Genomic DNA, 49780 nt, shown 5'->3' with positions numbered 1-49780 from the left:
GTGCGCCAAGACGCGCATCACGATGTCTATTACCCGCTGCGGCCGCTCGGACAGCCGGCGACTGCGCCAGTCGCGCTGGTTGAACGCGACCAGACAAGCCCGCAGTACGATGCCATGGCCGTGTGGAACATGGTCAATGCGCCCGGCGCGCGAGAGGGCGTGCCTGCCGTCCTCGGCACGTGGGAAGCCGATCAACTGCGCCGCGCCGGGTTTGTGCTGGCGCCTCGGGTGATCGTCCTGACGCGTCAGCAACTACACGGTCGCACACCCGACCCCGACCCGTTCGACAATTTCCCGTTCGTCTTGGCGGGCATCGTCGCACTCGTCTTCGGCGGCCTATTTGGTTTGAGGTTCACCCGCTTGCGACGGTTTCGCGAAGGCACCAGTTGAAGTTCTTTTGAACAGCCACTGCGAAGCGACCCCACTCTCGCGTGGCAAGCCACACGATGCCGGATTAAGCCTGCGCGTCACGCCTTCTACCGCGACGGAATAAATGTGCCGCCGCAATGAGAAAGAGCAACCCGACCGAACAGTGAGTCACGCTAATCGGAGGATGGGTCAGGGCGCGAAGCAGCTCGCCCACTCCCACCGCAACGCAGATTATCGCGAGCCCGGTCTGCCATGATGTCCCGCGCCGCGCTTCACGCCGCGCGGCCTCGACCACGCCGGGTGGAAACGGAAACATGATCAGCGTCTCGTCGGCTTCGTCGATGAAACCCTCCCGGGGATGCTCCTCGCCCATTGTCTGCGCATAGGACAATAATGTGGCTTGCTCACCGGCAGTCCGCACATCGTCGGACATCGGCTGCAGCATCGCATACGTTCTCGGCTCGGCCTCATGGGCGGTGTTATCGACCATGTTTCCCTGCGCCACGGAGAGCGCACGCAAGGCCTCGACAGCTTCGCTCATAGACATTCCCTCCGACGCTGGTGGCGGCGATTTCCCGACACAGCCCGGGTCATACGAATATTATCGCGCGAGCCGGTGAAGAAAAAGCCCACTGCGATGGGAGGACCGCCTGCTGCTTGGCGACGATCGAACGTCAGAAGGGCGTTATCCGGACGGTCGAGAGCCAGTCGGCGGCTAACCGGCGAGCGCCTCGACCTTGGCGCTGAGTTCGAGCCAGCGCTCTTCGGCGGCCGCCTGTTTCTTGCGCGTGGCATCGGCCTCGGTATTAATGCGGTCGAACTTCTTCGGATCGCGAGCATAAAGCGCCGGGTCGGCGAGCGCGACTTCGGCCGCAGCGATCGCCTTGGTCATCGTCTCGATCTCAGCCGGGAGCCCGTCGAGTTCGCGCTGTTCGATGTACGTCAATTTGACCGATTTGCGCGGGCCGCTCGCCGCCGCGGCCTTCGCCTGCGCGGCGGGTGATCGCGCGAGGAGGGCGACGCCGTCGCGCTTCGCCTCCCAGTCGGAATAGCCGCCGGCAACGACATCGGCCTTGCCCGACCCGTCGAGCACGACGACCGCGGTCACGGTCCGGTCGAGGAAGTCACGATCGTGGCTGACGATCAGGACGGTCCCGGCATAGTCGGCGATGACCTCCTGCAACAGGTCGAGAGTTTCGAGGTCGAGGTCGTTGGTCGGCTCGTCGAGGATCAGCAGGTTCGATACGCGGGCGAACTCGCGCGCGAGCAGCAGCCGCGATTGCTCGCCGCCGGAGAAGGTCTCGATCTTCGCGTCGAGGACGCCGGGGTCGAACAGGAAGTCCTTGAGATAGCCCGCGACATGCTTGCGAACGCCGCCGACATCCACCCAGTCGCCGCCGTCGGCGATGATCTGGCGGACGGTCTGGCCCGGAACCAGTCGCGCGCGCTTCTGGTCGATCAGGATCGCCTCGATCGACTTGGCGCGGCGGATGCGCCCGCTGTCGGGGGCGATCTCGCCGGTCAGCAGGCGGAGGAGGGTGGTCTTGCCGGTTCCATTCGGTCCGATCACGCCGATCCGGTCGCCGCGTTGGACCCGAAGCGACAGGTCGTTGATGATCGTCCGCTCGCCGAAAGTCTTGGTGACGTGCTCGGCATCGATCACAACCTTGGTCTTGGCGTCGTCGGTGACCATCGCCAGCTTGGCGACGCTGACCGGGCCGGTCATCGACTTGCGCAATTCGCGCATCTCGCCGAGCTTCGACAGCCGCCCCTGGTTGCGCTTGCGGCGTGCGGTGACGCCGCGCTGGAGCCAGTGGAGTTCGGCACGGAGCTGGTTGTCGAGCTTGTCGGCGGTCTTGGCTTCCTCGGCGGCGACGGTCTCCGTCCACGCTTCGAAGCCGCCGAAGCCGATCTCCGCCCGACGGATCGTTCCGCGGTCGAGCCACAGCGACGATTTCGTCAGCCGCGATAGGAACATACGGTCATGGCTGATCGCGACGAAGGCGCCGCGGAAGCGCTGGAGGTAGGTCTCGAGCCATTCGATCGCGGCGATATCGAGGTGATTGGTCGGCTCGTCGAGCAGCAGTACTTCGGGGTCCTGTGCCAGTGCGCGGGCGATTGCGGCACGGCGCTTCTCGCCGCCGCTGGCGGTCGCGCCGGGGCGGTCGAGGTCGATGCCGAGCTGGTCGGCGATGCCCTCGGCGACATAGGTTTCGGGAGCGTCGTTGCCGTGAAAGACGAAGTCGCGCAGCGTCGCATGGGCGGCGACCGGCGGGTCCTGCTCGAGCAAGATGACGCGTGCGCCGGGGCGGATCGTCCGACGGCCCTCGTCGAGCTCGGTCCGCCCGGCGAGAATCTTGAGCAGGGTCGTCTTGCCCGCGCCGTTGCGCCCGACGAGCGCAAGCCGGTCGCGCTCCCCGACCGCAAGGTCGAGACCTCGCAGCAGCCAGCCGGGCCCCTGGACGAGACCGATGTTTTCAAGCGCGACGACTGGAGCTGCCATGTCCGCGCATGTAGCCCGGATGTTGCGGTGCGTCATCCCCGGACACGTAACATTCACTCTCTATTCAGTGCTTTCGCCCTACGCCGCATCGTAATATTAACGAGGCGTATCATGTTCCGACCGCTCTTTCTCGCGCTCGCGTTGAGCTTTGCCGCCGCCGGACCAGCGGTGGCGCAGCGCGAGCAGGACAGCGCCTATAAGATGGCGAAGGAGGGACAGATCCTCGAGCTCGGCACGATTCTCGCGCAGGTCAGCCCGCGCGTCGGCGGTAAATTCATCGGCAGCGAGTTCGATGCGGAACATGTCATGTATCGCTTGCGCTACATGACCGGCGGGGTGGTCAAGAACGTCGATGTCGATGCGCGGACCGGGCGAATTCTGGGAAGGACGTTCTGATGCGGGTTCTGATCGTCGAAGACGAGCCGACGCTGGCGAAGCAGTTGCGCAACGCACTCGAAGGTGCCGGATACGCGGTCGATAGCGCGTCCGATGGCGAGGACGGGCATTATCTCGGCGCGACCGAGAATTACGACGCGGTGATCCTCGATCTCGGCCTGCCCGAGGTCGACGGCCTGACCGTCCTCGACCGCTGGCGCAAAGAGGGGAAGGTCACGCCGGTGCTCGTCCTGACCGCGCGCGACAGCTGGTCGGACAAGGTCGCCGGACTCGACGCCGGCGCCGACGACTATCTCGCCAAGCCATTCCAGACCGAGGAACTGATTGCCCGGCTGCGCGCGCTGATCCGGCGCGCCAGCGGCAACGCCTCGTCCGAACTGACCGCCGGTGGTGTCCGCCTCGACACCCGATCGGGCCGCGTCACGCTCGACGGCGAGCCGGTCAAGCTGACCGCCCAGGAATTCAAGCTGCTCAGCTACCTCATGCACAACAAGGGCAAGATGGTCAGCCGCACCGAGTTGATCGAACATATCTACGATCAGGATTTCGACCGCGATTCGAACACGATCGAGGTGTTCATCACTCGCATCCGAAAAAAGCTCGGTGCCGACCTGATTTCGACGACGCGTGGCCTCGGATACAGTCTCGAAGATAGTGCCGGCTGATCGGCAGAGCCGCCGCGAAAGATCGCGCGAGCCGCGCCCGCGTAGCGGGGTCTTCGCCCGCGGTTCGCTGACCTATCGGATGATCGGGCTCGCGGCGGCGTGGATCATCCCGCTGCTTGTGATCGGCGGGTTCGCGCTCGACGAGGTCCTGTCGGGGGCGATCCGTCGCAACTTCGACGAGCAGCTAAACTACGCCGCGACGGCGTTGATCGCGACCGCCGAGATCGGCCCGGGCGGTGAGGCGCGGTCGAGCCGCGCTCTGTCCGACCAGCGTTTTCTCGAACCTTATTCGGGCCTGTACTGGCAGGTTTCGGTTGCGGGCGAGGAGCCGTTTCGTTCGCGGTCGCTGTGGGACCGGGCACTGCCGTGGAAGGCGCACGACGATTGCAGCGCCGGATGCTTCTACAACAGCGAAGGTTTCAAGGACGAGCCGCTCCGTGTGGTCGAGCGCGATGCGCTGCTGCCGGGCGCAAAGACGGTCTTCCACTTCCAGGTCGCGCAGGTCAGCCGTGATCTCGATCTTCAGGTTGCTGCGTTGCGCGATACCTTATGGTGGTCGCTGTCGCTTCTCGGGCTCGGGCTGCTGATCCTCGCCGCGCTTCAGTCGACCTACGGTTTGTGGCCGCTGCGGAAAGTCAGCCGGGCGATCGCGGCGATCAGGTCGGGAAGCGCGACGCGGGTTCCCGATGCCTTCCCGCCTGAGATCCGGCCATTGGTCACCGAAATCAACGACCTGCTCGACGACAATGCCAAGCAGGCCGACGCGGCCAAGCTTCACGCCGGCAATCTCGCGCACGCGCTTAAAACTCCGATGAGCGTCCTCCTTGGCGCAGCGCGCGAGAACGCGCACGACCTGGCGCAGCTTGTCGCGAGCCAGACCGCGATCATGCAGCGGCATGTCGATCATCAGCTCGCCCGTGCGCGCGCGGCTGGCCGCCGGACCGCAAGCGCGTCGCGCGCTGAACTATGGCCGTCGCTCGAGGCGCTTGTCCGGACGCTGACGCGGATCCATGCCGCGCGGGGGGTCGTGATCGACCTCGCCGGACGCCGCGATCTCGTTTTCTGCGGCGAGCGTCAGGATTTGGAAGAAATGCTCGGCAACCTGCTCGACAATGCAGCGATCTATGGCGGCGGCCGGGTTTTCGTGACCGCATCTGCCGAGCCGGGCAAGATCGTCGTGACGATCGAGGACGATGGTCCCGGCATCGCTGAGGCCGACCGCGAGGCGCTATTCGAACGCGGCGCGCGACTCGACACCGGCAAGCCCGGGACCGGCCTTGGCCTCGCCATCGTCCGCGATGTCGCCGAGATTTATGGCGGGACGGTGGTGCTCGGCGCGAGCGAAGATCTCGGCGGCGTGGCGGTGACGCTCACTTTGCCAGCGGCGGGCTGACCTAGCGCGTCGCCGCGACGTGGTGGCGGATGACCTCATCGATGATGAAGCGGAGGAATTTCTCGCTGAACTCGGGATCGAGCCGCGCGTCCGCGGCAAGCGAGCGGAGGCGTGCGATCTGTGCCGCCTCGCGTGCCGGGTCGGCGGCGGCGAGCCCCGCCGTCGCCTTGTACGCCCCCACCTTCTGCGTAACCTTGAAGCGTTCGGCGAGCATGAACACCAGCGCCGCATCGATATTGTCGATGCTCTCGCGGTAGCCCTGCAGCGTGTCGTCGGTCATTGGTCTCTCCCGGTCCCCACCATCGCGGCGGATCGCCGCCCGGGCAAGGGCGGGCTTGTCACGATGCTGCAGCGCCGTATAGCTGCCTGAATGTCGGCGACTATCCTGCCCTTACGCCCGCGCCATGACGCTGGTCCGTCGTTGACGCCGATGCTCGAACTTTGTGGCGGCGATCTCGGTGAGGTCAACCGCGTGATTCTCGACCGGATGCAGTCGCCGGTCGCGCTGATCCCCGAACTGGCCGGACATCTCATTGCAGGCGGCGGCAAGCGGCTGCGGCCGATGCTGACGCTCGCCTGCGCGCGCTTGCTCGACTACGGTGGACAGCGCCACCACCGGCTCGCGGCGTCGGTCGAATTCATTCACACCGCGACCCTGCTCCACGATGACGTCGTCGACGGATCGGATTTACGGCGCGGCAAGTCGACCGCAAACACGATCTGGGGCAACCCGGCGAGCGTTCTCGTCGGCGACTTCCTGTTCAGCCGCTCGTTCGAACTCATGGTCGAGGACGGCTCGCTCCGTGTGCTGCGGATCCTCAGCGGCGCGTCGGCGGTGATCGCTGAGGGCGAGGTCGCGCAGCTCACCGCGCAGCGCAACGTCGACACGAGCGAGGATCGCTACCTCGAGATCATCACCGCCAAGACCGCAGTGCTGTTCGCCGCTGCGTGCCAGATCGCCGCCGTCGTCGCCGAGCGCCCGCCTGCCGTCGAAGCCGCGCTTGAGGCATATGGGCGCAACCTCGGCATCGCTTTCCAGCTGGTCGATGACGCGATCGATTATGTGTCCGACGCGGCGACGATGGGCAAGGACGCCGGTGACGACTTCCGCGACGGCAAGGTAACGCTGCCGGTCATCCTCGCGTTCTCCCGCGGGAACGACGCTGAGCGCAAGTTCTGGCGTGACGCGATGCTTGGCCGTGCCGCGGGGGACGAGGAACTTGTCCACGCGCGGCAGCTGCTCGCGTCGAGCGGGGCGATTGCTGATACGCTGGCGCGCGCACGGCACTATGGCACGCGGGCGGCCGATGCGCTTGCCGGCTTCCCGGCGAATCCGGCAAAGGCGGCGCTGCTCGAGGCGGTCGAGTTCGCAATCTCGCGCGCGTATTAATCCGCGACTTCGCGCGTGTATTGACGCGGCGAGCGCGATACCGCATCGCCGCATGATGAAAGCTCGCATCCACCAGCGGCCAAAAAGCTCGATGCAGTCGGGCAAGGCGAAGGTCGGCCAGTGGCTGCTCGACTATGAGCCCGCCGAGGCGAAGCGTCTCGACCCGCTGACTGGGTGGGCTGGCTCGGGCGACACCTCGGCGCAGGTCCGGCTGGCGTTCGACAACCTCGACAGCGCGGTGGCGTATGCGACTGCGAAGGGGATCGACTATGATGTCGTCCGCCTTGGCGCGAACCCGCTCAAGCTGCAGGCTTACGCCGACAACTTTAAGTAGACGCACCGCCTTACTGGAGCTCGAGCTCGGGTTGCACCGCGGCGCTGACGCGGTTCCGGCCGTTCATTTTGGCCGTGTAGAGGGCTTGGTCGGCGCGATCACGGGTCAACTGTAGACATGTCGCGTCGGCGTCGACTTCGGCTGCTCCGACACTTATCGTAAACGCGATTTCGCTGCCGTTGAACGGCACGCGCAGGTCTTCGACACCGCTTCTGATGCGTTCGGCTAAGATGAGAGCCGCTGAGATGTCGGTTACGGGAAGCAAAATTCCGAACTCCTCGCCGCCGAACCGGCTCACGAGATCGTTTCGGCGAGCCGCATTTTTCAGGTAGGCAGCCAGCGCAACGAGCACTTGATCGCCGCCACTGTGCCCGTACGTGTCGTTGACCCGTTTAAAATTGTCGGCGTCGATCATGAGCATGGAAACGGGCTCCTTGTACCGATAAGCCCGCGCCAGTTCAGCGCCCGCACGCTCGTCGAAGCTTCGCCGGTTCAGTGCTCCGGTCAGCGGGTCGGTGCTCGCCAGCTGAAAGAGCTCGTTCGAATAGCGGGTCATCCGTGTGACCATCGGTCTGAAAATGCCAAGCGCCTCAAAAAATAGCGTCAAGAGAACGACGATCAGCAACAAGTTTTGCAATAATTCGAGGTTCGCTAATTGCCGTTCGCTCTCATGGACGTGCTCCGTCACCACCGCATTCAGTCCGTCGATCAACCGGATGCGAGCCGCTGCCGCCAACGCAGAAATTTCTGCCGGGAGAGCCGGATCCTCCTGTGTCATCGTGAAAACTCGCCGCGCGTGAGCAAGATAGGCTTTGACCATCGGATCGAGCGGATACTGCCCGCCAAAATAAATCTTCTGTAGGGCAGGCGTGTCCGCCGCCGGAACGTGGCGGGCGGCGTCACCGACTATCAGCGCGTGGTGATTGACCTCGAACTCGTCGACAGCTGCGACGAGGTCGGTCTTTGCGTCGGGTACTCCCAACCGATATTGCGCGGCGAGTCCGGCAATCCGTTGCGACAGCATGCGTTGCCGGCCGCTCATGTTGACGACGGCTGCAGAGCCCGCATGCGCGGCGAGCATTCGTTCGAGGAGCAAATGCGAGGCAATCGACAGGAGCGCAATGATCGAAAGGGCCGTGACGTAGGAAATCGTCAATTGCCGGTTGGAAAGGCCTCGCATGCCACCCTCTCTGCAAAGCGCCGCGTACTATTTTTGTCTCACTTCGGCAGGCCTAACCACTAGCGTTTGCGCGGGCGAGTAAAAACGGGGTTAGCAAAACGATACCGAGGCTTGCCGATTATCTCGCTTGTTTATCGCTGCTCCCGCGTGTGAAACGTTATAATTGCCGAATAATCTCGGTGGCTTTCTTCGAGCGCGTTCATTAGCCGCTGCCGTCTCTCAGCTTGTCTTCGAAGATGGCGCCGCTACTATCTAGACGTCGCTCACTGGCACTGCAGATTGAGTTGTCTAACTAGATGGTACATACTGCCATCTGGCTATAAGAGATCAGGAATGCCCGCTGCTATCCGCACCGCATTAATTGGGCGAGGCATCCGTGAATCAAGTTCGCCAGCGTTGCACGAAACCGAAGGTGCAGCGCTCGGGCTGGATTATCGCTATCGCCTGATCGACCTCGATGACAATGGCGGCACCGAGGCGCTGCCGATGTGGTTGGATCGACTGCAGCGCGACGGGTACTCGGGCGCGAATATCACATATCCGATCAAGCAGGCGGTTATCCCGTTGCTCGACCGGCTCAGTCCCGAAGCTGAGGCGATCGGCGCGGTCAACACCGTCAAGTTCGCGTCCGATGGCGCGCGTGAAGGCCATAATACCGACTGGTGGGGCTTTGCCGAAAATCTGCGCCGGACATTGGGCAATAACCCGCTCGGCCATGTCGCGCTGATCGGTGCCGGCGGTGCTGGAGCCGCCGCCGCTTACGCGCTCGCCAAGCTCGGCGCGAGCCAACTGACAATCTTCGATAACGATGCCCAGAAGGCCAGCGCGCTGGTTGTGTTGATGGCGCCTTCGGGCATCCGTGTCGAAACGCTGCCGCTGACTTTGCTGGCTGAGACGTTGGCGGTTGCCGACGGGCTCGTTCAGGCGACGCCAATCGGCATGCTCAAATATCCTGGCATGCCGTTCGATCCAGCCTATCTCCATGCCGGATTATGGGTTGCCGAAATCATCTATGTGCCCGTCGATACGGAATTGGTGCGCCGGGCGCGCGCGCTCGGCTGCAGCACTGTCACCGGGGTCGGAATGGTCGTGCTCCAAGCGGCCGAGGCGTTCCGCATCTTCACCGGTGCCGAGCCGGACATCGAACGAATGATGCGCAGTTTTCAGTCGTTGGTCGGCGACAGAACGACGCCGACTGGGCAAGCGCCGGGGTTGCCGATACGTCAGGTGTCACCGATCTGATTTGAAGGACGACTTTGTGCCCGCATCCGAAGTCAAGCGCGCAGGCCGCGGCCCGATCCGCGCCAATGACGCCGAACGCACCAAGACCGACATCCTCGACGTCGCCACCGCACACTTCGCCAGCCACGGGTTGAGCGGGAGCCGGGTCGACGAAATCGCCGAGCAGACCAATACCAGCAAGCGAATGCTGTATTATTATTTCGGCAGCAAGGAAGGGCTTTACCGGGCCGTCCTCTCGCGGTCGTACAATGAAATTCGCCGGCTCGAGACCGAGGTCGACCTCGATGCCCTCGACCCCGAAGCAGCGCTCGCCCAGCTCGTCGCGATGACCTTCGACTGGCACCGCCTTAATCCAGATTTCGTCCGGATCGTCATGGTCGAGAACACGCTTCGCGGCGCCCATATCGGCGACGTTCCAGGGATTACGACCCGCGCGGAAAGCGTCATCCGCGTGCTCGGCCGTTTGCTCGAGCGCGGGGTCGAGCGCGGCATTTTCCGGGGTGGGATCGATCCGATCGACCTGCACCTGACCATCAGCGCGCTGTCATTCTACAACGTTTCCAACAGCTACACTGTCTCGAGAATTTTCAGCCGCGACTTCAAGCTGCCCGAGGTTCAGCGCGCGCGCCGCGCCACTGTCGTCGAAATTATCCTGAAATGGGTGCTCGTCAGGCCGTAGTACGATCGTCACATTCCGCCCGCCGCAAGTTGACACTAACAGTTTAGTACATTACCCCGGGGACAAATATAAAAGTCTGCCTGGGGAATTCGTCATGGGGTTAAAAGGTCTGCTCGTATCGAGCACGGCGGTCGCTGCACTTGTCGGGTGGAGCGGATCGGCAGTCGCTCAAGTCTCATCGAGCACTGCGCAAACTCCGGCTCAGGCTACCGCGAGTACCCCTGAAACCCCGGTTGCGACACCTGCGATCGGTGCCGGGAACACCATCCCGGCCCCGGCCGAAGAAATCGTCGTCACTGGCACAAGTATCCGCGGCGCGCCGCCGGTCGGGTCGAATCTGATCAGCATTGGCCAGGCGCAGATTCAGGCAACCCCGGCGCAGTCGGTCCAGCAAATCCTTAAATCGGTGCCGGCGATCGTCGGCTCGGGTTCGGCGGGGCAGGGCGCTTTCGGTTCGGCGGATGGCTCCGGGACCAACGCGCCGACTATCCACGGCCTCGGTGGAAGCGCATCGAATTCGACGTTGATCCTGATCGACGGCCACCGTTTCGCGCTCAGCGGCATCAACCACGCGCTCGGCGACCCGAACATCGTCCCGACTGTCGCACTCGAACGGGTCGAAGTCCTCCCCGACGGCGCGTCGGCGGTCTATGGGTCCGACGCAGTCGCCGGGGTCATCAACTTCATCACCCGGCGCAATTTCGACGGGATCGAGGCATCGGGTCAGGTCGGGTTCGCCGACCAGTACAAGACGTACAACGGCAGTTTTCTCGCGGGAAAGACATGGGCGGGCGGGTCGGTCCTGTTCGCCTACAGCTATTCGAAACGCGACGCGCTCAGCGCCGCCAACCGCAGCTTCACCGCAGCCAACCATATCGCGCAGGGCGGCACCAACACCGCGTCGTTCGCTTGCCAGCCCGCGAGCATCCAGCCGACCGGAAACTCGACGATCTACGGCTACCCCTACAGCGGTGCAGGCGTATCGAATGCGCAGGCGAACGCGTTCTGCGACTTCACCGGCCTGACCGACCTTCTGCCGCAGGAAATTCGCCATAACGGCATGGTCAAGGTCACGCAGGATATCACCGACAAGCTGACTGTCACCGGCGACGTCGTCTATTCGAACCGCCGCGACCGCCAGAACGTGACCCGCGGTGCCGTCACTGCGACGATCTTCAGGACCGCCGCGAACGCGGGGCAGGTCAACCCGTTCTACGTCGGCGTTCCGGGAAGCGCCGCGACGTCGGAAACCGTCCGTTTCAATGCCGACGACCTGCTGGGGCCCGGCGCGCACATCGATAGCTCGGCGGAAGATTTCTATGTCCACGGGACCGCCGAATATAAGCTCGACGGCAACTTCCGCATCACCCTCGGCGGGGTATTCGGCGTCGACAACTCGGCGACGCAGAACCTCGGCCAGCTGTGCACCAGCTGCGCCTATCTCGCGCTGAACGGGACGACCAACGGCGCGGGCAGCCTGACGGCGGTGTCGGTCCCGGCGACCGGGCTCATCGTCACCCAGCTTCCGCTGACCGCGGCGAACGCGCTCGACGTGTTCAACCCGCTGTCGACCAACCGGACATCGGGGGCGGTCCGCGCGAGCCTCGTCGATTCGACCCAGACGTACCTCGCGCGTCAGACGATCGAGGACGGCACGCTCAAGATCGACGGCAGCCTATTCCACCTCCCCGCCGGTGACGTGAAGGTCGCCGTCGGCGGCGAGCTGATCCACTACACGCTGCGACAGGACATCACTCGCCCGCTCAACATCGGGCCATCGTCGAGCGGGTCGGCTACCGCGAACTTGACCTACGCCCGATCGGTGCAGTCGGGCTATATCGAAGCGCTGATCCCGATCATCGGCCCCGAGATGGGCATCCCCGGCATCCAGTCGTTCGACGTCAACCTGTCGGGCAGGTACGATCATTACAGCGACTTCGGGTCGACGACGAACCCGAAGATCGCGGCGAACTGGGGTGTCTTCGACGGCTTCAAGGTGCGCGCCAACTACGCCCGTTCGTTCGTCGCCCCGGCGCTGACCAGCCGCGGCAGCAATGCCGCCGGGATCACCGGCGAATCGGGCTACGGCGTGTTCGCGCTCGGCCAGGTCAACGTTCCGGTCGCGAGTTTCGCCGGAGCGGCGGCGCTGCCCGGATGCACCGCTGCGTCGACCACATGCGCGATCGGGACAAGCACTGTGCCGGGGATCATCCTCCAGGGCGGCAACGCCTCGCTCAAGCCGCAGAAGGGCAAGACCTATTCGATCGGCGCCGACTTCACGCCGCATTTCGTCGATGGCCTCAAGATCGGCGTGACCTATTGGCACAACGAGATTCGCGGTGGCATCACCGCACCGCTGCCGGCGCTGGCGATCGGTGCGAGCGACCTGTCGTCGTTGCTCACGCTCTATCCGGGCGGCGCAACCCCGGCGCAAATCGCGGCTGCGACCGCCGGACAGCCACAGGTCAGCGCGCTGCCACAGACCGCGTATTTCATCTACAATTATCAGCAGCGTAACGTCCTCAACCTCACGGTCTCGGGCATCGATGTCGACGTGAATTACTCGCGGCAGACTGGAATTGGACGCTTCACCGCCGGGGTGGCCTTCACCGACGAACTCCAGTTCGACCAGCAGATCGGCAATGGCCCGACCTTCAGCGTGCTCAACACTACCGGGTTCAACACGACCTTCCCATCGGTGATCTTCCAGGGCCGCGCCAATCTCGGCTGGGAATACTCGGGCATCTCGGCCGACGTCTTCGTCAATCAGACCGGCGGCTATCGCAACTATAGCGGCACGACGCTCAACCCGATCATTCGGACCAACGGCGTGCCGACCGGCGGCGGCGACCATGTCGCGGCGTACACCACGGTCGACCTCCATGTCGCCTACACGATACCCCAGAAGTATCTGCACAAGGCGCAGGTCTTCGTCGACGCGACCAACCTGTTCGACCGCAACCCGCCATTCTACAATATCGCGGCGGGTTATGACGTGTTCGAGGCCAACCCGATCGGGCGCGTCGTGACCATCGGCGTGCGAACCGCGTTCTGATCGGGCCGGGAGAGACCGTTGCTCAAATCGATTGCCACGGTCGCCCTGAGCGGCGCTCTCGTCGACAAGATCGCGGCGATCGCGCGGGCTGGTTACGCCGGGGTCGAGATCTTCGAGAACGATCTGACCGTCGCCGACATCGGTCCGCGCGAGATCGCCGCCCGGATCGCCGACGCCGGGCTGGTCTGCACCTGCTTCCAACCGTTCCGTGATTTCGAAGGGCTGCGTGGCCTCGCCCGCGCGCGGGCTTTCGACCGGGCCGAGCGCAAGTTCGACCTGATGCACGACCTCGGTGCCGAGCTGATGCTGGTGTGCAGCAGCGTCGCTCCCGACACCGACGGCGACCCCGAACGCCTCGCGGCGGACTTTGCCGAACTCGGCGAGCGCGCGGCGATCAGCGGGGTCCGCGTCGGCTATGAAGCCTTGGCGTGGGGGCGGCATGTCTTCGATCACCGCCAGGCGTGGGACATCGTCCGCCGCGCCGATCACCCGTCGATCGGCCTGATCCTCGACAGTTTTCACTCGCTCGCCCGCGGCGTTCCGATCGCGAGCATCGCCGACATCCCCGGCGACCGCATCTTCCTCCTCCAGATCGCCGATGCGCCGGGCGTGCCGATGGACCCGCTCTACTTGAGCCGACATTTCCGCTGCTTTCCCGGGCAGGGCGACTTCGCGGTTACCGATTATGTCGCGGCGGTCGTCGCCCAGGGCTATCGAGGGCCGCTGTCGCTCGAGATCTTTAACGACCGGTTTCGCGGCTGGGCGGCGGATCAGATCGCCGACGACGGCTACCGCTCGCTCGTCGTTCTCGAGGACGATGTTCGCGCACTGACGGCCGAAGCTGCGCTCGATCCGCCGCTCCCGGATCGCGGCAAACCGAGCGGCATTACCTTCGTCGAGTTCGCGGCAGCGGGTGACGAGGCGCGCGATCTCGAAACATGGTTCGGTCAACTCGGCTTTGCCTCTGCCGGCCGCCATCGGACAAAAGCCGTCACGCGTTGGCGGCAGGGCGAGGTCAACTTCGTGATCAACGAGGAGCCGGCTGGCTTCGCCCATTCGCACCACTTGCTTCACGGCGCGTCGGTCTGCGCCTTCGGCATCGGCGTCGGTGACCCGGCGGGGACAATGGCGCGCGCCAAGCGACTCGGCATGGAGGCGTTCGCCCAGAACAGCGGACCCGGCGAACTTGCAGTGCCGTCGCTCCGCGCGGTCGGCGGCAGCCTGCTCTATTTCACCCCGGACCAGCTCGACGAGGCGTTCTGGGCGACTGATTTTGTCGCGACCGGCGTTCGCGAGCCGGCGGGCTATGGCCTGCGCCATGTCGATCACCTCGCGCAGTCGATGCCGCCCGAAGAATTCCTTTCGTGGCAGCTGTATTATACGAGCCTGCTCGCAGTCGAACGGACGGCGGCGGTCGACGTCGCCGATCCGCGCGGCATCGTCCAAAGTCAGCCGATCGAGTCTGCCGACGGCTCGCTGAGGATCACGCTCAACGGCGCGGCGGGGCAGACGCTCGCCTCGCGCTTCGTCGACCGCTATTTCGGCGCTGGGGTCCAGCACATCGCCTTCACCACCGACGACATCTTCGCCACCGTCGTCGCGATGCGCGCGGGCGGGGTCGAGATGCTCACGATCCCGCCGAATTATTACGACGACCTTCGTGCGCGCTTCGGGCTCGACGACGCACTGCTCGAACAGCTCTCGACGCATGGGGTGATGTACGACCGTGTCGGCGACGGGCTATACCTCCAAGCGTACACGCGCGCATTCAAGCAGCGGCTGTTCTTCGAGGTCGTCGAGCGACGCGACTATTCCGGCTACGGCGCGGCGAACGCGCCGGTTCGGCTCGCCGCGCAGGCCCGGTTGCGCACCCCGCCCCAGTTTTGAACTGCGACGGGGTTCGCTGAGCTTCAGTCGCGCACGCGTCGCGCGGCAGGATTCGCGATTGCTTTCGCCGGATGCGCTGCCAGCCAGTCGAGACGCGTCGTATCGAGTGGCTCGACCGTGACGGTGTCGCCGAGAACGAGCTTCGTCTCGGCCCCAGCCTTCCACGCCGGCCATTGCATTGCGGGGGTCGACGGCGAGCCGGTCGCGGCGAAGGCGATCATCGCCCCCATCATCCGTGTCGACAGCGAGCGGTCCCATGCGGTCCAGTCGCGTGTCGCGCGCAGGCTGTTGTACGCGTCGAGCGTCCCGAACCAGTAAGGGATATCGGCGGTGTGGTAGGCGCCAATCGTCGCGGTGTCCTGATCGGCGATCTTGACCCCCGGGACATAGGGATGCTTGCGGGTGAACTCGTCAATGTACGCCGCGACGCCGAGCTGTGCGACGCCACGCGCGCATCGCCGCGACGAGCTTTCGAGGCCTTTCATTGTCGCCGCGCGCTTGGCGACCGCGACGACGTCGCTGTCGGTTGCTGGCCAGCGCTCGAGGAAGGCATCGGCGTCGGCACCCCACATCTCGCGCACGGTCTTCTGATAATCGGCGAGCGTCTTGACCCGGCCGAGCGGGCTCATCCCGACGTCGATGTCGTCGCCGTTGTAGCTGGCGATAACCGGCACGCGCGCGATGTTGCCCGAGGCGAGAAGTTCGGAGCGCGGGGCGGTCAGGACATAGCCGTCAATGATCGGGCCGCCGATGCGGACCGCATCGACGTGGACCCCCAGCTGCGATTCCGACTGCAACCCGAGGATCCGGTCGGCGGGGACCTGCCGCATCGCCGCGAGGTCCGCAGCGCCGAGGCGTTCCTGGAGCTGGACCCCGGTCTTTTCGGCATCGGCGAGCCTGAGTTCGCCGGCACCGACCGGACCGGTGCTGGCGAAATTGCACCCGCTCGACATGGCCGCGGCGCGGAACAGGCCTTTCGACAACGGGCTGAAGAGATGCGAGGCGACCGACGAAGCACCTGCCGACTGCCCGACGATCAAGACCTTCGACGGGTCACCGCCGAACTTCGCGATGTTGGCCTGAACCCACTTCAACGCGGCGATCTGGTCCATCAGGCCGTAATTGCCCGAATGGCCGCCCTGTTCTGCGGTCAGTGCCGGATGGGCGAGAAAGCCAAACGCCCCGACGCGATAGTTGAAGTTGACGAACACCGCCCCGGCGCGCGCAATCGGCTCGCCGCCATAGTTCGGCATCCCCGATGATCCGACAGTGAAGCCGCCGCCGTAGATAAACACCACGACCGGCAGTTTCGACGCCGGGGTTGCCCGCGCCGGGGTCCAGAGGTTGAGGGTGAGGCAGTTCTCTGAGGTAGGTTCCTCGCCGAAATAATGGTTGATGTCGTGCGGGCGGAGGACTTGGATGCACTCGGCCCCGGTGCGGTCGGCGTTGAAGATGCCGTCCCAGTGCATCGGCTGCGGCGCGGCCCAGCGCAGTTGGCCGACCGGCGGCGCGGCGTAGGGGATGCCGAGATACGCGCGGACGCCCGAGCGCAGGCGCGTTCCCGAGATTTTCCCGCTCGCGGTCATCACCGGGTCGGACGCGATCGGCAGCATCGCCGCGCCGAGCGTGGTCGCGCCGAGAAGCAGCGCCACCGCGCCCGCCAGCCGATTAAGTCGAGCTTTCATCGCTTGTTCTCCCCTAAATCATCCCGCATCTTCACGCCGTCATTGGAAACCGGAGCGAAATGCATGGCGATCGAGCGCATCGGCCACATCAACATCCGGACCCCGGAGTTCGCGGCGACGATGTCGTTCTTCGAGACCTTGTTCGATCTCGTCCGTGGCCCGGCGGCGACAATGGGCGACCAGACGGGCAACGCGTGGCTGCACAGCGCTGACGGCCGCCCGATCATCCACGTCAACGCGATGCTGCCCGGCGAGGTCGACCGCCCGGCCGGAGCGCCCGGACGCCTCGACCACATCGCCTTCGACTGTTCGGATCAACCCGGAATGGCGGAGCGCCTCGACCGCGCCGGGGTCACCTATGATGTTCGCCAGACGCGCGTGCCGGGTCTCGTCCAGTTTAACCTGCGCGACCCCAATGGCATCCGCATCGAACTCACCTTCGGGCACGAAAACGCGCGACGGCCGAGCTAACCGCAGGGCGTCAAAGCTCGACACGGTGCACGTCCCCGACGATGAAGATGTACGACCCCGCCCCGAGCAGTGCGACCGCCCCGATGTAGGCGAGCGCGCCGTAGAATGATCCGGTCGCGGCGACGACGAAGCCGATGACGATCGGCGTGACGATCCCGGCGAGGTTGGCGCACAGGTTGAACACCCCGCCGGTCAGCCCGATCATCTCCTTCGGCGCGACGTCGGAAATCAGCGTCCAGCCGAGGTTGCAGATGCCCTGACCGAAGAACGCGATCGACATGACGAGGATCACCAGCCGGTTGTCGTCGACGTAGTTCGCCAACAGGATCGTCGAGGTCAGAAGCAGCCCGGCGACGACCGGCAGCTTGCGCCCGATGTTCGCCGAGCCGGTGCGGCGGATCAGCCAGTCCGACACCGCGCCGCCGATCAGCACCCCGACCGAGGCGGCGATATACGGCAGCACCGCGAACACGCCCGACTTGATCCAGTCCATATGGCGCTCGGTGGCGAGATACGTCGGGAACCAAGTGATGAAGAACACGAGGGTCGAGTTGCTCGCGAACTGGCCGATCGACGCTCCAAGGATCTGGCGCTTCGACAGCAGCCGGCCGACGTTCGCCCACGAAAAAGCGGTTGCCGCGGGACGAGCATCGACCCCGCCGCCGGCCGCGATCAGCGCACGCTCACCGTCGTTGATCGCCAGGCTTTGCGCCGGGTCGCGGTAGAGCAGATACCAGCCCCAACCGAACGCGATGCCGACCCCGCCGACGACGAGGAAAAGCGCCCGCCAGCCCCAGTGCGCAACGATCCAGAACAACAGCGGCGTCATGAAGGCGAGGCCGAAATACTGGCCGACCGAATAGACCGAGGTCGCGCGGGCGCGCTCGGATTGCGGGAACCACGTCGCGAGGATGCGGCTGTTGCATGGGTAGCACGGTGCCTCGGCGACCCCGAGGCCGAAGCGGAACGCGAGCAACATGCCAAGGTTCGCAGCGAAGGCATGGAGCAGGGTGACGAGCGACCAGATGCCGAGCGAGAGCGCATAGGTAAGCCGCGTTCCGAGCCGATCGAGAACCAGCCCGCCGGGGATCTGCGCCGCAGCGTAAGTCCATGAGAACGACGAGAAGACGAGGCCTAGGACGACCGCCGACAGCCCGAGTTCCTTGCTCATCGATGGCGCGGCGACCCCGATGACCGCGCGGTCGAGATAGTTGAGCATCGTCGCAAGCGTCATCAGCGCAAGGATGAACAGCCGCGCCCGGCTCGGGCGGACGGCAGCGGCGATGCTCGCCGCGGTCATTTCCCGGCGGCGCGGAGATTGACGATGTGGCGGACCGCGAGCGGATACCCATCGACGCCGAGGCCGCTGATGATCCCGGTGACCGCCTGCGTCATGATCGACTTCGACCGCCATTCGGCTTCGCGGCGGTGGATATTACTGATGTGGACCTCGACGATCGGGCAGTCGCACATCTTGAGCGCGTCGAGCAGCGGATAGCCGGCATAGCTGAAAGCAGCGGGGTTAATTACGATGCCCGCCGCACCGACGCGCGCTTCGTGGACCCACGCGATCATCTCGTGCTCGGCGTTGGTCTGGTGGAAACGAAGCGTCAGTCCGGCGGCGTCGGTTTCGCTTCGGCACGAAGCCTCGACGTCAGCGAGGGTGGCATGCCCATAAATCGCGGGTTCGCGGATCCCGAGGTGGTCGAGATTTGGTCCGTTGAGCACGAACACAATCGAGCCGGTCATCAGCGCCTCCCGCTTCGCCGGTCTTACGCGCGGCTCTTGCACTCACGTAACCGATCCCGCTTGCCATGCAAATTATTTTGTACGAACTTGTTAAACCATAAAGTTTCCGGGGAGTCGTCGTGCGAATTATCTGTGCCGCAGCGGTGCTGATGGCCGCAACGCCGCTCGCCGCTGCGCCGTCCAATGGCGAGTGGCCGACATACGGCCATGACAAGGGTGGGATGCGCTACTCGACGCTCGCCGCCGTCACTCCCGCCAATATCGACCAGCTGGCCCCGGCATGGACGTATCACATGCGACCTGCCGTGACCGCACCCGCCGCACCGCCGGTTGATACGGCGCAACGGGCCGCCGAGGGTGTCGGGCGGCCGCGTCCCCGTACGCGCTTCACCGGGTCGCAGACGACGCCTCTGGTGATCGCGGGAACGATGTACGCGTCGACCCCATACGGGCGCGTCGTCGCGCTCGATGCGACGACCGGAGCCGAGCGTTGGGTCCGCGAAATCCCGGGTCCGGGCCAGCCATCGTTGCGCGGGGTCGAGTATTGGCCGGGCGATGCGTCGACACCGGCGCGGCTGGTCTTCGGCACGCGCGACGGGCGGCTGATCGCGCTCGACGCCGCAACGGGAGCATTTGCCAAGGATTTCGGCAACGACGGTATCGTCGAGTTGAAGACCCCGGCGATCCTCAATGGCCTGTCGCCAAGCTATTACGGGATGACGTCGCCGCCGCTCGTCTGGCGCGACCTTGTCGTCACCGGCTCCGCGACGCAGGAGTTTCCGGCGCTCGGCGCGGCGGGCGACATCCGCGCGTGGAATGTCCGCACCGGCGCGCTGGCGTGGACCTTCCACACCGTCCCGCGTCGCGGTGAGCCGGGCTATGCGACGTGGGCCCCGGGGAGCGCCGAGCAGCGGTCGGGCAACAACAACTGGGGCTTCATGACCGCCGACGTCGCGCGTGGGATCGTTTACATCCCGCTCGGCGCGCCGACGTTCGACCGCTACGGCGGCGACCGCCACGGTGACAATCTGTACGGCACCAGCCTCGTCGCGCTCGACGCCGCGACGGGCAAGCTGCTGTGGTACAAGCAGATCGTCCATCACGACATCTGGGACGCCGACCTCGAGGCGCCGCCGATCCTGTTCGACGTCCACCGCGGCGGCAAGACGATCGCCGCGGTCGCGATCACCTCGAAAAGCGGGATGCTGTTCATCTTCGACCGCGTCACCGGCAAACCGGTCTACCCGGTCACCGAGCGCAAGGTCCCGCCGAGCGACGTTCCGGGCGAAGCCGCGTCGCCGACCCAGCCGTTCTCGTCGCTCCCAGCTTTCGCGCGGCAGACCTTTGACCCGGCGACCGACACTGCCCAGCTGACTCCCGAGCTTACGGCATGGTGCGGCAAGTGGATCGCCGACAACAAGATGGTCGCCGGGTCGATCTACCAGCCGGTCAGGTTCAACCGGAGGACGATCAGTTTCCCCGGCCTGCAGGGCGGCGGCAACTGGAGCGGCAGTTCGTTCGACCCGGTCAACCGGCTGTTGTTCGTCAACTCGAGCGACCTCGGTCAGGTGACGTCGCTGGTAAAGGCCGCCGACGACGCACCGCTGCCGTACGAGCGCGGCACCCCCAGTGCGCGTTTCCAGCAGCCCGACACCAAGCTGATGTGCCAGGCCCCGCCTTGGGGGCGGCTGACCGCATACGACGTCGATCGTGGCACGATCGCGTGGCAGAGCGTCCTCGGGATCAGCGACAATCTTCCGCCCGCAGTCGCGCGGACCGGACGCCCAAATATCGGCGGGTCGATCGTTACTGCCGGCGGTGTCGTGTTCATCGGGGCGACCGACGACAGCCGCTTCCGCGCCTTCGATGCGAAGTCCGGCAAGCAGCTGTTCGAGGTCAAGCTCGAGGCTTCGGCGCATGCGACCCCGATCACCTACAGCGGCAGCGACGGACGACAGTTCGTCGCGATCACGGCAACCGGGGGAAGCTACCTCGACAGCCCTGTCACCGGCGACAGCATCGTCGCCTTCGCCCTGCCGAAGGATGCGAAATGATTGACCGCCGCAAACTACTCGCCGCGGCGGCCGCGACCGCGCTCCTGCCCGGCGGAGTCCTCGCCCAGAGCGGGCCGCGCAAGCCGCCTCCCGGCTACGGCGACCCGTACGCAGGCAAGAAGAAGCTCCTCGTCGTCGGCGATACGCGGACCGGTAACATGACCGCGCACCTCGGGCTCAGCCACGCGATGGCGACGATCGAGCGGCTCGGCCGCGAAAGCGGGGCGTTCCAGGCGATCCTGCGGACCGACACCGACGCGATCACCAAGCGCGAGGTCTGGGGCAAGGGGCGCTACGCCAAGGGCGGCCCGGGCGCCGCGCGCGGGCTCAACCTCGATTATTTCGACGCGGTGCTGTTCTACACCAACGGCGCGACCGACATGACGCCCGATCAGAAGGAGGACCTGCTCGATTTCGTCGCGAAGGACGGCAAGGGCTTCGTCGGCGTCCACACCGCGACGGTGACCGCGACCGACTGGCCCGAATATGGCGAGATGGTCGGCGGGGTGTTCGACAATCACCCGTGGATGATCACCGACGCGAGGATCATCGTCGAGGAGCCGGCGAGCCCGTTCATGCGCGGCTTCAAGACCGGCGATGTCGTTCGCGACGAGTTCTACCAGATGCTGCCGGTGCCGTACTCGCGCAAAGACGTCGACGTGCTCGCGCGCATCGACCTGACCTCAGTCGACCCCAAGGCGCCGATGGTTCACCGTACCGATGGCGACTTTCCGATCGCGTGGACCAAACCCTACGGCGCAGGCCGCGTATTTTATTCGTGCCTCGGCCATCCCGACGCGATCTGGGACGATGTGCGTGCGCAGACGATGTTCGTCGAGGCGATCAAATGGGCGGTCGGCCTCACGCCCTATACGCCGAAGCCGCATCCGCTCGCCTGACGTGCCTGCGCGCGGTCACACGTCGTCGAAGTAGGGGCTGATTTCGCAGGGCTTGCCGAACATTGCGGCGAGTTCCTGCCCCAGCGGCACGATCCCGTCGGGTTTGTCGTGTTCCGCGACGTGGAGCCTTTTGTAGGCGATGCCGGGACAAGTCGTCCGACAATGCACCCATAGCGTCGATCCGCCGCCGCCCTTGGCCGGGAGCAAACGCAGCACCTCGAACCCAACGACGTCGCCCGCGGGCACCACGAACAGCTGGTGCGTACAAAGGATCAGCGCCGCGCGATCCGGCGGAGCGCCGACCTGGTTTTGCACCGTGGCCAGATAGTCACCGGGCCCGCGGGCGTACTCGACCTCGGTCTCGCGTGGAGCAGTTTCCCGCAGCCCCCCAGACATCGGTGTCTCGAACCGTCGGATCTCGGCGATCGACCGGAAGTCGGCGACCCAGCGCTCTTCCTCGGCGCTCAGGGGCAATCTGAACCCGGTGAGAAGCGTCACGCCGCAGGCGGTCGCCAGTCGCGGATCACGCACATACGCTGCGTTCGTCAGCGCGGGGGACTGCCATGCCGGCGGCCACGACTGGAGTTGCAGCGAAGCTGTTCCCGCCTGCCAGCGGCACACGAGCGTATTATACTGCTGTTCGACGACGGCTGGCCCGAGCCGGGCGGCGAAGGAGTCGGCCGCCCGGTGAATGTTGATCGCGGCGTTGTCGGCGAACCAGACCAGTCCGTTGAAGCAAACCACCGGCATGTCGGGGGCGTAGCGCTCGAACACCCTGGCCCACCAAGGCTGCATGAACCCCTCGGGCCGGGCGGCATCGGTGAAGAGCACAGCATCGCGTTGGTAGGCCGGGTCTTTCGAGATGCCGCGGGCCTCGACGAGTCGGCGCGGCTCGCGCCACGGGAGTCCGCTGTCGTCCAGCAGGCGATGAATCGCATTCGTGCCGTCGATCGGCGGCAGCATCGTTGGGGCGGGTCCTGGCCGGTTGTGCATCGCCGGCCGCGGGGCGGCGAACGACTGCAACCACCGCTTGAGGCTCAAGCCGGTTTTCCATCGACCGCGCCGGTCGAGCGGCGCTGCAGCGCCTCGCGTACGAAATGGTCGACGCTCATGTGATGGTCGCGGTCGATCTCCGCGACCAGCCCCGCCACCGCTTCCGCACATGCGTGCAGCGTGCGATCGACCAGGCGGCCGAAGTCGAGCTGGCTTACCTCCGGATTGCCACGGATCATCGACCGCTGGAGCACCGTGTGTGCCACCACTTCGAGCACGGCCCGGCGGTACGGGTCAGTGAGCAAAACGTCGAGATCGGCCTGTTTGATCGGGTAGGCGAAGGAAAGACTGACAAAGCCTGAGTCGACCGGCAGGGAATAAATCAAGCGCCCGGCCTCGTCATCGACATGCGCCTCATAGCCTTCGCCCATCAGTCGTTTCGCCGGCGGAAACGCGTGTTGGTAGCTCCGCAGCATCGCCATGCGGTCGCCCGGCGGTTCGCCGAACGCCTCGACCAATGCGAGGAATACCGTGATGTTGCGCTGCTGATCGACAACATAAGCGGTCCAATCGGCCTTATCGCGGCCGCCGGGATAGCCGCCACGCCCCTCGGCGATGCCGGCACTGATCAACCAGGAACTCACGGCTTCGAACAGTTCGGGGACGGATGCGGGCGGGGCGTTGTTTCCGGTGCGGCGGCGGAACTCGTCTTGGGCGAAGGCCGGCAAGGCGGCCAGCAATGCCTCGGCATCGGCATGTCGGCTCGCGTCAGCGAGCTGTCCAGGTGTGGCTTCGGTTGACGCACTTTGCGACGCGTTTTGCCCGAGCATTGCCAGCCGCTTCGTCCAAGATCGCCAGCTGCGCCACGTCATGGCAGCGGGGTCGAATCGAGGATCGTTACGACCCCATCGTTCGACACCCGGTAGCGCACCCGCTGATGCTGCGTTTCAGGATCGTAGGTGGCGCGCTCGACAGCGAGCTGACCTGCCTTGTCGTCCCAGCCGATCTCGCCCTCGTCGATCGTGCGCCAGCAACTCGCGGTCCGGAGCGCGAACGTCTGATGCAGGGCCGGCCGCAGGGCCACGACCCGCAGCATTGTTTCCGTGCCCGCGCCGCACTGGTGACTTCCGCCGTTTGGCCGCGACGCGTAATCGGTGGTGAAGATAACAAACTCGCCTCGACGAGCGGCGACGATCCGGGTCTGTCCGAGGCTGTTCGGGTAGATGCCGTCGTCCGGCGGCAGGACCACCGGCCTCGCGGTCGGCTGGATGAGCGATACCACCGTCCGGTCGCGCCGCTGCGTCAGGCGCAGGATCGGCGGAGCGGCACGGGAGGTGGCAACCGGCGCCGCCGCTGCCGGTAACGGGCGCGGGATCGTCGTCAGCACGGCGAGGACGAGCACGATCGAACCGCGGCATGGTCGCAGGGTCAGGATCCCACCAACGGCGCCGAGTGCGCGCAGGCAAGTCATGATCGGCCGAGTTTGTGTCATGGAGTTTGACGCCGCAGCCCCACCAGCACGTTGCCTTCGGTCGACAAATAATTGTGCTCATAATCAAAACGCGGCGTGTCCGAAAATAGCAGGTAATAGTATTTCATCTGCTCGGACCACCAGTAACCGGGGCAATGATCGGCCTGACGCTTGGGCTCGGTCGTCACGTCGGCAAGGTCGGTATAGCCGTATCGAGCCTTGTTCCAGCGCTTCATCGCCTCGAAGTGTGCCCGGCCGATGTCGCGCCAGCGCGGATCGCGATCGAGCAGCCATAATGTGAACGCCGAGTCGGCTAGTTCGGGGCGGAGCGCGTTGCCGTGCTGGGTCGGCGCGGCTGTCGCATAGTCATAGCCTTCGGGCAGGACGCCGTAGCGAGCCTGCACCTTGGCCCAGCTTTCGGTGTAGGCCGCGCCCTGCTTAAGCGCGCCGCCCTGCCCGAGCAGGCCGCCATAGAAAGAGGCGAGTTCATCTTGTTCGGTGCTGACGACCGCGCCAGTTTCGAAGTCGACGTCGGCAAACCACAGGTCGCTATTCTTCCAGACCTGCTGGTGCTTCAGGATCGCTGCGGTGCAGACGTCGTACATCCGCTTGCACTCGGCATCGCCGAACAACTGCCAGCTGTCCCACAGATACTCGAAGAAGCTGTCGCAGTATGAGCCGACGGTTGCCTGGCGTGATCGCCATTCGCCGGTCAGCACGTCGATCTTCGTCGCCACGAGGTCGAGCTTCGAGCGGCGTTCGAATACCGCGACCATCGCCTTCCGCGCGACCGCAGCGTAGCGCGGATCGCCGGTCAGCCGGCTGAGCATTCCCCATTCGGGCAGATACGTGGCGATATCGGCGGGGCTGGAGATGGCTTCGCGTGCCACGCCGGTTTGGAGGTTGACGAACCGATACGGCATCCCGGTCGGCGTCGCGAAGGCAGGGAGCAGCCGGTCCGCCAGATCCCGCGCCTTGGCGAGGAGCACCGGATCGCCACACGCGTGGTGAGCCGACAGCAGTCCGCCAACGAGACGTATCGACGTTTCGAACACCGAAACCTCGCCGTCGACGTTGGGGTCGAAGTGGGTCTTCACCCAGTCGACGCCATCCTCGAAGCGGCTGTCGAGACCCATCACCCACAGCGTGTCGAGCGCTTCGATCAGGCTGAGGCCGAGATGATGCGTCTTGAGCGGAAAGCTGGAGAAGATGCCGGTGATCGGCTTGATCTCGTCCTTGCCCCAGGCATGCTGCCGGTAAAGATCCCACGACCACGCCATCTGCGCCTTCACGTCCTCCGCGAGCGCATGCCAACTTGGGTCGGTGTCGGTTACGCCGGCGGTTACCGCTGTCGTGCCGACGAGCGCGCCGGCGCTTGCCAGTATCATCCGCCGATCGATCAGCATGGCCGCGTTGCCCTCCCACTAGGCGCACAGCCTATCGCGGCGAGTGTCGGCATACCATTGGTGGAGGTCGCTCCTGCGGTAGGGGAGTGCGGGCCGGACTACTCTGCCTGTTGTGCAAACTCACTGAGTCACGTCAACAGCTCCGCTTGGGCATCGCCGCCGGACATGTCTCGCCCGCAATCGCAGCGCCAGACGCAGCAAATGCACATAATCGTTGCATCGAACGCCTGTATTCCGCCGTCGAAGCGGGCCATGATCGAGGCCATGAACAATCTCGACCTCAATCTCCTCGGTGCCCTCGACGCATTGCTGTCGGCCGGCAGTGTTACCGGCGCAGCACGAAAGCTCAGTCTAAGCTCCTCCGCGATGAGTCGAACGTTGACGCGGCTCCGCACTGTGACGGGCGATCCGCTCCTCGTTCGCGCGGGACGCGGACTTGTTCCGACACCCAGAGCGATCGAGATGCGCGACGTGGTGCATCGTCTCGCGCGCGATGTCCGCGCCGTCCTGGCGCCTCAGGCCGGCGAGATCGATATTGCGCAGATCGACCGGATCTTCACGATCCGAGCAGGCGAAGGCTTTGTCGAGATGTTCTCAGCCCCGCTGGTGACGGCGATCCTCGCGTCCGCCCCGCGGGCGCGCCTGCGCTTTGCACCGAAGCCCGACAAGAATGCAGAGCCGCTGCGCGAGGGCCAGATCGATCTCGAGATCGGAGTGCTCGGCGGATTCGCCCCCGAGCTGCGCACACGTCTCATCTTTCGCGATCGGTTTGTCGGCGCGGCTCGGGCTGGGCATCCAGTGCTGGCGAACACTGTCACGCCGGAAAGTTATGCGGCGTGCCGGCATGTCGCGGCGTCGCGCCGCGGCGTATTCACCGGACCGGTCGACGACGCCTTTGCAGAGCTTGGTCTCCACCGGGAGACGGTGGTGGTGGTGCCGGGCTTTTCGGACGCCCTGCGGATTGCCCGCCGGTCGGACCTGATCGCGCTGGTGCCGGGCTCGTGCTTCAAAAGCAATGATCCGGGCCTCGACGGCATCAGCCAGTTTCAGCTTCCCGTCCAAACTCCGGAAATCGCCGTGCTGGCGATGTGGCACCCGCGCATGGACGCCGATCCGGTCCATCGATGGTTGCGCGGAACCGTGATCGACGTCTGTCACCAGGTCGTGGCGGAGGGCTGATCGGGAGCCTGAAGACGTGCACGCGGCTCGTACCGCTCGCGATCAGCGCGAACTAAATTCCGGTTGTTTTGCGAACTTGGCAACGGCGCGATCGCGCTGCATTTTGGTTGCCGAGACCGTGTCCCGCCGACACCGGACCCCGGCGATCGTGCCGGTCAGATCGAGCGTCGATTCCGGACGGCAGACGTCGGCGGCGGCTCTTGCGATCCTGAGATCGAGCCGCCGGACATCGCGGGCGCGGCTCAGGTCGAGGTCCGCGAGCTTGAGGGCGATGCTGGCCGGCGGTGCCTGCGCGGCTGCGGGCATGACGAGGCAGTTCGCGGCGAGTGCCGCGATTATTAGGTTCCGAAACATGGCGGTGTTCCCTTTGTGGCGCGGGCAGTCGTTGCTTCCGCGCGTGCAGACGCTATTTTTATGAAGCTATTCGATTCCCCGGCTTCAGGCCGGGGCGGCCCAGTCCGCTAGACCCCCGCGGGTCAGCAACGCTTGGCTGAAGGCCTCGAACTCCATGCTCTTATAGGCGGGGATGAAGGCGCGGGCGTCGGCTCCGGCGGCGTAGCGGAACTTTGGCGTGGCGGTCGTTGCCGCCTCGAACACGAGGTCGGCGACCTCCTGCGGATCAGATTTTACCCCGTCCGTCGTTGGCCGCATGGCGCCGCGATACCGCTCGGCATTGGCCCAGTGCGGCGAGTTCTCGTCGAACTCGGGAGCCGTCACGACATTGCTGTGGAAGGGTGTCGGGAAGACGCCGGGCTCCACCACCGCGATGCGGATGCCGAACGGAGCGAGCTCGTACCATAATCCTTCGGACAGCGACTCGACCGCGTGCTTGGTTGCGGCGTAGGCCGCGCCATAGGGCACGGTGAGCCAGCCGACGATCGACGAGAGGTTGATGATCGCGCCCTGTTTGCGTTCGCGCATTTCGGGCGCGACGGCACGGATCATGCGGACAACGCCGAAGACATTGGTATCGAACTGCCGCTGCAACACATCGTCGGAGAGCGCGTCGACCGGGCAGGATACTTCGAAGCCCGCGTTGTTGACGAGAACGTCGATCGGGCCGGTTGCGCATGCCTCGGCGATTGCGGTGTTGATCAGGCTCTGGTCGGTCACGTCGAGCTGGACGGGGCGGACGAGGGGCAGGTCGCGCGCCAGTGCCCGAAGATCGCCGGCACGGCTTTCCGCGCGATAGCCAGCATGAACCGTGTGACCGGCCTCGGCGAATTTGCGCGCTGTCAACAAGCCGAAGCCGCTGTTCGCGCCGGTGATGAGAACGTTCGACATGTTGCTTGACCCTCGTCCAACTGACGAGAGACGTTTTGACGTTATGAGCTCTAAGTGTCAATCCGTCATTTGCACGTCCATGCTATTATGCGGTGAACGCGGTCGTCGAACTTCTCTTTCGAGACATAGCTATCGCCCGATCGCATCAGGCCCCTGGCTGCGGCGATCAGCGTATCCGCCACCGCATTCGCGTCTTCCGTTCGGCCATGATGCTCGAGCGCCTTGACGATGAGCGCATGAAACGACCCGTCGGCGTCGCGGATCGTCGGCCCGGTGAGGCGATGGCCGGCGTCGACCAGTTCGACGCCGTGGGGGCTTGCGGTCACCAGATCGAGCGTACGTCCGAACTTCGCGTCGATAAGCGCGGCGAGCGCCGAAGCGAGCGTCTCGCTGCGTTCGAGCGCTTCGGTCGCGGCATTCAGGTGCCGCGCGTGGAGCTCGTCGACGACCGCCTGGAGGACGTCCTCCTTACCCGGGAAATAGTGATAGAGTGCCGTCCGCGAGACGCCCGCTCCGGCAGCGATATCGGCCATGCTCGACCGCTCGAAGCCGTAGCGCATGAAGGCTGCGCGCGCGCCGTCGAGGATACGGCTGCGGCGATCGACGGCATCCTCGTTGTCGTTGCGTGCAATCTTGCTCATACGGTCGCTATAGACCGAAACGCTGCAAGGCGCGACGTCGACGGGACGTTGGTCTCTACCTGCCGACCCATTGTGGCGAACTGTGAGTGACCAAGGCCATGTTCCGTTTCTGCATGATGTTCATCTGCGGCATCGTCATGGTCATAAGTGCATCCGCGCCGGCCGCCGCCGAGGCATTCGACAAAAGCGCGTGGCTCGAGGATCTTGCGCAGGTCCGGCAGGCGTTTGCGACCCGATACGCCAATCTCGAATGGGCGCAGTTCGACAATGCCAATCATCTTTCCGATCTGCTCGACAAGACCCGGGCTCGGATCGATCGGGCGGGAAGCGATGCCGACGCCCGGGCGGCCTTCGATCGTTTGACGCGGCGGCTTGGTGACGGGCATGTTCACTTCGACTGGCCCGTGGCGGCAACGTCAGCTGCCGAGCGATCGGGTGCCGCAGATCCCTGCCGGAATTTCAACGCCTCGCAGGCGGCATCGCCGCTGATGGTCAACGCCCCCGGGTACAAAGCTGTGAAGACACCGCAGTCGGCTATTTTCCCTGCGGGGACGTTGACCGTCGACGGGCGCACGGTCGGCGTGATTTCGATCGGGCTGATCGGTGCCGGTGCTCAGCCGGAATTTTGCCGGCAGGCAGTCGCCGCGCTCCATCTGGCCCCCGGCAGTCCGTGCGACGATGGTTGCCAGGACCGCATCGATCGACTGGCCAATGCGCGCTACACCGAGGCGTTTGCCGCGCAGATCATGGCGGTCAAGGCTGCGGGTGCCACCGCGCTGCTCGTCGATATCGCGGGGAACGGCGGCGGCAACGAGTGGGCGGATGCCGCGGCGCGCATGCTGACATCGAAGCGTTTGGTGTCGGAACGGATGGCGTTCGTTCGCGGCGCACAGTGGACGAAGAATCTTCTCGCTCTCGAAGCAATGCTCCGGCGCGACGCGGAGGGCGCTACCGGTTCGGACCGGACGATGCTGAGGAGTTTCGCGGATCAGGCGTATGCCAAGGCGATGGTCGCGGCGACGCCCTGCAAATCGGAGCCGCTGTTACTCGGCCACAAGCCAAACTGCACGTGGCTCGGAGCGGGCTTCTTCGTCTCAGGTCCGCTTGCCGCGGCGGATCCGAAAGCGCTGAAGGACAAGCCGTGGGCGGAAGATGTCTTTATCCCCATGAAATACCCGTACGAGGAAGGTGTATGGCGCGGTCCCCTGATCGTCCTCATCGACGGTGATACCGTATCGTCTGCCGAAGAATTCGCCGCCGTGCTTCAGGACAGCCACGCCGCTTTGATCATCGGAACCGTATCGGCCGGCGCGGGATGCGGGCACACCGACGGCGGCGAACCGATCAAGCTTCGCCATTCCGGCGCGACGCTGGCGATCCCCGACTGCGTTTATCTGCGGGCAGACGGCACCAACGAAGTTCGCGGGATCGTGCCGAATCTCCTGATCGGGCTGAGGCCGTCCGACAGCGCACGGCGTCGTTCCGCCGACGTGGCCGGCCGCCTGCCGGAGGCCCTGCAGCGGGTATCGGCGGCATTGCCCGAACGCGCGCGCTGATGAAAGTCGCAAGTGCCCAGCCTTGGGACAATGCTCGCATAGGCCCCTAGGTAGGCGCACGATCGAGCAAAATGGTAGTTCCAGACTAGCCAATCTCGCAAAAATACCAGCAACGCGCCTCCCCGCAGTTGGTTGATGCGCTCGATCGGCCGCGCCTCAGCGTGTCCGGCTGGGAGCGATGCACATGAAAGTTATGGCTTTATCTTTACTGGGCGCGCTTGCGCTGGCCGCGTGTGCAACGCCCGCCACACGGATCTCGACGGGTCTTCAGCGCTATGGGCTGGACACGCCGCGCGCGGATTGTGTCGGAACGCGACTGCAGCATGATCTTTCGCTCGGCCAGCTCCAGCAGCTCGGACGTGCTGCGGCCGCCTATCGCAAGGACGACACCCCCGGTGTGCTCACCGTTGGCGATCTCCTGCGCGTCGCCAGTGAGCTCAAGGATCCCGCTATCGCAGTTGCCGTCGGCAAAGCCGCGGCCGTCTGCGGCATCCTTCCATGATTAACAACCGTAGCTTCCGCTCATTTCTCTAAGGAAACGATTATGAACGACGATGAATTCCACGGCGGCGCGCGTTATGTCGGCGGCAAGGTCGAAAAGGCCATCGGCGATGTTGTCGATAGCCGTGACTGGAAGGTCGACGGCGTTGTCGATCAGGTCGCGGGCGGCGTCCAGCACAGCTATGGCCGCGCCAAGTCGATCGTCGAAAACGTGATCGATAACGCCCCGGAACTGGCGGCAGAGGCGCGCGACCGCCTGAAGGCGGCTGGCGAACGTCTCGCCGAGTCCGCACAGAACGGCGCGAGGGTCGCCGCGCAGACCGTGCAGGAGCAGCCCGTGTTGCTCGCGCTCGTCTCGGCAGCCGTCGGCTACGGTCTGGCCCGGATGATCCACGGACGTCGCGACTAAGCGCGTCATGGCCGAGGCGTCGTTCAAATCCCTGCGCGAGACGGCGGGTCTGCGTCATTTGCGGCAGATCATCGTCGGTCTTGACGAGGGCGTGGTCCTCATCGATCCCGACCAGAGCCTGCTTTGGGCGAACGACGCCGCCTTGGCCATGCACGGCGTCGAAGATATCGCCGATCTCGGCGCGACCGTCGACGAGTATCGCAGCCGCTTTCAGCTGCGTTACCGCAACAACCACCGGGTCGAAGCCGACGACTATCCGATCGAGCGTGTCGTTGCCGGTGATTCCTTCTCCGAGGTCGTCGTCGAGGTCACCGTTGCCGGCGACGACAGCCCGCGCTGGGTCCATCAGGTCCGCAGTCTCGTGCTCAACGATGCCGACGAGGCCGAGCCGGCGTGCCTCGTTCTGATCATCCAGGACGTATCCGCACGCTACGCGGCCGAGGATCGTTTCGAGCAGTCTTTCAATGCCAACCCGGCGCCGGCGGTGATCTGCCGCCTCAACGACTTGCGCTTCGTGAAGGTCAATGTCGGCTTTCTCGAGATGACCGGGCACCAGCGCGATCAGGTGCTGTGCAAGACCGTGTATGACATCGACGTCCTGCGCGAAGCGGACCGGCGCGACCTCGCCAAGGAGCGTCTGTCCGAAGGCAGGACGATCCCACAGATGGAAGCCGAGCTCGAACTGCCCGGCGGCGGCGTCAAGCTTGTCCTCGTTGCCGGGCAGCCGATCGACATGGGCGATCAGCCGTGCATGCTGTTCACTTTCGCCGATCTCGAACCACGCCGGAAGGCGGAAGACGCGTTGCGTCACAGCGAGCAGCGTTTCACCCGCACGTTTCAGATGGCGCCGATTCCCATGGCGATCGGGGCACGCGACGGGCACCTGCTGTGCGAGGTCAACGCCAGTTTCACCCAGATGACCGGCTATAGTCCGACCGAGATTATCGGCCGTCCGTTGGGACAGGTCGAGCTGTGGGACAGCAGAGAGAGTCAGCACGAGATCGAGGAGGCGATCGAGGCCGGTCACGATCTGCGCGGCCACGAGGCCCGCATTCATGCGCGTGATGGCGCGACGATCGACTGCATCGTGTCGACCGAGGCGATCCGGCTTGGCGACGATGCGTGCGTCCTATGGGCGTTCCAGGACATCACCCGGCGCAAGGCGACCGAACTCGAATTGGTCGAGGCGATCGAAGCGGTGATGAAAGACACAAGCTGGTTCAGCCGCTCGATCATGGACAAGCTCGCGCGGCTTCGCGCGCCTCAGCCGGATGTCGCCGGTCCTGGTCTCGATGATCTGAGCGGGCGCGAACGCGACGTGCTGGCGCTGATTTGCCGGGGCTGTGACGACAAGACGATCGCGCGGACGCTCGATGTCGCGAGCAACACGGTCCGCAACCACGTCGCGCGGATCTACGCCAAGATCGGCGTCAACCGGCGCATCGCCGCGGTTGCCTGGGCACGTGCGCGCGGTTTCGACGGTGAGGGCGTCCGGCACGAGAATAGCCAGCAGGAGACGGCAGTATGACCGCTCGAGCAAAAGACCCCGCCGCGCCAACCGATGCCAAGGCGAAGGCCGCCGTAAAACGTGCGGCCGCGGGCTCGGTGACCGAAGCGATCGGCAAACTGATCGGCGACGACGCGGTGCGTGAGCGCGGCACTGCGGAGAAGAAAGCCGGCGCCGCTGATGCGTCCGGCCGCAAGACATCCCCGCGGTCCTGACTGCGGCGACATATTCGATTTTAACAGGAGCACCCATGACGACCCACGCACATACCGGCCTCGATGAGGCTTACGGCAAGACCCCAACCCGGCTGTCATGGGGGGCGATCTTCGCCGGCGTTGTCATTGCCGTCGCGGTTCAGCTCGTCCTTGGCATCCTTGGTGCGGGCATCGGCCTGACCATGGTCGATCCAGTCAACGGCACGACGCCGGGCGCAGCCGGGTTCGGCATCGGCGCGGGCATCTACTGGCTTGTCACGACGATCGTGGCGCTCGGCGCTGGCGGCTATGCTGCCGCGCGGGTCGCCGGCGTCCACGAGCGATTCGATGCGCTCGTCCACGGCCTTGTCGTCTGGGGCGTCACGCTCATCATGACGCTATACCTGCTGACCTCGGCCGTCGGCGGGATCATCGGCGGCGGGTTCCGCACGGTGAGTGCATTGGCCAGCGCAGCCGGCACGACGGTCAGCGCGGCAGCGCCCAAGGCCGCTTCGCTCGCCGGCATCGATGAAGGCGATGTCCGCAACGAGGCCGCGGCGTATCTTTCCCCCGCGCCGAGCGACCCTGCCCAGATGACGTCCGAGCAGGCACAGAAGGAAATCGCGCGACAGCTCCCCGATCTCGCCCGTGGCGGCAGCACCGGTGCGCAGGCCGAAAGCCGGATCGTCGATATCGTCGCTGCACAGCGCAAGATCAGCCACGCCGAGGCTCAGGCGCAGGTGACACGCGCCAAGCAGCAGTTCGTGCAGACGAAGAACGAGACGATTTCGACGGTGAAGTCGGCGACCGATACGGCCGCCGGTGCTGCAGCGGGAACCTCGTTCGTCCTCGTGCTCGCGCTCCTGATCGGTGCCGCGGCGTCTGGTTTCGGGGCAGTCGCGGCGACGCGTCGCGCACTGCGCTGAATGGTTGCGGCGGGTCGGCGTATCTGACCCGCCGCACCGGCTCATGCGGGGGAATATAACGGCAGCAGTCCGCGGATCGCGGGCAAGCGGCGTCCGCGGGCATCCCCGCGGACGCCGTCTTCGATTTATGAACAAGGCGCAGTCGACCGCCGGATAGGCGGCAACGATGGCGTCGCCTCAAGGGCCGCCTCAGCCGGACGGGTCGAGCGGACGGTCAGATTTTGTGATTGCACAGCGGACATCGTAAGGACGTCGTCGCATTGGCGGCGAGCGTTAGTGTAAAGTAAAGCGTCGGGGGTGCCATCCTTACCGTCGCAGAATATTGTATCGAGTTGGATCGGATTTCGACGCTTTAAAAACGCCTTTCACCGTCATGCGCCCGTAGCTCAGCTGGATAGAGCACGGGACTTCTAATCCTGAGGTCGCTGGTTCGAACCCAGCCGGGCGCACCAGTGGTGTCAGTCGAAACGAGCTGTTCAGGTGTAATAGATCCGGACTACGAAATTATTTGAAATGGTCCGTCGAGGGCAGGGCATGGCAACAGCGGGGGTAAGATATCGTGGCGATCGAGCGACAGTCCTTCGGATCGATCCAAGCCGGCCGGGGCGTCGCTGCTTTGTTGGTCGTCCTGTTCCACGCTAGTGCCAAGGTCTTCGCCAAAAGTGATTATTGGGACACCACTATCCTCGGCGGATTTTTCAACTTCGGCCACGCGGGGGTCGATTTCTTTTTTGTTCTCAGCGGCTTCATCATTGCGCACGTCCATGCCGCGGACATCGGTGCGCCAGCCCGCCTGTCGAACTTCGTGCGCAGCCGCCTGCTTCGGATCTACCCGGTCTATTGGTTCATCCTGATCGGGGTCATTGCGCTCAGCCTGTTACCGTTCGGACTGAACTCGAGTGTCCACCTGACACCGCAGATGGTCATCAGCGCCTTTGTGCTCGTCGGCCCGGTCGATTCCCCGACGGTCCTTGCCGTCGCATGGACGCTGTTCCACGAAATCGCCTTCTATATCGCGTTCGGGATCGCGATCGCCTCACCGCGCGCCGGCATCGTGGTCGCCGGTGCGTGGGTTGCCGGTATCCTCGCGTCGGCGCTCGGCTATCCATTCCTGCTGCCGTATCTCGGGGACTCGATCAACCTGCTGTTCCTGTTCGGGGTCGGCACGTGGTGGTTGTCCAAGCACCATCCGCGGACGTTGCCGGTCGTGCTCGCGTGGGTCGGCACGGCCGGATTTTTGGCGCTGGGAATGGAAAACGTCTTCGCGCCCGTCTTTTCATACGCCGCCCGGCACCTGCTGTTCGGCGCGGCGAGCGCCATCATTATCGGCGCACTCGTGGCCCAGGAGGGCAGGCGGCCGATCAAAGTGTCGCCGGTGCTGCTGACCCTCGGGGCCGCGTCCTACTCGATCTATCTCACTCATTTTCCGGTTCTGGGATTTGTCGCGAAGACACACGCGATCGCCGCGGTGCGTGCGCTGCCCGTCGCACTGGCGTTTGTGCTGGTCGTCGCCCTGACGGTGCTGGCCGGTGTGGCGTTCCACTTCCTTGTCGAAAAGCCGCTTACGCGGGCCACCGGACGATGGTGGCCGCGCGGCGGTGCACGCAGCGGATCGGGAGCTACGCCGCTCGGTCGTCCGTAGCGGCAAAGACCAAATAATCTTCGCGAAACCCGCGCTTAACAACTCGTTCTTCGTGGTTAATTCGGGAACGGGTACAAGCGGGGTCGGCATCGCGGATGTCGCAATCAGCCTGGAGCCTTAGTCGATGAAACTTCCAATTATCCTGATGACCGCTTTCATCGCCGTGGCGGCGACCGCGCAGACGGCGCCACCGGTGGCACCGTTGCCGCATTCGGGCGAGACGCCGACTGAACGCGGCCAGCGGCTCGCGAACGATCGCGCACACTCGACCGCACACGCCAACGAAACCCCCGCACAGCGGTCGAGCCGCCTCGCCGCCGACAGGGCGCGAGGGCTGGCCGCCGAGCGTGCCGAAAAGCCGACGGCGGCCGATGCGGCCGGGGACAGACAGCGTCTTGCGGCCGATGAGACGCGCGCGCTCGCAAAGCGGTCTGCAACCGAGACCCCGGCGGAGCGGTCGCAACGTCTTGCGGCGGATAAAGCACGCGGCGAGGCGAAGAAGCATCACCCAGCCTGATCGCGTTCAAGCCTGACGACATGCGCGGCACCGGATCGGCCGGTGCCGCGCATCATGCCTATTGCATGAACCAGCCGTGGCTGACGACGATGCTCTGCCCGGTCAGCGCGTTCGACGGGAAGCCGGCGAGGAACAGCGCGACCTGGGCGACATCGTCGACGGTGGTGAACTCGCCGTCGACGGTTTCGGCGAGCATGACCTTCTTGACGACGTCGTCCTCGGAAATCCCGAGTTCCTTGGCCTGCTCGGGAATCTGCTTCTCGACAAGCGGGGTGCGGACGAAGCCGGGGCAGATGACGTTGGCGCGGACGTGGTGCTCGGCGCCTTCCTTGGCGACGACCTTGGCGAGGCCGACCAGCCCGTGCTTCGCGGTGACGTAAGCCGACTTGAGCTTCGACGCTTCCTTGCTGTGGACCGAGCCCATGTAGATGACGCTGCCGCCGCGCCCCTGCGCGTACATGTGCTTGAGGCACGCCTTGGTCGTCAGGAACGCGCCGTCGAGGTGGATCGCGAGCATCTTCTTCCAGTTGGCGAAGCTGTAGTCGACGACCGGCGCGACGATCTGGATCCCGGCGTTCGACACCAAGATGTCGATCCCGCCGAATTTGGCGACGACCGCTTCGATCCCGGCGTCGACCTGGTCTTCGTGCGTGACGTCCATCGCGACACCCATCGCGCGCTCGCCGCTCGGGTCGAATTCGAGCGCTGTGGCGTTGGCGGCGTCGATGTTGAGGTCGGCGATCGCGACCTTGGCGCCGGCGGCGAGATAGACCTTGGCGATGTCCTTGCCGATGCCGCTGGCGGCTCCGGTGATGACGGCGACCTTGTCGGTGAGCATCATGGGCTTACTCCCTATTCTTCAATCGTGGCTCGTGAAATCATAGACGTCGACGCCGTGCGCGTCGGTCGGCGGGGTCAGAACCTCGGGGTGGGCGAGGGTGTGCGTGGCGTCGCGCAGCCCCGCCGCCCAATGCTCCTCCATCGTCCGCCGCGAGAACTCATAGTCCTTCGACTGGCCCTCGTAGGTCGGCGAGCGGTAGATCAGCTGAACGATGTTGAACACCGCGGGGTCCGACGCCCCGGTCAGGATCTTCGCCTCGGCACTTTCGGCGAGTTCGGGCGGCAGCTTGGCGAGTAGCTCGTTGAACACCGCACGGAGTTTCTGCGCCGCGCGAAACGAGTCGGTGGCGGCCCGGGTGCGGCTCGAGAACTGGACTTCCTTCATGCGCACCGCGACTTCACTGAGATCGCGCGGCAGGTCGCCGCGCGCGCTCCACAGGTCGACTTGGAGGACGAGCGTGTCGAGGTCGGAGCGCGACGACAGCACCCAGTCGAGCGGGGTGTTCGAGACCATGCCGCCGTCCCAGTAGAACTCGCCGTCGATCTCGATCGCCGGAAAGGCGGGCGGCAGCGCTCCCGATGCCATGATGTGTTCGGGACAGATCGTATCGGTCGCGTTGTCGAAATAGGCGAAGTTGCCGGTGCGGACGTTGACCGCGCCGACCGAGAAGCGCGTTTCCTTCGCATTGATCCGGTCGAAATCGACGAAGCGCTCGAGCGTCGATCGCAGAGCGGCGGTGTCGTACCAGCTCGTCGCGGCGAGCGATCCGTTCGGGGAGAGGTATGGCGGCGGGAAGCGCGGCTTGAAGAACCCCGGCACGCCATTGGTCATGATCTGGCCAGCCGCAATCTGGTTGACCAACCCGCGCGCGACATCGCCCGACATCAGGCCCGACCAGAAGTGGCTCATGCCGCCGTCCCCGGCATCGCTGACGAATTCCCAAAAGCCACGCAATTTGGCGATGCCCTCGGCGGCGTCGTTCCCGGCGATGATCGCCGAGTTGATCGCGCCGATCGAGATGCCCGCGATCCAAGTCGGGCGGATACCGTGGCCGACGAGCGCCTCATATACCCCGGCCTGATATGCACCGAGCGCGCCGCCGCCCTGGAGGAGAAGTGCGACGCTCTCGAATGGCGTGCCGTTGGGACGTGCTGTGTCGCGCGACGCGACGGGGCTATTCACGCTCGGGGACGGGGACGTTGAAGCCGTTGAGCGTCGTCGAGACGAGGCTGTAGAGGCCGACGAGATAGATCATCTCGTTCAACGCGTGCTGGCCGAAGGTCTTGAGCGCGAGCGCATAGATCGGCTCGGGCAGGGTGCCGCCGCGAACGAGCGTGAAGGCGAGGTCGAAGGCGATGCTCTCCTCGGGCGACAGGTCGGTCGGCTTGAGGTCGGCGGTGATCGTCGCAAGGCGTTCGGCAGCCATGCCGTCACGTTCGGCGACCGCAATGTGCGCGTAGAGCTCGTACGCCGCGTCGAATCGCGCGCCGACGACGAGGATGACGATCTGGCGGACGTTGTCGGGAAGCACCGCCTGCGCGGTCATCGCCAGCGTCAGGTCCCAGATCGCCTTGCCGATCACGGGTTCGTGGAGCCACGGGTTCCATGGACCCATCAGCGCGCCGTCTTCACGTTCGACCTTGAACGCATTGAAGTTGCTGGCGATACCTTTGCGCATGTCGTCGTAGAGCGGCTTCTGCTCGGGCGACAGGTCGGCGGGGGCGATCAAGGGCAAGCGCATCGGCGACTCCTAGAATTATGACGCGGTGCACCATAACCGATCGCTGCGACAAGTATGCTACAGTTAACGCGCGATCGAACCGCAGTTAGACCGACGCGCGAAGCGTCGCGCGCACGCCGACATAGGCCGGGTCGTAGACGAGGTTGGAGCCCAAGCTCGCCGCCATCGCGCCGATCAGCTTCGTGCCGATCCCGGTGCCGGTCGGCAACTTCGACGCGGGCAGTCCGGCGCCGTCGTCCTCGACGCGGAGGACGAAGTCGCGCGCGCCGTCGAGCGCCAGTTCGATGCGGATCTCGCCAGGCTGGCCCTGCGGATAGGCGTATTTGCACGCGTTGCTGACGAGCTCGTTGACGATCACCCCGAGCGACACCGCACGGTCGGTCGCCAGCCGGATCGGCGCGGCGATCAGGCGGAGCGCGCGCGGCGAGGCCGGGGTCGACCACGTCTTTTCGAGCTCGCGGACCAGCGCGGCGAGATAATCGTCCATCGCCACGCCCTCGACGTCGTCCGACGTGTACAGCCGCTTGTGGACCTGCGCGATCGCGGTGATCCGCGCCTGCGTGTCGGCGAGCGCGCTCTTCGCGGCGGGATCGGTCAGCGCCTTCGCCTGAAGGTGAATGAACGCCGAGACAAGCTGGAGCGAGTTCGCGACGCGGTGATTAACCTCGTGGAGCAGCGCCTCGAGCCGCGCATTCGACGCGCGCAGCGCGACCTCGGCCTCGGCCTTTTGCGCCTTCAGGGCGACGGCGGTCATCGCGGTGTCGAAAGCGTTCGTCAGCAGGTCGAAGAAATCGTCGCCGATCGTCTTGACGACATAGTCGATCGCGCCCGCCTTGAGCGCGGCGACCGCAATCCGGCTCTCTTCGGACCCGGTGACGTAGATGATCGGCGGGACGTCGGGCAGGGCGCGAAGGGCTTCAAGCGTGCTTAAACCATCGTAGCCGGGCATGTAATGATCGACCGCGATCAGGTCGAACACGGTCTTCTTGACCTCCGCGACCCCGTCGAGGCCGTTGGTCGCGACACTGACATCATAGCCGCGCTTGCCGAGCGCGCGCGAAACCAGCCGGCAAAGTCCCTCGTCGTCGTCGATATACAGGATGCGCGGACGCTCGGTCACGCGTCGTCGCCGACCTCGGGCACTTGGATGACCGACAGGAACAAGCCGAGCTGCTGTATCGCCCGGGCGAAATTCTCGTAGTTGACCGGCTTGGTGATGTAGACGTTCGCACCGAGATCGTAGCAGCGCTGGATTTCCTGCTTGTCGTCGGTCGTGGTCAGCACGACGACCGGCGTCCGCTTGAGCCGCGGATCGGCCTTGATCTTGCCGAGGATGTCGATGCCGCTCATGTCGGGCAGGTTGAGATCGAGCAGGATCAGCGCCGGGCCGTTGTTCGCCGGGCCGTCGGGGGCGTGGAACAGATAGTCGAGCGCGGTCGTGCCGTCGACGAAATGACGGATCGCATTGGCGATGCCGGCGCGGCGGATATTCTTTTCGATCAGCCGGGCATGACCTTCATCATCCTCGATCATGATGATGTTGACGCTATGTTCGCTCATGCGGGACTTTCCTCGCGCAGTTCGGCCTTCAGCGCGTGCGGCAGCGATAGCCGAAAGGTCGCCCCAGCGCCAAGGTCGGAGATACAGGTGATGACGCCACCCAGGCGATACGACAAGGCGCGAACGTGCGCGAGGCCGAGCCCTTCGCCGGGCTGGTCCTGAACCCCCGAGCGGCGGAACAGCTCGAAAATCCGCTCATGGTCGGCAATCGCGACCCCGCGGCCGTTGTCGGTGACGTCGATGATGACACGCTGTCCTTCGCGCCGCGCGCTGACGACGATCCGCCCGGGACGGCCCGGCTGAAGATATTTCGTCGCGTTTTCAATGAGGTTCGACAGGATTTGCTCGAGCGCGAGCCGGTCGGTAACGATCGTCGGCATTGCGGGGGCGATCGCGATCTCGGCCTTTAGTTCGTTGAGCCGGAACTGGAGGCTGTCGCGGATCGACTCGGCAAGCCCGGCGATATCGACCCGTGCCGGGGCCAGCGTCCGCCGTCCCTCGCGCGACAGCCGCAGGATCGCGTTGATCAGCCGGTCCATCTTGTTGGTCGAGGTGCGGATGAAACCGATCGCTTCGGGGAGGTCGGCGAGCGCTTCGCGGGCATCGCTCTGCATCAGGTCGGGAGCGCTGTGGTCGACCCGGTCGGCGAGCCCGGTCAACGGACCGATCGCCGCCTCGAGCTCGGCGGTGAAACCCATGATGTTGACCAGCGGCGACCGCAGGTCGTGGCTGACGATATAGGCGAAGCGCTGAATCTCGTCGTTGGCGCGGCTGAGTTCGACCGTGCGCGCGGTCACCGCGTCTTCGAGCCCCGAATTGACGCTGCGCAACGCCTCCTGCGCGACATTGAGGTCGGCGGTGTAGCGCAGCACGATCCACGACGCGCCGCCCATGATCCCGAGGATCAGAAAGCCGACCACGCCGAGGATGATATTAAGGTCGGACGACGCCTTGTCCTGCGCCGCCCGGCGGATGGCCAGCAGCCGCTTCTCCTCGGTCTCCATCACCGACGTCATGTTGCGCAGCGCGACCATCGAGACGAAGCTGCTGTCGACGGCGAAATCGGCCATCGCCTGCATCGCCGGGTTCGGGTCGGCCAGCCGTGCGAAGGTCTGCTGCGCCGAATCGAGATGAAGCTTTGCCTCGGCGCGCAGGCCGACGATCCGCGTCTGCTGCGAGGCGTTGTCGCGGGTCAGCGATTCCAGGCGATCGAGTTGATGCGGGATCGCGGCGGTCGTCCGCCGATACGTGTCGAGCGACGCTTGGCGATGGTGGAGCAGATATCCGCGCCGGGCTGTTTCGAGCTGTTCGGTCAGGATGCTGAACTTGTCGAGCGCGCGCTCGACCTCATAGGTATGCACGACGAGCGCGGTGCTGCGCTGCCGTTCGCCGGCCGCAAGGACGACCACGCCCGCAGCGATCAGCAACAGCACGAGACCGCTCGCCATCGCCGCGAGGACCAGCCGTTGAAAATTTCGGTCTGAAATCGTCACGTCCGAGCGATAGCGGACCAAATCACATCGCGATAGCGCGATTGGCGCGCCCCGCCAGTTCGATGACGAACTGCCACGCGACCCGGCCCGAGCGGTGGCCGCGCCCCACCGCCCATTCGAGCGCCTCGGCGTCGGTGAAGGCGAGACCATGCGCGGCTGCATAGCCCGCGACGATCGCCAGATATGTAATCTGGTCGCAGTTGTGAAACCCGAGGCTGAGCCCGAAGCGATCGGCGAGCGCGAGCCGGTCGTCGATGACGTCGCGCGCGTTGATCGCGCTCGCCGCCTCGGTATCGGCGTGCTCGCGCGCCACGAGGTGCCGCCGGTTCGACGTGACGGCAAGCCGGACGTTATCGGGTCGTGCCTCGATCCCGCCGTCGAGGATCGATCGCAGCGCCTTGTACTGGCGCTCGTCGGCCTCGAACGAGACGTCGTCGGCATAGACGATGAAGCGGCGGGAGGTTAGTCCGAGCACGCGGAACAGGCCGGGCAGGCCGGTCAGATCGTCGCGCGCGACCTGGATCAGCGCGAGCGCCGGCCCAGTCGCCTCGGCAACCACCGCCGCATGGACCGCGCGAACGAGCGAGCTTTTGCCCATCCCGCGCGCGCCCCACAGCAGGACGTCGTGCGCGGCTGCTCCGGCGGCGTGGCGCCGGGTGTTGGCGAGCAGGGCATCGCGCTGGGCGTCGACCCCGGCAAAACGAGCGAGCGGCTGGGCCGGCGGCGGGGCGACCGCGCGCAGAACGCCGCCGTCGAAGACGAAGGCATCGCCAACCGCGGGATCGGCGGGCACGGGGAGCGGCGGCACAAGGCGATCGAGCGCGTCGGCGATGCGGATGAGGGGGTCGGTCATCGGCGCGATGTACCCGATCCACCCCGCAACGGGGAGGGGCAGGATCGCCAGCAGCGCCGCGACCATTTGCGCGCTACCTCGCATCGGCTATAGAGCCGCGCAAACCTACCCCACGGAAGAAACTTTCATGTTCTCATCCCCGGCCTATGCCCAGACGGCAGCGGCCTCCGGCCTCCAGGGCAACCTGCTCCTGTTCCTGCCGTATGTGGCGATTTTCGCGATCTTCTACTTCCTGATGATCCGCCCGCAGCAGCAGCGCGCCAAGGCGCATCGCGCCGCGATCGACGCGGTCAAGCGCGGCGACGAGGTCGTCACCGGCGGCGGGCTGATCGGACGGGTGACCAAGGTCGCCGACACCGAGCTCGAGGTCGAGGTCGCGACCGGCGTCAAGCTGCGCGTCGTCAAGGGCACGCTGTCCGAAGTCCGGACCAAGCCGCTCCCCGCCGCCGCCAACGACACGAAGAACTAGCATGCTCGGCTTTCCAAACTGGAAAGTGTGGACGATTCTGGCCACGCTGGTCCTCGGCGTGATCTTCGCGATCCCCAATTTCATCCCCGCGGCGACGCTCAAGTCGCTGCCGTCGTTCGTGCCCACGGGAACGCTCAATCTCGGCCTCGACCTGCGCGGCGGCAGCTACATGATGCTCGAAGCGGCGACCGACGACGTCCGCAAGCAGAAGCTCGACGGCCTCGAGGAAACTGCCCGTACCGAACTCGCTGGAGCCGACGGCGGCGCGGTCAAGTATCGCGACCTCGGCATCACCGGCAGCGCCGTCGCACTGACGGTGACCGACCCGACCCAGCTCGACCGTGCGGTCGAAACGCTGCGCAAGGTAACGCGCCCCGTCGGCAACCTCACCGGGCAGCGCGATGTCGAGGTCGCCGTCGTCGACGGCAACCGCGTGACGATGACGCCGACCGACGCCGGCATCACGTCGGCGACCAACAGCGCGATGGAGCAGGCGGTAGAAGTCATCCGCCGCCGGATCGACGAACTCGGCACCCGCGAGCCGACGATCGTCCGCCAGGGCGACAACCGCATCGTCGTCCAAGTCCCCGGCCTGCAGGACCCGTCGGCGCTTAAGGCGCTGCTCGGCAAGACCGCCAAGCTCGAATTCAAGCTCGTCGACACCGACGCCGACCCCGCCGAAGTCGCCGCGGGTCACGCCCCCGCCGGCAGCCAGATCCTGCCGTATGCCGACCAGCCGGGCACCGTCGCGGTCAAGCGCCGCGCGATGATCACCGGCGACCAGCTCGTCGACAGCCAGGTCGGGCAGGACGACAACGGCTCGCCCGCCGTCACCTTCCGCTTCGATTCGACCGGCGGCCGCCGCTTCGCCAAGGCGACGCAGGAGAATGTCGGCAAGCCGTTCGCGATCATCCTCGACAACAAGGTCATCTCCGCGCCACGGATCAATGGCGCGATCCTCGGCGGCTCGGGCATCATCTCGGGCAACTACACGACCGCGAGCGCGAACCAGTTCGCCATCCTGCTGCGGTCGGGCAAGCTGCCGGTCGAGCTGAAGGTCGTCGAGGAACGCACCGTCGGTCCCGACCTCGGTGCCGACTCGATCCGCGCCGGCAGCCTCGCTGCGGGCACCGCGGTGATCGCGGTCGCGCTGCTGATGATCGTCACCTACGGCCGCTTCGGCGTCTATTCGGTGATCGCGCTGATCCTCAACATGATCCTGATCATCGGCGTGATGTCGGTCGTCGGCGCGACGCTGACGCTGCCGGGGATCGCGGGCCTTGTCCTGACGATCGGCGCGGCGGTCGACGCCAACGTCCTGATCAACGAGCGCATCCGCGAGGAGCAGCGCAAGGGCCGGGGCGTCATCGCGAGCGTCGAGGTCGGCTTCCGCGACGCGACGCGGACGATCTGGGACGCGAACTCGCTCAACATCATCGTCGCGATCATCATGTTCATGTTCGGGTCGGGGCCGATCAAGGGCTTCGCGGTGGTGCTGTCGATCGGCATCGCCACGAGCGTCTTTACCGCCGTCACCGTCGTTCGTCTGATGGTCTCGCGCTGGCTGACGAGCGCCCGCCCGAAGGCGCTGACGATATGAATTTGATCGAAATCCTCCCCGTCTTCGGGGAGGGGGACCATGCCCTTGCATGGTGGAGGGGCGGGCGTACGAGCTCGCAGACCGCATGAGCGGCGTTCCGCGCAACGTCGACACGGCCCGCCGGCTGCGCCGCGACATGAGCCTTCCCGAAGTCCTGCTCTGGCAGGAACTCCGTCTGCGGCCGGGTGGGCTGAAGTTTCGCCGCCAGCATGCGGTAGGTGAGTACGTGCTCGACTTTTATTGTTCAGCCGCGCGGCTGGCTATCGAGATCGATGGTCGCTCGCACGACCATGCCGATCGGCCGCAGCGCGATATCTCCCGCGATGCATGGCTCGCAACGCAAGGCTTGCGCTGTATCAGGATTCCCGCCGCAGCGGTTTTGAGCGACGCTTCCGGTGTTGCCTCGTGGCTGAGCGCGCAAGCAGTGAGCCCGTTCAACCGCCCCTCCACCATCGCAAGGGCGATGGTCCCCCTCCCCGAAGGCGGGGAGGATCAAGGAAGCCAGTCATGCCGTTGAAGATCGTTCCTGACAACACCAACATCGGCTTCGTCAAGCTTCGCTACTTCGCGTTCGCGCTGACGCTGCTGCTGACGCTCGGCTCGATCGGGCTGCTCGCGACGCGCGGGCTCAACCTCGGCGTCGATTTCGTCGGCGGGTTGACGATGGAGGTCGCCTTCCCGGTGGCACCGCCGCTCGACCGGCTGCGCGGCGAGGTTCGCGGCCTCGGCGTCGGCGATGTCTCGCTGCAGGAATTCGGCTCGCCGAAGAACATCCTGATCCGCCTGCCGCTGCCGCCGGGCGACCAGACCGCGGTGCAGAAGGTCGTCGCCAAGGTCCAGAGCGACCTCAAGGGCAAATACGGCAATGTCAGCTTCCGCCGCACCGAGTCGGTGAGCGGCAAGGTCAGCCAGGAGCTGATCCACAAGGGTGCGCTCGCGGTGCTGCTGTCGATGGCGGCGGTAGCGCTGTTCACCTGGTTCCGCTTCGAATGGCATTTCGGCGTCTCGACCGTCGTCGCGCTCGTCCACGACGTCACGGTGACGCTCGGTTTCTTCGCGCTGACACACCTCGAGTTCGACTTGAACGTCGTCGCCGCGATCCTGACGATCATCGGCTACAGCCTCAACGACAAGGTCGTGATCGATGACCGGATTCGCGAAAACCTGCGCAAGTACCGCCAGATGGACATCGGCCCGATCATCGACCTCAGCGTCAACGAGACGCTGCCGCGCACCGTGATGACGTCGCTGGCGATGATCACCGCGCTGACCGCGATGCTGCTGCTCGGCCCCGACGTGATCTTCGGGTTCACCGCAGCGATGCTGCTCGGGATCGTCGTCGGCACATATTCGTCGATCTTCGTCTCGTCGTCGCTGCTGATCGCGCTCGGCGTCAAGCCGAAGATCGAGCCGCTGGCGAAGAAGGCCGGCCCGTCGATCAACGTCGAGCGGGCACGCCGCTGATCTTACCTTTTGTAGGATTTGGCGGTGCAATCTTGACATTGCGAACCAATTAGGCTATGGGCGGGGATGGACACTTCCCCGCCTCGTCGCCGTCGTCGTCGCACCGGGTGGACCCCGGCGCGTCAGCGTCAGTTCGTCACCGACCTCGCGACCTCGGGTAACGTCCGCGAGGTCTGTGCGCGGATCGGCCTGTCGCGGACAAGCGCGTACAAGTTTCGCGATCAGCCGCACAATGCCGCCTTCGCCCGCGCGTGGGATGCGGCGCTCGACCGCTACATGGCCGACATCGCGGACGAGGCAGCCGACCGCGTGTCCGAGGGCGAGACGCGGCCAGTGAAGTACAAGGGGGCGATCGTCGGCGAGCGGGTCGTCGTCACTAATCGCCTGCTGACCGCGCTCCTGCTCTACCGTTCGAGCCCGCGGACAAGCCGCGCCAAACCGCCGAAAACGTCAACACTGTCAACTTAATGCCGTGACCGCAGGACGCGATCACGGCGTCGAAATTGCCAACTCTGTCAACTTAAGCAGAGCGTCAGACGACCTGCCCAAGCCCGTCGCACGACAGGTCGAACGCGGCGAGGCCGCCTTCGAGGTACGCCGCAAGCATCGGCAGATCGAGCAGGAAGTCCGCAGCGTCGTCGACCTCCTCGCTGGCGTCGTCCATCGCGTCGGACCACTCGCTCGCATCGTACGTCCCGCGGCCGACCAGCGCGAGGGCAACGAGCTCGGCCTTCTCGTCGTCGGCGAGGTCGTCGATGATCGCGCGCAGCTCCTCCTCGGTCGGGTTGTCGCCGTCGTCCTCGATCTCGTCGGCGGCGCCGTCATCGGTCGGGTTCGAGCCGTCGTCGGGATCGGTGTCGGGCACCAGCGCCTCGAACTCGCGGGCGCGCAGGATGACGCGGCAGACGGTCTCGAGCGGGATAGTCAGTTCCATGGGCGTCTCTCCTGTGTCGAACCGCAACGACGCCGGTGCATCGGGGTTCCGCGCTCCGCCGTGACGGTCTGAACTACGCCGCCACCGCTCGCAACGGCGCGATCCCGATCCGGCCGCGGGCGCTATCATACTCGCGGCGCAGCTTCGCGATGAACGCCGCCGCTGGCATAACGGCATCGATCGCGCCGATCCCTTGGCCGCAGCCCCAGATTTCCTTCCACGCCTTGGGCGCGGCGCCGCTGCCGAAGTCCATCGTCGAGACGTCGCCCTCGGGAAGGTGGTCGGGGTCCATTCCGGCAAGCGTGATCGACGGCTTGAGGTAGTTGCCACTGACCCCGGTGAACAGGCTCGAATAGACGATGTCGGATGCCGAACTGTCGACGATCATCTGCTTGTAGCGCTCGTCGGCGCGCGCCTCGGTCGTGGCGATGAACGCCGAGCCGATATAGGCGAAGTCGGCTCCCATCGCGGTCGCCGCAAGCACCGACGCGCCGCTGGCGATCGACCCCGACAGCGCGAGCGGGCCGTCGAACCACTTGCGGATTTCCTGGATGAGCGCGAACGGCGAGGTCGTGCCGGCATGGCCGCCCGCCCCGGCGGCGACCGCGATCAGGCCGTCGGCGCCCTTCTCGATCGCCTTGTGGGCGAAGCGGTCGTTGATGACGTCGTGCATGACGATGCCGCCGTACGAATGAATCGCTTCGTTGACGTCGACCCGCGCGCCGAGCGACGTGATGATCACCGGGACCTTGTACTTCACGCACAAAGCGAGGTCGTCCATCAGCCGGTCGTTCGACTTGTGGACGATCAGGTTGACCGCATACGGCGCGTCGTCGGGGCCAATCTCAGCGTTCAATCGGACAAGCCACTCCTCGAACTGCGCGAGCGGGCGCGCGTTAAGGCTCGGGAAACTGCCGATGACGCCCGCCTTGCACTGCGCGATGACGAGGTCGGGGTTCGAGATGATGAATAGCGGCGACGCAATCACCGGGATCGACAGGCGGCGGCTGAGGGCGGCGGGGATCGACATCGGCGAGGGCTCCTGGTGCGCGAAATCAGTCTGACGTTCCGTCATCCCCGCCTTCGCGGGTATGACGTTGATTGTAGCCACTCTATCTTACCCGGCCAGCGGTGATTTGAGCGCTACTGTATTGTCTGCCAGCAATGCCGGGTAGCGGGCAAGCCCCGCGAGGCGGTTGCGGGAACGGCAACACCACGGCGGGAGCAGCTGTCGAAGCCGCTGTCCTACACCCCCCGGATCGCGGTAGGCTCCCTCGTCGCCACCGGGCGGCACGCGTTCTTTCTCATTGGTACAGCTTCATCATGCGTCGTCGTCGGAATCGGCGCACAAGAAAGCGACCGACGCCTACATTGCCTTGACCCGCACGACGGTCGCCCACACGCTCGAACCATGCTGTCCATCCTTGCCTTTGGAGCGGTGCTGCTCGCGGTGACGGCGCTCGCCGACGCCGGGTCGGGGCGGCTTGGCGTTCCGCAGTCGATCGTGCTCGTGCTGACCGGCGCGGCGATCAGTATAATTCCGGGGCTGAAGCCGGTCACGATCAAGCCCGACTTCGTCATGCTCGTGCTCCTGCCGCCGCTGCTCTATAGCGCTGGGGTCGGCATGAGCTGGCGCGGGTTCCGCGATAACCTCCGGCCGATCCTGCTTCTCGCCATCGGCTGCGTCCTGTTCACCGCGTCCGCCGTCGCCGCGGCGTGTCACTTCCTGCTCGGCATGAACTGGGCGGTCGGCTTCGTCCTCGGTGCCGTCGTTGCGCCGCCCGACGCGGTCGCACCGATGGCGATCGCGCGGCGGCTGCACATGCCGCAGCGGCTGCTGACGATTCTCGAGGGTGAAGGGCTGGTCAACGACGCCACGGCGCTAATCCTGTTTGCCTTCGCGGTCGGCGCGGTCACGAGCGGCGGCGTCTCGGTGTCGACGGCCTTGGCCTCCTTCGCCGCGATCGTCGTCGGCGAACTGGCGTGGGGGCTTGCCGTCGCCTGGACCACGCTGCGCATCCGCCGCTGGGCGAAGAGCCCGCAGTCGGAGATCATCCTCGCCCTGCTCACGCCGTTCCTCGCCTTCTGGCCACCGCATGCGCTCGGCGGGTCGGGCGTGCTCGCTGCGGTCGCCGCCGGACTGTTCGTCAGCTGGAACGGCCCGCGGCTGATCGCCTCGGCAACGCGACTCCAGGGCTATTTCGTCTGGGGACTGGTCACCCACGCGATCGAGGGTCTGCTCTTCATGCTCATCGGTCTGCAGGCCAAGGCGCTCGCGAGCGGGCTATCGGGCGGAGGGTGGCAACGGCTGGCCGAGGCGGCGGTGGTCGTCACGGTGGTGGTCGTGGTCGTCCGCTTCATCTGGGTTTTCCCGGCGACATATCTGCCACGGTTGATCCCGGCCGTCGGCCGTCGCGATCCGAATCCGCGCTGGCAGATGCCATTCCTGATCGGCTTCACCGGCATCCGCGGCGTCGTCTCGCTCGCCGCCGCGCTCGCCATCCCTCGGCAGATCGGCGACGTGCCGTTTCCCGAGCGTGACCTCATCCTGTTCGTGACCTTCGTCGTGATCATGGTGACGCTGATCGGGCAGGGTGCGCTGCTGCCGCCGGTGATCAAAGCCTTAGGGCTGGCCGATGAGGGCAGGC

General features: G+C 65.4%; 52 protein-coding genes and 1 tRNA gene (2 of these 53 only partly in view). 29 read left to right on the top strand and 24 right to left on the bottom strand.

Going from position 1 to position 49780, the window contains the following annotated elements:
* A protein-coding gene (locus KTC28_RS17980; protein ID WP_216709120.1) for a hypothetical protein crosses the window boundary here: on the top strand, positions 1–390 show its 3' end. It extends 630 nt beyond the left edge of the window; only the last 390 of its 1020 coding nucleotides appear in the window; its start codon lies off the left edge, out of view; it ends in the stop codon at positions 388–390.
* A gap of 64 nt (positions 391–454) precedes the next feature.
* Here KTC28_RS17980 and KTC28_RS17975 read toward each other — a convergent pair whose 3' ends face one another.
* Positions 455–910, bottom strand: coding sequence for a hypothetical protein (locus KTC28_RS17975; protein ID WP_216709121.1), 456 nt, complete (start codon positions 908–910; stop codon positions 455–457).
* Between the two features lie 174 nt (positions 911–1084).
* Positions 1085–2872 carry an ABC-F family ATP-binding cassette domain-containing protein gene (locus KTC28_RS17970; protein WP_216709122.1) on the bottom strand — a complete coding sequence of 596 codons (1788 nt, stop codon included), beginning with the start codon at positions 2870–2872 and terminating at the stop codon, positions 1085–1087.
* A 111-nt stretch (positions 2873–2983) separates the two neighbouring features.
* Between KTC28_RS17970 and KTC28_RS17965 the strand changes: the two genes are divergently transcribed.
* Genes KTC28_RS17965 through KTC28_RS17955 form a run of 3 tightly spaced genes read left to right on the top strand, consistent with a single transcriptional unit; the run spans position 2984 to position 5326 of the window.
* A complete protein-coding gene (locus KTC28_RS17965) occupies positions 2984–3268 on the top strand; it encodes a PepSY domain-containing protein (protein ID WP_216709123.1) in 285 nt (94 codons plus the stop codon).
* On the top strand, positions 3268–3933 hold the full coding sequence (locus KTC28_RS17960) for a response regulator transcription factor (RefSeq protein ID WP_216709124.1): 666 nt from the start codon (positions 3268–3270) through the stop codon (positions 3931–3933). The genes KTC28_RS17965 and KTC28_RS17960 overlap by 1 nt, the downstream gene beginning before the upstream one ends.
* Positions 3923–5326 (top strand): sensor histidine kinase, encoded by a 1404-nt coding sequence (locus tag KTC28_RS17955; RefSeq protein WP_255602143.1) that lies wholly within the window; start codon positions 3923–3925, stop codon positions 5324–5326. The genes KTC28_RS17960 and KTC28_RS17955 overlap by 11 nt, the downstream gene beginning before the upstream one ends.
* Before the next feature lies 1 nt (position 5327).
* Here KTC28_RS17955 and KTC28_RS17950 read toward each other — a convergent pair whose 3' ends face one another.
* Positions 5328–5606, bottom strand: a complete 279-nt coding sequence (locus KTC28_RS17950; protein WP_216709125.1) for a chorismate mutase — start codon at positions 5604–5606, stop codon at positions 5328–5330.
* Positions 5607–5696: 90 nt separating this feature from the next.
* Here KTC28_RS17950 and KTC28_RS17945 point away from each other — a divergent pair, with 90 nt between their 5' ends.
* Complete coding sequence (locus KTC28_RS17945) at positions 5697–6716, top strand: polyprenyl synthetase family protein (protein WP_216709126.1); 1020 nt, start codon at positions 5697–5699, stop codon at positions 6714–6716.
* Between the two features lie 55 nt (positions 6717–6771).
* Positions 6772–7050, top strand: a complete 279-nt coding sequence (locus KTC28_RS17940) for an ETC complex I subunit (RefSeq protein ID WP_216709353.1) — start codon at positions 6772–6774, stop codon at positions 7048–7050.
* A 10-nt stretch (positions 7051–7060) separates the two neighbouring features.
* Here the strand turns inward: KTC28_RS17940 and KTC28_RS17935 are convergent, their stop codons facing one another.
* A complete protein-coding gene (locus KTC28_RS17935; RefSeq protein ID WP_216709127.1) occupies positions 7061–8230 on the bottom strand; it encodes a diguanylate cyclase in 1170 nt (389 codons plus the stop codon).
* Positions 8231–8563: 333 nt separating this feature from the next.
* On the opposite strand from KTC28_RS17935, the gene KTC28_RS17930 reads away from it, so the two are divergent.
* The 4 genes from KTC28_RS17930 to KTC28_RS17915 all read left to right on the top strand — a co-directional run bounded on the left by KTC28_RS17930 (position 8564) and on the right by KTC28_RS17915 (position 15093).
* On the top strand, positions 8564–9472 hold the full coding sequence (locus KTC28_RS17930) for a shikimate dehydrogenase (RefSeq protein ID WP_216709128.1): 909 nt from the start codon (positions 8564–8566) through the stop codon (positions 9470–9472).
* 16 nt (positions 9473–9488) lie between these two features.
* Positions 9489–10151 (top strand): TetR/AcrR family transcriptional regulator, encoded by a 663-nt coding sequence (locus KTC28_RS17925; RefSeq protein WP_216709129.1) that lies wholly within the window; start codon positions 9489–9491, stop codon positions 10149–10151.
* A gap of 94 nt (positions 10152–10245) precedes the next feature.
* Positions 10246–13206, top strand: coding sequence for a TonB-dependent receptor domain-containing protein (locus KTC28_RS17920; RefSeq protein WP_216709130.1), 2961 nt, complete (start codon positions 10246–10248; stop codon positions 13204–13206).
* A gap of 18 nt (positions 13207–13224) precedes the next feature.
* On the top strand, positions 13225–15093 hold the full coding sequence (locus KTC28_RS17915; RefSeq protein ID WP_216709131.1) for a bifunctional sugar phosphate isomerase/epimerase/4-hydroxyphenylpyruvate dioxygenase family protein: 1869 nt from the start codon (positions 13225–13227) through the stop codon (positions 15091–15093).
* Positions 15094–15116: 23 nt separating this feature from the next.
* Here KTC28_RS17915 and KTC28_RS17910 read toward each other — a convergent pair whose 3' ends face one another.
* A complete protein-coding gene (locus tag KTC28_RS17910; RefSeq protein ID WP_216709132.1) occupies positions 15117–16778 on the bottom strand; it encodes a carboxylesterase/lipase family protein in 1662 nt (553 codons plus the stop codon).
* A gap of 63 nt (positions 16779–16841) precedes the next feature.
* Here KTC28_RS17910 and KTC28_RS17905 point away from each other — a divergent pair, with 63 nt between their 5' ends.
* The gene (locus KTC28_RS17905) at positions 16842–17249 is read left to right on the top strand and encodes a VOC family protein (protein ID WP_216709133.1); all 408 of its coding nucleotides are present in this window, start codon (positions 16842–16844) and stop codon (positions 17247–17249) included.
* A gap of 10 nt (positions 17250–17259) precedes the next feature.
* Here KTC28_RS17905 and KTC28_RS17900 read toward each other — a convergent pair whose 3' ends face one another.
* A complete protein-coding gene (locus tag KTC28_RS17900; protein ID WP_216709134.1) occupies positions 17260–18549 on the bottom strand; it encodes an MFS transporter in 1290 nt (429 codons plus the stop codon).
* Positions 18546–18998, bottom strand: coding sequence for a type II 3-dehydroquinate dehydratase (locus KTC28_RS17895; RefSeq protein ID WP_216709135.1), 453 nt, complete (start codon positions 18996–18998; stop codon positions 18546–18548). The genes KTC28_RS17900 and KTC28_RS17895 overlap by 4 nt, the downstream gene beginning before the upstream one ends.
* Before the next feature lie 119 nt (positions 18999–19117).
* Here KTC28_RS17895 and KTC28_RS17890 point away from each other — a divergent pair, with 119 nt between their 5' ends.
* Entirely contained in the window at positions 19118–21052 is a 1935-nt protein-coding gene (locus KTC28_RS17890) for a pyrroloquinoline quinone-dependent dehydrogenase (protein ID WP_216709136.1), read from the top strand.
* The gene (locus KTC28_RS17885; RefSeq protein ID WP_216709137.1) at positions 21049–21951 is read left to right on the top strand and encodes a ThuA domain-containing protein; all 903 of its coding nucleotides are present in this window, start codon (positions 21049–21051) and stop codon (positions 21949–21951) included. The genes KTC28_RS17890 and KTC28_RS17885 overlap by 4 nt, the downstream gene beginning before the upstream one ends.
* 15 nt (positions 21952–21966) lie before the next feature.
* On the opposite strand, the gene KTC28_RS17880 is transcribed toward KTC28_RS17885, so the two are convergent.
* From KTC28_RS17880 to KTC28_RS17865, 4 genes are all read right to left on the bottom strand, one after another.
* Positions 21967–22992, bottom strand: coding sequence for a hypothetical protein (locus tag KTC28_RS17880; protein WP_223132261.1), 1026 nt, complete (start codon positions 22990–22992; stop codon positions 21967–21969).
* On the bottom strand, positions 22989–23774 hold the full coding sequence (locus KTC28_RS17875) for a hypothetical protein (RefSeq protein ID WP_216709139.1): 786 nt from the start codon (positions 23772–23774) through the stop codon (positions 22989–22991). Before KTC28_RS17875 ends, KTC28_RS17880 begins: the two co-directional genes overlap by 4 nt.
* 38 nt (positions 23775–23812) lie before the next feature.
* A complete protein-coding gene (locus tag KTC28_RS17870; RefSeq protein ID WP_216709140.1) occupies positions 23813–24346 on the bottom strand; it encodes a hypothetical protein in 534 nt (177 codons plus the stop codon).
* A gap of 86 nt (positions 24347–24432) precedes the next feature.
* On the bottom strand, positions 24433–25821 hold the full coding sequence (locus KTC28_RS17865) for a glycoside hydrolase family 47 protein (RefSeq protein ID WP_255602142.1): 1389 nt from the start codon (positions 25819–25821) through the stop codon (positions 24433–24435).
* A 252-nt stretch (positions 25822–26073) separates the two neighbouring features.
* Here KTC28_RS17865 and KTC28_RS17860 point away from each other — a divergent pair, with 252 nt between their 5' ends.
* On the top strand, positions 26074–27000 hold the full coding sequence (locus KTC28_RS17860) for a LysR family transcriptional regulator (protein WP_255602141.1): 927 nt from the start codon (positions 26074–26076) through the stop codon (positions 26998–27000).
* Between the two features lie 42 nt (positions 27001–27042).
* On the opposite strand, the gene KTC28_RS17855 is transcribed toward KTC28_RS17860, so the two are convergent.
* The 4 genes from KTC28_RS17855 to KTC28_RS17840 all read right to left on the bottom strand — a co-directional run bounded on the left by KTC28_RS17855 (position 27043) and on the right by KTC28_RS17840 (position 29311).
* Positions 27043–27306 carry a UrcA family protein gene (locus tag KTC28_RS17855; RefSeq protein WP_216709141.1) on the bottom strand — a complete coding sequence of 88 codons (264 nt, stop codon included), beginning with the start codon at positions 27304–27306 and terminating at the stop codon, positions 27043–27045.
* Between the two features lie 132 nt (positions 27307–27438).
* Entirely contained in the window at positions 27439–28284 is an 846-nt protein-coding gene (locus KTC28_RS17850) for an SDR family oxidoreductase (RefSeq protein WP_216709142.1), read from the bottom strand.
* Positions 28285–28349: 65 nt separating this feature from the next.
* On the bottom strand, positions 28350–28925 hold the full coding sequence (locus tag KTC28_RS17845; RefSeq protein WP_216709143.1) for a TetR/AcrR family transcriptional regulator: 576 nt from the start codon (positions 28923–28925) through the stop codon (positions 28350–28352).
* The gene (locus tag KTC28_RS17840) at positions 28922–29311 is read right to left on the bottom strand and encodes a hypothetical protein (RefSeq protein ID WP_216709144.1); all 390 of its coding nucleotides are present in this window, start codon (positions 29309–29311) and stop codon (positions 28922–28924) included. The genes KTC28_RS17845 and KTC28_RS17840 overlap by 4 nt, the downstream gene beginning before the upstream one ends.
* Before the next feature lie 168 nt (positions 29312–29479).
* On the opposite strand from KTC28_RS17840, the gene KTC28_RS17835 reads away from it, so the two are divergent.
* The 9 genes from KTC28_RS17835 to KTC28_RS17795 all read left to right on the top strand — a co-directional run bounded on the left by KTC28_RS17835 (position 29480) and on the right by KTC28_RS17795 (position 36177).
* Positions 29480–30481, top strand: a complete 1002-nt coding sequence (locus tag KTC28_RS17835) for a S41 family peptidase (protein WP_216709145.1) — start codon at positions 29480–29482, stop codon at positions 30479–30481.
* 184 nt (positions 30482–30665) lie between these two features.
* Positions 30666–30983, top strand: coding sequence for a hypothetical protein (locus tag KTC28_RS17830; RefSeq protein ID WP_226896228.1), 318 nt, complete (start codon positions 30666–30668; stop codon positions 30981–30983).
* Positions 30984–31025: 42 nt separating this feature from the next.
* On the top strand, positions 31026–31391 hold the full coding sequence (locus KTC28_RS17825) for a CsbD family protein (protein WP_216709147.1): 366 nt from the start codon (positions 31026–31028) through the stop codon (positions 31389–31391).
* Positions 31392–31398: 7 nt separating this feature from the next.
* Positions 31399–32919, top strand: a complete 1521-nt coding sequence (locus KTC28_RS17820) for a PAS domain S-box protein (protein WP_216709148.1) — start codon at positions 31399–31401, stop codon at positions 32917–32919.
* Entirely contained in the window at positions 32916–33113 is a 198-nt protein-coding gene (locus tag KTC28_RS17815) for a hypothetical protein (protein WP_216709149.1), read from the top strand. Before KTC28_RS17820 ends, KTC28_RS17815 begins: the two co-directional genes overlap by 4 nt.
* A gap of 35 nt (positions 33114–33148) precedes the next feature.
* Entirely contained in the window at positions 33149–34018 is an 870-nt protein-coding gene (locus tag KTC28_RS17810) for a hypothetical protein (RefSeq protein ID WP_216709150.1), read from the top strand.
* A 375-nt stretch (positions 34019–34393) separates the two neighbouring features.
* Positions 34394–34470: transfer RNA gene (locus KTC28_RS17805), tRNA-Arg, on the top strand.
* Positions 34471–34577: 107 nt separating this feature from the next.
* Positions 34578–35660, top strand: a complete 1083-nt coding sequence (locus KTC28_RS17800) for an acyltransferase family protein (RefSeq protein ID WP_216709151.1) — start codon at positions 34578–34580, stop codon at positions 35658–35660.
* Positions 35661–35784: 124 nt separating this feature from the next.
* Positions 35785–36177 (top strand): hypothetical protein, encoded by a 393-nt coding sequence (locus KTC28_RS17795; protein WP_216709152.1) that lies wholly within the window; start codon positions 35785–35787, stop codon positions 36175–36177.
* Positions 36178–36235: 58 nt separating this feature from the next.
* Here KTC28_RS17795 and KTC28_RS17790 read toward each other — a convergent pair whose 3' ends face one another.
* The 7 genes from KTC28_RS17790 to KTC28_RS17760 all read right to left on the bottom strand — a co-directional run bounded on the left by KTC28_RS17790 (position 36236) and on the right by KTC28_RS17760 (position 42731).
* Positions 36236–37018 carry a 3-hydroxybutyrate dehydrogenase gene (locus tag KTC28_RS17790; RefSeq protein ID WP_216709153.1) on the bottom strand — a complete coding sequence of 261 codons (783 nt, stop codon included), beginning with the start codon at positions 37016–37018 and terminating at the stop codon, positions 36236–36238.
* A gap of 18 nt (positions 37019–37036) precedes the next feature.
* On the bottom strand, positions 37037–38200 hold the full coding sequence (locus KTC28_RS17785) for a DUF3734 domain-containing protein (RefSeq protein WP_216709154.1): 1164 nt from the start codon (positions 38198–38200) through the stop codon (positions 37037–37039).
* Positions 38193–38759 (bottom strand): carboxymuconolactone decarboxylase family protein, encoded by a 567-nt coding sequence (locus KTC28_RS17780; RefSeq protein ID WP_216709155.1) that lies wholly within the window; start codon positions 38757–38759, stop codon positions 38193–38195. Before KTC28_RS17780 ends, KTC28_RS17785 begins: the two co-directional genes overlap by 8 nt.
* Positions 38760–38844: 85 nt before the next feature.
* Entirely contained in the window at positions 38845–39879 is a 1035-nt protein-coding gene (locus tag KTC28_RS17775; RefSeq protein ID WP_216709156.1) for a sensor histidine kinase, read from the bottom strand.
* The gene (locus tag KTC28_RS17770; RefSeq protein ID WP_216709157.1) at positions 39876–40319 is read right to left on the bottom strand and encodes a response regulator; all 444 of its coding nucleotides are present in this window, start codon (positions 40317–40319) and stop codon (positions 39876–39878) included. Before KTC28_RS17770 ends, KTC28_RS17775 begins: the two co-directional genes overlap by 4 nt.
* Positions 40316–41812, bottom strand: coding sequence for a sensor histidine kinase (locus KTC28_RS17765; protein WP_226896229.1), 1497 nt, complete (start codon positions 41810–41812; stop codon positions 40316–40318). The genes KTC28_RS17770 and KTC28_RS17765 overlap by 4 nt, the downstream gene beginning before the upstream one ends.
* A 22-nt stretch (positions 41813–41834) precedes the next feature.
* Positions 41835–42731, bottom strand: a complete 897-nt coding sequence (locus KTC28_RS17760) for an ATP-binding protein (protein WP_369426563.1) — start codon at positions 42729–42731, stop codon at positions 41835–41837.
* Positions 42732–42792: 61 nt separating this feature from the next.
* Between KTC28_RS17760 and yajC the strand changes: the two genes are divergently transcribed.
* The 5 genes from yajC to KTC28_RS17735 all read left to right on the top strand — a co-directional run bounded on the left by yajC (position 42793) and on the right by KTC28_RS17735 (position 46666).
* Positions 42793–43134, top strand: a complete 342-nt coding sequence (gene yajC / locus KTC28_RS17755) for a preprotein translocase subunit YajC (RefSeq protein WP_216709158.1) — start codon at positions 42793–42795, stop codon at positions 43132–43134.
* Between the two features lies 1 nt (position 43135).
* A complete protein-coding gene (gene secD / locus KTC28_RS17750) occupies positions 43136–44734 on the top strand; it encodes a protein translocase subunit SecD (protein WP_216709159.1) in 1599 nt (532 codons plus the stop codon).
* Positions 44735–44819: 85 nt separating this feature from the next.
* Positions 44820–45251 (top strand): endonuclease domain-containing protein, encoded by a 432-nt coding sequence (locus KTC28_RS17745; protein WP_216709160.1) that lies wholly within the window; start codon positions 44820–44822, stop codon positions 45249–45251.
* Positions 45242–46198, top strand: a complete 957-nt coding sequence (gene secF, locus KTC28_RS17740; protein ID WP_216709161.1) for a protein translocase subunit SecF — start codon at positions 45242–45244, stop codon at positions 46196–46198. The genes KTC28_RS17745 and secF overlap by 10 nt, the downstream gene beginning before the upstream one ends.
* A gap of 66 nt (positions 46199–46264) precedes the next feature.
* Complete coding sequence (locus tag KTC28_RS17735; protein ID WP_216709162.1) at positions 46265–46666, top strand: hypothetical protein; 402 nt, start codon at positions 46265–46267, stop codon at positions 46664–46666.
* Between the two features lie 64 nt (positions 46667–46730).
* Here KTC28_RS17735 and KTC28_RS17730 read toward each other — a convergent pair whose 3' ends face one another.
* Both KTC28_RS17730 and KTC28_RS17725 read right to left on the bottom strand, forming a co-directional pair.
* A complete protein-coding gene (locus KTC28_RS17730; RefSeq protein WP_216709163.1) occupies positions 46731–47132 on the bottom strand; it encodes a DUF3775 domain-containing protein in 402 nt (133 codons plus the stop codon).
* A gap of 73 nt (positions 47133–47205) precedes the next feature.
* Positions 47206–48162: an NAD(P)H-dependent flavin oxidoreductase gene (locus KTC28_RS17725; protein WP_216709164.1), complete on the bottom strand. Its 957-nt coding sequence runs from the start codon at positions 48160–48162 to the stop codon at positions 47206–47208.
* Between the two features lie 381 nt (positions 48163–48543).
* Here KTC28_RS17725 and KTC28_RS17720 point away from each other — a divergent pair, with 381 nt between their 5' ends.
* Positions 48544–49780, top strand: partial view of a Na+/H+ antiporter gene (locus KTC28_RS17720; RefSeq protein ID WP_216709165.1) — the 5' portion only. It continues 398 nt past the right edge of the window; 1237 of the gene's 1635 nt are visible here — the first part of the coding sequence; its start codon is at positions 48544–48546; its stop codon lies off the right edge, out of view.

The sequence above is a fragment of the Polymorphobacter megasporae genome, from assembly GCF_018982885.2.
In the GTDB taxonomy this organism is placed as follows: Bacteria; Pseudomonadota; Alphaproteobacteria; order Sphingomonadales; family Sphingomonadaceae; genus Polymorphobacter_B; species Polymorphobacter_B megasporae.
This window is presented reverse-complemented; position numbering and strand designations above follow the sequence as displayed.

Excerpts from the sequence above, each read along its gene's own strand:
- KTC28_RS17975 (WP_216709121.1), bottom strand. The coding sequence starts at position 910 with ATGAGCGAAGCTGTCGAGGCCTTGCGTGCGCTCTCCGTGGCGCAGGGA.
- KTC28_RS17815 (WP_216709149.1), top strand. The coding sequence starts at position 32,916 with ATGACCGCTCGAGCAAAAGACCCCGCCGCGCCAACCGATGCCAAGGCG.
- yajC (WP_216709158.1), top strand. The coding sequence starts at position 42,793 with ATGTTCTCATCCCCGGCCTATGCCCAGACGGCAGCGGCCTCCGGCCTC.
- KTC28_RS17940 (WP_216709353.1), top strand. The coding sequence starts at position 6,772 with ATGAAAGCTCGCATCCACCAGCGGCCAAAAAGCTCGATGCAGTCGGGC.
- KTC28_RS17790 (WP_216709153.1), bottom strand. The coding sequence starts at position 37,018 with ATGATGCTCACCGACAAGGTCGCCGTCATCACCGGAGCCGCCAGCGGC.
- KTC28_RS17760 (WP_369426563.1), bottom strand. The coding sequence starts at position 42,731 with ATGGTCGCGGCGCTGCTGGCGATCCTGCCCCTCCCCGTTGCGGGGTGG.
- KTC28_RS17810 (WP_216709150.1), top strand. The coding sequence starts at position 33,149 with ATGACGACCCACGCACATACCGGCCTCGATGAGGCTTACGGCAAGACC.
- KTC28_RS17855 (WP_216709141.1), bottom strand. The coding sequence starts at position 27,306 with ATGCCCGCAGCCGCGCAGGCACCGCCGGCCAGCATCGCCCTCAAGCTC.
- KTC28_RS17905 (WP_216709133.1), top strand. The coding sequence starts at position 16,842 with ATGGCGATCGAGCGCATCGGCCACATCAACATCCGGACCCCGGAGTTC.
- KTC28_RS17745 (WP_216709160.1), top strand. The coding sequence starts at position 44,820 with ATGAGCGGCGTTCCGCGCAACGTCGACACGGCCCGCCGGCTGCGCCGC.
- KTC28_RS17935 (WP_216709127.1), bottom strand. The coding sequence starts at position 8,230 with ATGCGAGGCCTTTCCAACCGGCAATTGACGATTTCCTACGTCACGGCC.
- KTC28_RS17795 (WP_216709152.1), top strand. The coding sequence starts at position 35,785 with ATGAAACTTCCAATTATCCTGATGACCGCTTTCATCGCCGTGGCGGCG.
- KTC28_RS17830 (WP_226896228.1), top strand. The coding sequence starts at position 30,666 with ATGAAAGTTATGGCTTTATCTTTACTGGGCGCGCTTGCGCTGGCCGCG.
- KTC28_RS17895 (WP_216709135.1), bottom strand. The coding sequence starts at position 18,998 with ATGACCGGCTCGATTGTGTTCGTGCTCAACGGACCAAATCTCGACCAC.
- KTC28_RS17885 (WP_216709137.1), top strand. The coding sequence starts at position 21,049 with ATGATTGACCGCCGCAAACTACTCGCCGCGGCGGCCGCGACCGCGCTC.
- KTC28_RS17820 (WP_216709148.1), top strand. The coding sequence starts at position 31,399 with ATGGCCGAGGCGTCGTTCAAATCCCTGCGCGAGACGGCGGGTCTGCGT.
- KTC28_RS17770 (WP_216709157.1), bottom strand. The coding sequence starts at position 40,319 with ATGAGCGAACATAGCGTCAACATCATCATGATCGAGGATGATGAAGGT.
- KTC28_RS17825 (WP_216709147.1), top strand. The coding sequence starts at position 31,026 with ATGAACGACGATGAATTCCACGGCGGCGCGCGTTATGTCGGCGGCAAG.
- KTC28_RS17930 (WP_216709128.1), top strand. The coding sequence starts at position 8,564 with ATGCCCGCTGCTATCCGCACCGCATTAATTGGGCGAGGCATCCGTGAA.
- KTC28_RS17780 (WP_216709155.1), bottom strand. The coding sequence starts at position 38,759 with ATGCGCTTGCCCTTGATCGCCCCCGCCGACCTGTCGCCCGAGCAGAAG.
- KTC28_RS17960 (WP_216709124.1), top strand. The coding sequence starts at position 3,268 with ATGCGGGTTCTGATCGTCGAAGACGAGCCGACGCTGGCGAAGCAGTTG.
- KTC28_RS17865 (WP_255602142.1), bottom strand. The coding sequence starts at position 25,821 with ATGCTGATCGATCGGCGGATGATACTGGCAAGCGCCGGCGCGCTCGTC.
- secD (WP_216709159.1), top strand. The coding sequence starts at position 43,136 with ATGCTCGGCTTTCCAAACTGGAAAGTGTGGACGATTCTGGCCACGCTG.
- KTC28_RS17730 (WP_216709163.1), bottom strand. The coding sequence starts at position 47,132 with ATGGAACTGACTATCCCGCTCGAGACCGTCTGCCGCGTCATCCTGCGC.
- KTC28_RS17850 (WP_216709142.1), bottom strand. The coding sequence starts at position 28,284 with ATGTCGAACGTTCTCATCACCGGCGCGAACAGCGGCTTCGGCTTGTTG.
- KTC28_RS17860 (WP_255602141.1), top strand. The coding sequence starts at position 26,074 with ATGATCGAGGCCATGAACAATCTCGACCTCAATCTCCTCGGTGCCCTC.
- KTC28_RS17735 (WP_216709162.1), top strand. The coding sequence starts at position 46,265 with ATGGACACTTCCCCGCCTCGTCGCCGTCGTCGTCGCACCGGGTGGACC.
- KTC28_RS17875 (WP_216709139.1), bottom strand. The coding sequence starts at position 23,774 with ATGCTCGGGCAAAACGCGTCGCAAAGTGCGTCAACCGAAGCCACACCT.
- KTC28_RS17910 (WP_216709132.1), bottom strand. The coding sequence starts at position 16,778 with ATGAAAGCTCGACTTAATCGGCTGGCGGGCGCGGTGGCGCTGCTTCTC.
- secF (WP_216709161.1), top strand. The coding sequence starts at position 45,242 with ATGCCGTTGAAGATCGTTCCTGACAACACCAACATCGGCTTCGTCAAG.
- KTC28_RS17965 (WP_216709123.1), top strand. The coding sequence starts at position 2,984 with ATGTTCCGACCGCTCTTTCTCGCGCTCGCGTTGAGCTTTGCCGCCGCC.
- KTC28_RS17920 (WP_216709130.1), top strand. The coding sequence starts at position 10,246 with ATGGGGTTAAAAGGTCTGCTCGTATCGAGCACGGCGGTCGCTGCACTT.
- KTC28_RS17845 (WP_216709143.1), bottom strand. The coding sequence starts at position 28,925 with ATGAGCAAGATTGCACGCAACGACAACGAGGATGCCGTCGATCGCCGC.
- KTC28_RS17950 (WP_216709125.1), bottom strand. The coding sequence starts at position 5,606 with ATGACCGACGACACGCTGCAGGGCTACCGCGAGAGCATCGACAATATC.
- KTC28_RS17840 (WP_216709144.1), bottom strand. The coding sequence starts at position 29,311 with ATGCCCGTCACCAAGCCGCCGCGTCAAACGATCGAAGGCCGCCCGGGC.
- KTC28_RS17945 (WP_216709126.1), top strand. The coding sequence starts at position 5,697 with ATGTCGGCGACTATCCTGCCCTTACGCCCGCGCCATGACGCTGGTCCG.
- KTC28_RS17900 (WP_216709134.1), bottom strand. The coding sequence starts at position 18,549 with ATGACCGCGGCGAGCATCGCCGCTGCCGTCCGCCCGAGCCGGGCGCGG.
- KTC28_RS17970 (WP_216709122.1), bottom strand. The coding sequence starts at position 2,872 with ATGGCAGCTCCAGTCGTCGCGCTTGAAAACATCGGTCTCGTCCAGGGG.
- KTC28_RS17725 (WP_216709164.1), bottom strand. The coding sequence starts at position 48,162 with ATGTCGATCCCCGCCGCCCTCAGCCGCCGCCTGTCGATCCCGGTGATT.